Source organism: Chitinophaga sp. (genome assembly GCF_035538455.1).
GTDB lineage: Bacteria > Bacteroidota > Bacteroidia > Chitinophagales > Chitinophagaceae > Chitinophaga.
Window position 1 is genome coordinate 1 of sequence record NZ_DATLKJ010000182.1, and the last position, 55022, is coordinate 55022.

Consider the following 55022-nt stretch of genomic DNA (forward strand, 5'->3'; position numbering starts at 1 on the left):
TCCATTCTTTTTTCTGCTTAGGGTTACTAATGATTTTGTGTTAACAAAACTTGTGATAAATATAGGTATTTATTTAAAAGCGCGCAAATCGATTTCCCCCTGGATAAATAAGGGGAACAGCCCCATATACCGCAGCCAGACAGCGTTTGCAAACGATCTGTTAATGTGTTTTACAAACTAAAATATTTAGCTTTAATTTGCTAATAAATTTAGTATTCACCAAACACAAACCAGTTATGGAAGCATTAAAACTGAGCGGACTAAGCAGTAATCTGCACATAGCCGACTCCAGAACACCCGCAGGCTTTCCCTCACCTGCCGCCGACTACCAGGAGGAAATAGATCTGTCAAAACTCCTGCACCCTGATCCCGGCGCCACCTTTATTGTCCGTGTAAAAGGCGACAGTATGGCTGACGCCAACATCCCTGACGGCAGCCTCGCCATAGTGGACCGCTCTATCCGCCCATCCACCGGCGACATCATTGCCGGCACACTGGACGGCGACTTTACCGTCAAACGGCTCGTGAAAGCCGGACGCAACTGGGTATTGCACCCCGAAAATCCTTTCTACAAACCTATTGTGATCACCGAAGAAACCGATTTCCAGGCATGGGGCGTCATCACCGCCGTAATCATGGACATGCGTAAATAGTCACTGCTGTCACTGTCACAACATCACCGGGAAAAAAGAATACCTTTGCCAGCCATAGAACGCTTTTAAATTATGTGTTACGACATCGCCCTCAATAAGAAACTAAAGAACCTGCTCCGAACGATTCCGCAGCTTAATACCGCCGGGCAACTGGACCTCGATGTGAATACCGATATAGATGAAATGGACCCTACCTGGCATAGAATAGGCATGTCGTTCCCTCAATGGCCCGTAATCGTCAACAATAGTGGATTCAAACTGGAAAAATTCACCTGGGGCCCTATCCCAAAAATGCTGGATACCGCTGAGAAAGTAAAGAAACAACGACAACTGTTCCTCAACGCCCGCAGCGAAAAAGTATCAGAGCAAGGCACCCTGTGGAATGCCATCAGGCACCAGCGTTGTATTATTCCCGTTACCGGCTTCTTCGAATACCGCCAGATACCAGGCTGGAAAAATAAAGTAGCCTACTACATCAAACATAAAGAACAGGACGTGTTCTTCATCGCCGGTCTGTGGGCCCTCTCCAACTCCTGGGATGTGGATAAACCGGAACGTATACCCACCTTCACCCTGCTGACACGCAGCGCCAACCCGCTCATGCGCCAGATACACAACGGTGGCGACAATGCAGGCCGTATGCCAATGATGCTCACCAATGAGCTTGCCCTCCGCTGGCTGCAACCACAGCTAACAGATGCGGCTATACAGGAAGTGCTGCAATATGAACTGCCGGTTGCTGATCTGGACTACTGGCCGGTAAACTCCGTACGCAAAACCAAACCAGACGATGACACCGTTATCACACCCGTAACATATGAAGGTCTGCCAGAAATAGTGCTGGGCTGATACCCTGGATAAGGTATAATCGCAGTGTATTTTACAAATTATCTAAACCCCGTTCGATCACCTTTAACTGCCATCTAATACCTCATACTCCCGACCTGAATATTTTCAATGTTGCCATGCCCTGCCGTTGAATAATCTTCAATACAGCCATGAAATCATTTATGCCAATAATGTTATCTTTAGATAACATCAATATCATTTGTCATGGCAAAACAGATTTCTATCATCACCTTCACCGGCAGGCTTGGCAATCTGATTGGTTACAGGCGCAATGGCCAACACTTCCTGCGTAGCATGCCCACTATCGTCCGGCAGACCATCGCTACCCGCAAAGCCGCCCGGCGGTTTGGTATTGCCAGCAGAAAAGGGGCGCTTATCCGCAGTGCTTTCTCCGGCAGCCTGGACATAAGTTGTGACAGCGGACATATCAACCGGCTGACCAGCCTGCTCATCCCCACAGCCGGCAGTGACCCCAGGAGTATAACCGGCTTCAGGTTCAACCAGTATACGGGAACAGATAAGTTTCTTACACTACCGCCCGAACTTTCCGAAGAAGGTATCCTGCACATTCCGTCACAGGAATTACCTACCTGCAAAGGCATCAGCGAACTGGAAATAAAAGTGATCGCCACCCGTATCCATTTCGCAACCAACCGGATAATAGGCACAGAGAGCGCCATCCTCTCCATAAAAACCGGAGAATCTTTTAAAGGAGCTGCATGCAATGTCAACGTACCAGGAAGAGGAACATTAGTGGTCGTTCTACAGATAAGATGCGTGCTGGATAATGTTCCCTCCTGTAACAGGAAATACTTCGCCGCTGATATTATTGCAGTGCAACCACCACAATCCCTGACGCAGGTGCTGCACAAACCAACCCATCAAAGACGGCCTGTGTTAAAGCAATCGCCATCGGGAACCTTAGTCACTCTATCTACGCAACCGCTTCCTCCTGTTATTCAACTGGAATAAACCATTCTCTGTATGTCTGACAACTGTATACTGATGACCTGAACATTATTGTCCCTAACCCGAATGCCCAACATACTATTGATAATTTTAACTACAGGAAAACCTGTTGCGATTTCTGCATGTGTATCATACCACCTCCCTCACCTTCCTGACCAACGTCATTGCACTTGCCCGGCTAAAGCACATACCCGCATCAAGTCCACCTTTACGCCTGCATTAAGGCGTGCATCTCCCTGCTGACTAACGTGCATCTCCCTGCTGACTAAGCAGTCACACGGCAGTGTGAGCACTGTAACCGGTCAGTCAATAAGTCTGTTAATCCTTTCCAACTACATGCATCTTCACAATGCCGAGCTTCTTCATTCTTGCTTCCAGTGTGGTCGGTTTAATTTTCAATATCTCTGCAGCGCCATTCTTTCCTCTTATCCTCCCTCCGCAATGCTGCAGTGTACGGATGATCAGCCTCCGCTCTGCTTCCTGTAATGACATCAGCGGAAGTGAGGACGCAGTATTTATTGTTGAGGGAGAAGAGGAGGGAGAAGATGGAAGAGGAGGGGTTTCTATTTTTATAACGGGGGAATTACTGACGATCACTGCTCTTTCAACTGTGTGCTGCAGCTCACGTATATTGCCGGGCCACGGGTAATCAATTAGTGCAGCGACAGATCTTTCTGAGACACCCGTCACATGTTTCCCATGTTTTCGTGCAGCCCTTTCCGTGAAATAGTCAATGAGTATCGGAATATCCTCCTTCCGTTCCCGCAGCGGAGGTAACTGTATCGGGAATACATGCAGCCTGTAATACAGATCCTGCCTGAATCTCCCGGCCTTGCACTCTTCTTCCAGCACCCTGTTGGTAGCCGCAATAATTCTTACATTCACCTTCAGCGTTTGCCCGCCAATTCTTTCCACTTCTTTCTGCTGCAACACACGCAACAACTTCGCCTGTTGTTCCTGCGGCAGTTCTCCGATTTCATCTAAGAAAATAGTACCATTGTTAGCCTGCTCAAACTTGCCCACTCTACGTTGCAGCGCACCGGTGAATGCCCCTCTCTCATGTCCGAACAACTCCGATTCTATCAGGTGCGTGGGTAACGCAGCGCAGTTAACTACTACAAAAGGTTTGTTATTACGTGATGATAACCGATGTATGATCTCTGCAAACAATTCCTTTCCTGTTCCTGTTTCTCCGGTTAACAAAATAGTAACATCTGTAGCAGCTACCTGTACAGCCAGATCTATAGCCGGTTTCAACGAGTCTCCACCAATCAGCTCAATACCTTGTGCAGATAATGTCGCAGGTAATAAGTTCATGATGTTATTTTTCATTGTATCTTTCATCTCAATATAAGATCGTGGGCTTATGCTGATAACCCCGGTTAACAATATCCCCAATATTTCGTATTTCTGATTGGAGTTTACCAAAATACAGGAGTCGAAATTTTACTATCCTTAATGCAAATACCTTTATTACCAATATCTTAGGCAGATGGCACAGTCATTGAACCACTAAGAAACGCTAATACTCTGGAAAAACTACGGCAGCAACCGTTATTGCTTTTGTGCTGGCATCAAACAATTCATACTAACGGCATCCAACAAACTAATTGACATATTAATTCCCCAATCAAACAAAAAGAATACCAATCATTAAAAAACTATGTGTAATTCTACTATTACAATTGATGAACAAGTAAAGTGGGACCATGTTATCAAAAGCAGCCATGCGTATGACTTCCACCACACATCTTACTATCACATCATGTCCGCAGATAGTAACGACCCCTTACTATTTCTATTTGAATCAGACGGCGCCTTTATTGCTATCCCACTGCTGAAGAGAAAAATAGAAGGAACAGCGTACTTTGATTGCACCTCCGTTTATGGTTATGCAGGCCCCGTTTCCAATATCGACTTCGCAGACATCACGCCCGGTTTCATGAACAAGTTCCTCGAAAATTTCTACGCTTTCCTGAAAGAAGAAAACATCGTAAGTGTATTCACCAGGCTGAATCCCCTTATCCACCAGCATTTCAACCCCGGATCAGGTGTGGAATTATATGACAATGGTCAAACTGTTGTAATAGATCTCCGGCCTGATATTACACAGCAGCGCATGAATTATCGTAAAGCTTTCCGCTCCAAAATCAACCAGCTGCGAAACAAGGGATATACCGTAAGACAAGCTACCAGCGCTGCTGATGTAGCCATATTCACAGAGATCTACACTGACAATATGATGCGACTGAGTGCAGGCAGTAATTATTTCTATGATGCCGATCACTTTCTGAAACTCTTACACGCAGAAGGTTTCAGCAGTCACTTATTACTCGCGTGCTATGATGGGAAAGTTACCGGCGGCGTACTGACAACCTGCTGCAATCAGTTCATGCAATTGCACCTCGCTGCCACACATCGTGATTTTCTGCACGACTCGCCCATGCGGCTACTGATAGAAGAAGCCAGTATACTTGGAAAAGAAGCAGGCATGCAGTATCTGCAACTCGGTGGCGGTGTTGGCGGTAACCGTGATTCCCTCTTTGAATTCAAAGCCGGCTTCTCCGACTATCACCTGCCATTCAAAACATGGCGGTTGATCGCTGACATCAACGTCTATAAAATGCTGCTACTGAAAAGAACCAGCCACATAAGCGCAGCAGCCAACGTACCCTTCCCGGGATACCGCTTTGACAGCTGATCGGTTTCTCGCAAAGGAGCAAGGAGCAAAGAGCTCTTTGCTCCTTGCTCCTTTGCGAGAAACAAATTCGCACCCTATCGCAGTAACGCAGTAGCGCACCACAACACAGGCGCCTGTCCGTGCATATCGCCGGTAATACGCTTTCTGTCGAGATAATACTGACGACTGTTTTTCTTGTTGGTGCCTTCGCATACCTCGCGGATATCTGCGTTTTCATCCAGGTAAGAAACAAGTGCCAGCCATGCTTTACGCACAGCAGGGCCATAAGTGGCGGCATCCAGCCAGCCGTTCTTTACACCGGTGATCATAGCAAACGTAAACATACCGGTGCCAGAAGTCTCAGACCACGCCTCCTGGTCATCTATCAGCTGCCTCCACATACCATCAGGAGCCTGGTATCTGAGCAGAGAAGCCATCATGGTTTTATAGCCTTTCATGATACGGTCGCGGTAAGGACTGTCTTTAGGAAGTGACCGTAGTAACTCACTCATACCAGCTGCCATCCAACCATCACCGCGGGCCCAGAAGAAAGGTACATCGGGCGCATGATAAAAGAGGCCGTTGGGCTGCTGCAGGGAATCGAGGTATAAGACCATCTCTTTGGCCGCACGGTCAATGTATTCGCGGTTACCGGTTGCGCGGTATGCCTGCGACTGCACAGCCGTGATCATGAACATATCGTCTATCCACATACGCGTCTGCCAGGTGAGACCGCGGTCAGCATAACCCTGTGATTCAGGTTTCACATGCGGGCCTTCGGGTTGTCCCCATTGCTTGTCAGCGATACCTTTGCCCATATCAAGATAGCGCTTGTCTTTCGTCTGTATATAAAGCTCCAGTGGTACAGACCCGAATACGGAGTGATCCACATGGTCTGGCGCAGGAACCAGGTTGGCTTCCGGACCAAAGAAAGGATCAAATCGTTTAGCCAGCTCCGTAGTAAGTGTTTTGTTCTTGCTTTCTTTTGCGAAAGTGAGCGCACCGTACCAGGCGCATACTTCCGGATAGGTGATCCGGTTAGGTAATCCCGGCCTGCCGAAATTAGGATGCGGCGATGCCACGAAACGTGCCGCTACACGCATTCCTACTTCTTCCGGTGTGCTTCCTTTCGGGAAGCTGCGCAGATCGGCAGCGCCTGATTTCTTCTGCGCATGCATGTATCCTGCTGTCAGCAACATCATGGATAGTAAACCCGCAAATATTACTTTCATAAACGTGGTTTTATTTTAGAATGAAACAAAATAAGCATTTAGTTCTTTGTTGTCAATGATCAGCCGGGCCTATTGCACCTGCACCGTTTCGTGCATGGTATAAAACGTATCGATGGCTGCTTTTACCGGTTTATAAGCTGTTCTGTACTGAAACGGAATTCCGGGTTTGTAATCCGGCAACTTCAACGTGGTCCTGAACTCCAGCGGGTCTAGGGGATTAGCGGGAATGCTGTCCGCCACCTGGATCAACTGCTTCGTAGTACCTGCGCTGGTAGTGTAACTGATCTCTACGCTTACCACCTGGTTATTCACCCCATACCACTGCAACGCAGCCTCCTTCTTCGCAGCATCATACCTGGCTGTCTTCAGTGGCCTGTTAGAGAGTGTAGACAGATATACCTCCCCATATACATTTCCTATTACTTCTTCCTTCACAGAACTGTGTCCCATGTTATCATAAGTGTAAACCTGGAAAGTATAGGTATTCTCTTTCAGGTTATCCAGCATCACTTTGATGGTATCTGTAACCGGGCTTCTTCTCACTGTTATTTCAGTAGAATCGGCTTTCCGATTCCAGAACACCCTGCACTTCGTGATCTTGGGATCTGAAACAAGCAGCCAGGTGAGCAGCGTACGGTTCTTTCCCGGAAAGGCTTTCAGCGAATCCACCTTGCCGGTGTAAAGGATCTCTCCGCCCTGCAGGAATCCCTTGTAGGTATCGTTCATCTTGCTGCAGGCATACAACAACACGATGATTATTATCAGCAACAGGATATTGTTTGTTTTCATGTAGATCAGTTTATGATTTGTCCCCAGATAGACATCTCGCTGAGATGGAAATGCCCGATAGTACCGTTGATAGCTGCCCAGCTGTCGATATGTTTCCAGGCGATATACCTCACCGCAGGCGCACTGAGCGGAAACTCATACTCTTCGCCGGCGGCGGCATTGTCAATATCTTCTGTTGTTTTTTGCCCCAATGGCAGGGCAGAAGGTTTTTCCATTACACGGTGATCGAATTTCACCCAGCTGTTCACATCGTTGGGCGTGTTGGTACCCCAGATCTCCCACTCATGCGGATTACCATGATTGAAGATATAATCAGACTGACGCTGCCAGATACGGTACCTGCTTAGTTTGGCTTTCACTTTCAGATCGATGGGTATCCAGATAGGCACATCTTTATTTTCTGTCGTGTGAAAACCTTCATTGCCGATGATACCGTTAAACATATTGGCAAAGGGCCAGGAGCTAAGGTTTGTGGGTTCCGCCACCTTAGCGCCCGACTTAGGCAACGGAGGAAGTTGCGGTATGGGAAACTTCTTTCGGATATCTATGAAGTTGGCTTTGTTCAGTTCTTCTTCATAAATCGGCGTCAGCTCTTTCTTGAATGTGTCTGTTACATTTCCCCATCTGTCTTTAATAAAAATGCCAAACAATTGCTTCACGGATGTCAATCCCCTTATGGTAAAGCTCCCCGAATCAAGCCCGTAATAAAAGTTGTTGATGTTGCGCCACTCGCGTTGTTGTGGGTTCCAGAGCAAGGTGCCTACCACTATCTTTCCCTTGTCTGGGTTGGTAAAATCCACCTGCAGACCACCAAACGCTTCTTCTACCAACAGGGATTTGTATACGCCCCAGATAGCAGGAGGCAGCGGCCTTACTTTTATCTGCACAGGTGTAGAAGGCACCTCACTCCGGCTCACCGCATACAGTGTAATTACATGCTCGGTAGTATCGCCAAAGCCCTCTACTGTAACAGATCTTTTATAGAATGATGATTTCGCTTCCTTCTTTACGCCATTGATCTCAAACTCCGCTCGTACATAAGAGAGGTTCTGGTCATCCGGTAATGTGTAATAGATCTCGGCAGCGCCGGGAAGGCCGCTGAAGGTGGGCTTTATAACAGGCCCTGGTGCTGCTTTATCAGCTGATATAGGCTCCAGTTTATCGGGTTTACACGCGAAACAGCAAATTATACAGAGCGATAATATGGATAACAGTATGCTGGAATTTTTCATGATGATATTTTTTAGAATGACAGAGATGGCTACCAGCCGGGGTTCTGAACGAGATTTTTGTTAATGATCATTTCTCCGTTCTCGATAGGCCAGAGATAATCCCGCATACTGAACCGTTGATTGAACAGTAACACCTCCTTGTAATAAGCAGGAGCTGCCACCTGTGTGATATCCCAACCCTTGATGGGATTATTCAACACCAGGTGCGCTGTTCTCCATCGCTTCAGGTCCCAGTAGCGCTGCCCTTCAAAAGCCAGCTCAATGGCGCGTTCCTGTTGAATGATGTCCCGTAGCCCTTCTTTTGTCGTATACTTTGCAGGATTCCTGGAGAACCTCGTCCAGGCATCTTCCACGGACAGCAATCCCGCTCTTTCTCTCACCTTGTTGATCCATATAGTAGCGGCGGCGCTATAGCCACTCACTTCATTGAGCGCTTCTGCATATAGCAGGTAGAGGTCTGCCAGCCTTATTTCCGGCCAGGGATAGGTAACCATACCGCTTTTGATGTTACCATCTGTAGCCGCGCTACTTTCGATGTTTACCGTTTTCTTTACCCAGTACCCTGTAACGGAGTAGTTGCTGATTCCCCGCCTGGATGCAAGTTCGCCGGCTCTGGCCTTTACAAAGTAGAGCGCGCTGTCGCTATTGTAATTGTTGATCCAGTTGCCAAACCATATAGCTCTGTCAAATGCGATGTCTGCATAGAAACGCGGTTCCCTGTCGAAGTGCAGCTGCACGGTTTCTTCTCCGCTTTTGATGTAGAATTTATCATTATCAGCTGCTGTTCTCAGCACGTAACGGCGGCCATAGTCCCAGGTTTTGTCTTCTGTGATGGGCACGCCATTCTTTGTGTAGAACATTTCCACCATCTTAAGCGTGGGCGCGATAATCCCTTTAGGGCCGGAGGTGCTGGCGCCGTTGGCAATGAGCGGCATAGACCAGCGTTGCATGTCATCGGCTACACTGTTGGTATTGGGCCATATCACTTCCGTGTTGTTCTGCTTATCGGTAACGGCTGCACGAATATCGAGCTGGCGCTGCATGATGTCGTTGAGCTTATAACCGAAGTTGCCGGGGAAATGATACAATGCATAACCATTATTATGACAGAAATCGATAACCTCTTTACAGGACTGCGCTGCCAGCGCCCACTTCTCCACATTAAAGGAAGCGGGGAACAGTACGCGGCCTTTGTTGTCTTTCAGGCCGGCGTAATCTGAGTTACCATTGAACAAGGGACTGGCGGCGGTAACCAGCACTTTGGCTTTCAGGGATAATACAATGGCTTTGGTGACCCGTCCCAACTCTGTATTCTCTGTACCTTCCAGTTTATTAGGCAGGTATTCACTGGCAGCCGCTTCATTGAGCAGCTGCACTATATAGCTGATACAACTATCCACCGGCTCACGGTACACCTGCACAGCATCGGGGTCGCTGGAAATGGCCAGGTTCTTTCTGATCAGTGGTATCGGGCCATATATGCGGAACAGGAAGAAATGATAATACGCTTTCAGGAATTTCACTTCAGCGATCCATCTCTCCCTTTCATATTCGCGCAGCTCTCTCACCTTTCCGATATTATCGAGGAAAGTATTGCAATCGCGGATACCAGTGTATAACGCAGTACCCCTGCTTGCTCCGCTCCAGAAATTTCCCAGCGGGTTAGTCATGCTTTGCAGTCCCCGCGCGATGTTGAAGAAAGTAGGATCCACATCGTGAATAGGATCATCATACCACACTTCATCGGCAGCATTGAAACCGGCATTGTCGTTGAAGCTGCCGTTTTTAGGCATGTAGGAATAACAGGTAAACAAATACTTTTCAGCAGACGTACGCAGGGTGAAAGCATTATCGATAGTAGGGATGTTGTCCGGTACAACGTCCAGGTATTTCTTGCAGGAGCAAAGCCATACCAATATAATGGCTGACAGGATGTTATATCTCATCACAATATTTTTTTTATAAGTTGATAATCAGAATCCCATCTGCAATCCAAAATTCACCACACGCTGTATCGGATAGCCAAGACCGTTACCTCCCATCTCTATATCCCACAGCTTAAAACCAGACAGGGTGGCAAGGTTAGTACCATTGGCATAGATGCGCAGGTTCGTGATATGCGCACGCTGCGTGATCCGTGTGGGAACAGTGTATCCGATCTCTACTTGTTTAAGACGAAGGAAGGCGCCATTACGCATGAACCAGGTATTATTCTGTTCGCTGTTGGTGTTAAGATTAGGGCTCAGCCGCGGCCACAACGCATACAGGTTCCTGTTCTCCTCAGACCAGTGATCGTCTGCGTAGGCTTTCAGCAACTGATTTTCGGAGGTAATGGTTTTATCATCATCCACATCAATAAAGGGAGAAGTGGCTTTCACGTCAATCCAGAAAGAAGATCTGGCAGAGCCCTGGAAAAATGCCGACAGGTCAATGCCTTTGTACTTAAGGGAAAAGCCGAAGCCATAAATAATTTCAGGAACTGTAGGATAGCCTATAGGCACCATATCACTGGGAGTGATCTGTCCGTCGCCATTCACATCACGGAATTTTATATCGTCACCTAAGGTTTTAAAATTGCCAAAAGATTGCGGGGGCGCACTTCTCACCTCTTCGTCATCAATAAACAGTCTTTCAGCAATATATCCCCATTGCTGGGAAATAGGATAACCCACATGATAGCGGTACCATTCTGCGTATAGCGGCTCTTCATACGCCTTGAACTTATTGCTGGCAAAAGTGAAGTTACCGCGTGCAGAGAGGAAAAAACTTTTACCGATATTGCTGTTATAATCCACTGAAATATCTATCGCATTAGAAACAGCTTTACCTACGTTAGCCTTGGGCGTGGCTTGTAGCCCCATCGTACTGGGAATGGACGCCCTGTTCATGAGGATGTTATAACGCTGCTCCGTAAAATATTCCGCGATAATATCCAGTTTATTGAACAACCCGATTTCCAGGCCCAAAGTGGAGTTGCGCGCAGTCTCCCAGGTGATGGCCTGGTTATCGTACCGGCTGATGGAAATACCATTACGTGTGTAGATGCCATTGGTGCCAAAGGTGGCAGACTTCTTCGGATCGCTCATGTTTACATTCGAGAGATAGAAGAAGCGGTCTTCGGCGCTGCCGATCGCATCGTTGCCCACCAGGCCGTAGTTACCGCGCACCTTGAGTTTGGTGACAATGTGCTCAAACGGTTTCCAGAATTTCTCATTGGATACATACCAGGCAATACCCGCAGAAGGAAAGAAACCATAACGCTCCGTTCTGTAAAAACGTTCAGAACCGTTATAACCAAAGTTGAACTCTGCAAAGAATCTGTTATCATAGGAATAGGTTGCACGGCCGGATAGTCCCATATTCCGCGAGGGCAGCGACTTCTGCAGGGCGCTCGCGCCGTTGTCTTCATTTGTTTCCAGCTGGTTGCGTGCAATGAAAATGAGCATACCGGCTACACCGTGTTTATTGAAAGTACGGTTGTAATCCACAGCCGATTCAAAATAGAAGGTGGATGCAACGGTTCTTTTCCCGGGCACATAGCTAAGATAATCTGTACCCTGATCAGGGTTAATGTCGCGCAACACATAGGTGTTGGTCAGCTTATCGTAATTATTGGCGCTGTACCAGAAGGGAGTATATTGTCTTGACACATCAAAGTAAGCCTGCCTGTTGGTATTCATCATGGCTCTTACAGACAGCCCTTTGGCGAGTATAGAAGAAAGGTCCTGTTTCAGTTCAAACTGCGCAAGCATGAGGGAGCGGGAATACTGTTTGTACCCTTTCACCATATCGGCATAGGGGTTGAGATACTCGCCGTTGTTGAAGTTGCCAAACAATGGATGATTCACGAACTGGTGGGCGTCATCAGCAGGATAATATGCCGGGAAGAGCACCTGGTTGGAACGAAGCATTTTTTTGTACAGTCCTTCACCGCCGTCTACCGGGCCGGTGTATTCATCGAATGTGCCATGCAGGCGTACCATTGCACTGGTAGAACGGGTTACACGTATGTTGATATTGGACCTGAGTACATACGTTTTCAGATCGATGTTGTTGTTGAAGTTGTTACGGCGATCTACATTGAGGATACCATTATCTTTTGAATATCCTCCGGAGATGTAGTAGGTGGCTATTTGTCCGCCGCCGCCGAGGTTGAAATTCGCGCGCTGGTTGCTGGTCTGTTTTTTAAACAGCATCTCTTTCCAGTTGGTAGTAGGAAACACCATAGGGTTAGTTCCCGCAATGGTGTTATCTATCTGGCTTTGCGAATAAGTGGTGGGCGCCAGCGGATTGCGGGTGAGCACCGCTTCATTGTTAAGTTTCATGTAGGTGACAGGATCTGCCAGTTGTACATCACGTGTAGGCGCGGAGATGGAGTTTTCTACGCGGAGGGAGATCCTGGCCTTACCCTCCTTCCCTTCCTTTGTAGTAATGAGGATAACCCCGTTGGCGCCGCGTGCACCATACAGGGCGTTGGCTGTAGCATCCTTCATGATGGAGAAGCTGGCAATATCATCCGGTGTGAGGCGCGCCAGTTCTGTGGTGCTGTACTCGATACCATCGATGAGGATGAGCGGGCTTTTCTTATAGCCGAAGGTGGTAGCGCCACGGATGAAGAATTCCGCGTTGTCCATGCCCGGTTCACCGGAACGCTGGTAGGCAATCACGCCGGCGAGGCGGCCGGCTAATGCAGTGGTGAGGTTGCTGGAAGGCACCTTCAGCTCTCCGGGATTGATAGTGGTGATGGAGCCGATCACAGATGCCTTCTTTTGTTTGCCGAAAGCCACTACCACAGTTTCTCCCAGCTGGTTGGATGCTACCTGCAGCTTGATGTTGATAACGTTGCGGCCACTGAGGGGCACTTCTATGGTGTTGTAGCCCACCATACTGTAAATGAGGGTGGTAGTGTTGTCCGGCACTACGAGGATGTAGCGGCCGTTCATGTCAGTGGTGGTACCCACCGAAGAATTGTTCTTCACTACCACCGTAACGCCGGGCATAGGAGCACCGGCGCTGTCGGTCACCTGCCCTCTTACTTCTTTTTTGAGGGTGGTAGGTAGTGCCCGTGCAGATGCGAGCTGTATAGCAACCAGTAGCAACAGCAGCAGTCCGCACAAGTGCAGGTGTAGGGTAAATTTTTTCTTCATGCTGTCAGTTTTTCATTTGCAGGTGTCTGACACAGGGCATGGAAGTAGCTCCAGGTCTGACTGTCAGCCTGCATGTGGAATTTATTTACTGTGGAAACCTATTAGCTGCAATCGTTTGCAGCTAACCTCAAAAAAATTCATGGATGTACAGCGCTGGCTTATGAGAGGTATTCTGCATAAGGGTTACTCAGGCTACAATCGTTTGCATTTTTGAAAAACGTATGTGCATTGCCGTTATCTGCGCTGGTAAGTCATTAGTCTGCCGGATTAGTGGAAAAAAGTGCGATGATATCTAACAGGATCTTCTTATTAATCTTTCATAACAGTATCTGTACAAGGATTTCAACCGGTGCTTCCGGGGGAATAAAATTTCAGTTGATTCTGGCTATAAAATAGTTCGCTTTAAAGAAGATGGCATTCATCTTCCTGTAAACAAATATTTGTAAAAAAAATCACATTACCTCCTTCAATTTTACCAAAAACTCATACTTTTTTCTCTCTGCAAGGGAAATGATTTACATCTGGCTTCCCACATTCTTCCTCCTGTACACTAACAAGCTGTTAACAAACTCCCCAAATGCGCACTGCTCTATGTTTCCGGGCAACCCTTACCCTTCCGGCCATAGGAAAAGCGTTTTTTATCAAGGTAAGATTCTATATCTTTACATTATCAACCAAAGTTTCCTCAGGGAGCATTCATCTTATTTATAACACCGTGCAATCAGAGCGTGAAAAGGAGCTGTTACTGAATGTGTCGCAAGGCGATGAAGTTGCCTTTGCTACTTTGTTCTACACTTATCATAACCGGCTGGGAGCCTTTGTGCTGCAGCTTACGGGTTCGTTGCCGCTGGCCGAGGAGATTGTACAGGAAGTTTTTATCCGCATCTGGGAGAAGCGCGATAAACTCAGCCAGGTAACGTATTTTCATCCCTATCTATACGCTGTCGCTAAAAACTATACGCTTTCCTTCCTTAAAAAAATGGGCCGCGAAATGGCACGCAGGCAGGAATGGGAAATGAGTGTGGCTGCTTCGCAGGAAGATGATCATACCGTTTTTTATCACGCTATTATAGACCAGGCCGTTGCCGAGCTTCCTGCCCAACGACAGAAGGTGTACCTCATGAGCCGCGATGAAGGATTACGTCAGGCAGAAATTGCAGAACGCCTGGCCATCTCGCTGGAAACCGTCAAAAAGCACATGGTGCTGGCCCTGCGCTCCATCCGTAGCTATGCACTGGCCCATCCGGAAATAAACCTGCTGCTCTTGCTGATCACTTCTTTATTCTCTCATTAAAAAAAAATTCTCATCGCATTACCTCTTTTTACTCCTTTCTGGTGTCTTTTGATATAAAGGGCTTTACGCTACTTTCTTTTTCAGACCAGAATCTCACTTATGCTAACGGATAACAGCAGGTTGCATTACCTGATAAACCAATATCTCAACCAAACAATTACGCCTGAAGAACGGGCAGAACTGAGCGGTTTTCTAAATGCACCTGATAATCATGCACAATTGGAATTGCTGATAGAAGAGGCATGGGTAAAAACGGCAGACGAACAGATCGTACCTTTCACACATCAGTCGGATCAGATGCTGGAGCAGATCATGACAAGGATTGATCCGCCATCCAGAAAGGGTTACTGGCAACGATGGGCCGCTGCGATTCTGCTGCTGGCCGCTGGAGGATTGTCCTGGTTGATTTTCCAGGGAGACAAAAAAACACGACGCGCACCGCTGGTTGCAACAAGCAACCGGAAAGATGCGGCTCCCGGTAGTACTAAAGCAACGCTTACACTGGGGGATGGCGATGTAATAGAGCTGGACAGCTCCGGGAAAATCCCGTTGGCGAAGCATCAGCTCAACATGCAGCTTAGCGCGGGACAACTGGCCTACAACAACGAAACAACTGCCACCATTTCGTGGCATACACTAAGTACTCCAAGGGGCGGACAGTTCAGGCTGGTATTGCCGGATGGTTCAAAGGTATGGCTCAATGCCGCTTCATCGCTGAAGTTCCCCACTGCCTTCACCGGAAAGGAACGTAAGGTGGAGCTCAACGGAGAAGCCTACTTTGAAGTGGAAAAAAATCCGGGGCAGCCTTTTCACGTAACTATTAAAGATGCAGATGTGGCCGTGCTGGGAACCAGTTTCAATATCATGGCCTATACCGACGAAAACGCGATCAAAACAACGCTGCTCGAAGGAGCGGTCAAAGTAAGCAAAGAACAGGAAGCAACATTACTTAAACCTGGAGAGCAATCATTGCTCGACGCAGCAGGTAAGATTCATGTAATTGAAAACGCAGATGTGGACCTGGCAGTGGCCTGGAAAAACGGTCTTACATCATTCAGGAGTGCAGATATCAAAACAATTATGCGGCAGGTGGAGCGTTGGTACGATGTGGAGGTTGTATATAACGGAGCTATGCCTGCGCGTACCTTCACCGGTGACATTCCGCGAAACGCCAACTTATCAGAGCTATTACGGTTGCTGGAAGTAAGCAGAATTCATTTTAAGATGGAAGATAACAGACTTATAGTGATGCCATAAAAGACAAGGCATTTATAGTGATACTAAATTAATACAGCCATAAGCATTCAATCAACCAATAACCAATACCATGAATAAAAGTCCGTAACCGGATAATGGCATGGTCCAACAAAAAAGCCAGAGGCGATCTCACCCACCTCCGGCTATAGGCCTGGATCTATTTGTCAATGCCGATACGCATGTTCCGAATCAGATTAACTAAATCCAAACAAAGCAAATGTATGCAATCTAATTGTCATGCTAAGCCCCCGCGCATTCCAGGGCTTTCAACCAAAAACTACGCGCTCCCGTTTCTCCGGCTGTGCGCCCGTATGAAGTTCAAAAAAACGCTCATTATGAGGATCAACCTGACAGCTGTTCTCCTGACCGTTGCCTGCTTGCAGATCAGCGCCAGTACATTGTCACAACAAATAACTTTATCGCATAAACATGCTTCTATCCAGAAGGTGTTTGATGAAATAAAAAAGCAATCAGGCTATAACTTCTGGTATGAAGATGCCATGTTGAAAAAAAGCAAGCCTGTGGACATTTCAGTGGAGCACGCTCCGTTGGACAAAGTGCTCACTCAACTTTTCAAGGATCAGCCTTTCAGCTATGAAGTGATTGGCAAGATCGTTGCCGTAAAAGAAAAAGACGACAGGCTCGAGAATCCCCTGCCCTTCCGCAACGTTACGGAAGTTACTGTAAGGAAAATAACCGGCGTAGTGAAAGACATCTCCGGCAACCCTGTTCCAGGTGTTACCTTCCTGATCAAAGGCACCAGAAAAGGCGGTGTTACGGATGTACAGGGCCGCTTCAGTATAGAAGTACCGGATGGCGATGTGGCATTGGTATTCTCTTCCATCGGCTTCGAATCAAAAACAGTTAATGTAGGCGCATCCGACAAACTGGACGTAACACTGATAGCTGCTTCCAGTGGCCTGAATGAAATGGTGGTAACTGCGCTGGGTATCAAACGCCCGAAAGGTACATTGGGATATGCTATCAGTAGCGTTAAAGGTGAAGAACTCACCAAAGCCGGTAGCACCATGAACCCCTTCCTCGCCCTGTACGGTAAAGCTGCTGGTGTGGGTGTAAACGTAGGTGCATCTGGTCCGCAGGGTGGTGTCAAAATCAATATCCGCGGTGCAGCCAGTATGAACCCTGATCAAAACGTAAGACCGCTGTTCGTAGTGGATGGCGTTATCCTGAGCGACAGGAAAACCTCTATAGGCGGACCTGTTGGACAGGGATTTGACTATGGCGCCGGTATCAACGACATCAACCCGGATGATATTGAATCCATCGACATCCTCAAAGGTGCAAAAGCTACCGTATTATATGGTAGTGATGCAGCCAACGGCGTTATGATCATCACCACTAAAAGCGGTAAGAATGCAAAAGGCTTTGGTATCACAGCCAACCTGCAGTACTCCATTGAACAACCCGTATCATACCTGAAACTGCAGGATAAATATGGCCTCGGTGACAACATTTACGATACTGTATATGCCAATGTTAATGGCCAACGTGTACGCACCATACCTAATAAGCGTTTCAGCTTTGGTCCAAAGTTCGATGGCTCCAATGTGATGTTCTACGACAGTTCTTTTGTATCAAACTCTCCGCATAAGAATAACTTCCTTGATTTGTTCCAGACAGGACATTCCTCCACTGCGAATGTGGCTATTTCCGGCTCCAACGAGAAAGGAAGTATCCGGGCGTCTTACACTAACTATAACTACCAGGATATTGTAGGTGATAACTCCTGGCAGAGAAGGAACACCTTCAGCTTCAACGGTAATATCAGGGCTTCTGACTTTGCCTCCTTCGAAATAACGTCCAATATCTTTAACATCACTACGCAGAACCGCCGTTCTGACAATGGAGGTTCAGTTGCCTGGGGCTTCCCGGTAGATTATGATTACGGTAAAATATATCCTTTCTATACTGATGCCACCGGCTACAAACGCGATCTTTCTAACGCCGGTGTGCCTACTGCATTCTCCAATCTTGGTTCTTACATCTGGAATGCACGAAATAACCGCTATAAAGATGACAAAGTGCACCTGATCAGCTCTGCCAAAGTAACGCTGACCTTCTCTCCAAGCGTTTCATTTGTAGGACAGGCAGGTCTTGATTATGATAATACCAACTACAATACAGAAATCAGCGTAACCCAGATATTACCAACTGTAAAAGGCGGTAGTTTCGGCGTTGCCAAGGAAAACGCCACCACTCAGACCTATCAGGGTATGGTGCACTACAATAAAGCCTTTGCACACGACCTGCACCTCTTTGCATTTGCAGGTGGTATCTACAGACGTCGTAATGTCGACTACCTGAGCAGCAGCACTATTGGCGATCTGAACTTCCCCGGATGGTACTCTTTCTCTAATGAGTCAGGTGAGCCAAGCGCTGACAATAAATATAAACTAAGGAGCTTCTCAAGAGGTAATGATGTGCTTTACAGCGTACTGGCTTCTGCCGCATTATCCTGGAAGAGTGAGCTGACCCTGGAAGCACAGGGCCGTCAGGACTGGAACTCCACATTGCCTCCAGGTTCCAATAAGTATTTTTACCCTGGGGTGGCCGTTACATGGAACTACTCTGAACGCTTTAAAATCCATAACATGAATTCCGGTACCCTGAGGTTGTCATGGGCGGATGTGGGTAATGGAACTAGCCGCTACTTCCTGAATAACCTCTACGGCTATTCAAGACTGCCTAATACTTCTGCCAACTCTGTTTCTCCCAACCAGTACCTGTTTGCCGGTGAGATCAAACCTGAACGTAAGCGCGAATTTGAGGTAGGTTTAAACAATACCTTCCTACGCGATAACAGGCTCACATTTGATCTCGCATTTTATGTAAACCATCGTTACAACCAGATCATCAGTCTGCCTATATCTTCCGCATCAAGTTCCCTGGGTATGAAGATAAATGTGGGTGATGTAAAAGCATGGGGCTTTGAACTGGGCATAACCGGTACGCCACTGATGGGCAAAAACTATCGTTGGGATTTGACCCTGAATGCGGCCAGCCAGGGATCTAAAGTAATTAAATTGTATCCGGGCGTTACCAACTATCCTTTCCTGAACCTGATCAATGGCTCTGCTGCCAGCCTGCATGCAGACCAAGGACGTCCTTATGGAGAAATCATCATGTACGATTACAGACGTGATGACAAAGGTAATAAGGTAGTAGACGATAAAGGATTTTATTCTCTCGATGACCAGAAATATGTATCTGCCGGCAACGTATTGCCTAAAGTTTACGGCGGTTTTATCTCTGATTTCAGATACAAGGATTTTAACCTGCGCATCGGTTTTGATTACAAATTCGGAGGCACTATTTTCTCCTACACCAACAACCGGCTCACAGGTGTAGGTCAGCTGGAAAGCACTTTACAATATCGCGACGAAGAAAGCGGAGGTATGGCTTATTACATCTCCAACGGAAAGAAGATTGCATGGCAGCATAACCAGCCAGCTCCTTCTGCTTCTTCCGATGGTCATGTATACCATGATGGTCTGATCCTTCCTGGTATGATGGTAGACGCCAATGGTAAGTATGTCCCAAACAACCAGATCATCAGCGCATCTGACTACTATGGTACATACGCCAATGACCTGGCTACTTCCTTCCCGCCGGACAGGCTTTACAAGAACAATTTCATCAAACTGAGAGAAGTAGCTATCTCTTACACATTGCCATCAGCTTTAGCCAGAAAGATGAAACTGCAGCGGCTCACACTCACCGCAGCGGCACGTAACCTGTTCTATCTGTATAAATCCATCCCGAACATTGATCCTGAAGGCGCACTGGGTGCAGATGTGTATGTTGAAAATACCATCTACCCATCTCAGAGAACATACTCCTTTGGGTTAAACGTTGCTTTCTGATAATAAAACTGAAGAGAAATGAAAAAAACAAGTTTATATATTGGCCTGCTACTGGCAACCGTGCTGGGCTCCTGCAAAAAGGATGTTGAAAACAGATTCTATAATCCTGATGAATTGAGCGGAGGCGTTACAGATGTAGTGCCTGGCATGTTCACGCAATTGATCACTACCAATAAGATACTGGTACAGGATTACGGCGAATGGTACTACCTGCTCAACGGTGGTACCAGTATTACCGGCTACAGCCAGATAGCCCAACGCTACATCTCCTATCGTTATGACTGGTTTAGCAGTTATAATGACCTCACCAGCGGCAATGGCTTCGATGACTTCCCGATCACCGGTCAGTCTTATTTTCAGAACAGCTACACCAAGCTGAAGAACTACGAAGTAATCCAGGATACATTAAGCAGACGTTCTGGTCAGTACAAACTGGACGGAGAAATCTATGCAAAGCTGGCAGGTTTTATCAAAGCCTATCAGAGCGCTAAACTCGTTGATTTCTTCAACTCTATTCCTTATGCGGATGCTTTCCAGGGCAGCAAAGCAACGCCACAGTACCTGTTCCCAAAGTATGATGATCCGCAGGCTGTTTATGAATCCATTATCAAGGAAATGGGTGATCTGCTGACTACATTGCCGGCTACCTACAACCAAATGACTGATATAGCGAAAGCCACATTCACCAAGCAGGACCTTGCTTTCCAAGGTGATATCAGCAAATGGTTGGCCTTCATCAATTTCACCAGACTGAAGCTACTGGTAAGACTCGCAGGTGTAGACGGTGCTTTTGCAAAACCGCTGATACAGGATGCACTCTCAAAACCATTACCATCTACTGACCTCTATTGGTCATTATGGTTCCTGGTAGATGTAAAAGGCGGTGGTACCTGGCAACGTGGTCTGTATGAAAATACATATGCAGCCTTCATTCCAAATATCATCATGAAGCGTCTTAATTACGGCGATTCTACTTACCAGGAAGGTATCGACGATCCGCGCCTGCCGGTACTGGCAATGCCTACCAAATTCAAAGATTACCGCGGCGTATCCGCCAATATCGAAGCACAGGATGCGTTGTACAACAGCGGACAGAAATACTATGCATTTGCAGACAATATCAAATTAAGTCTTTCTACAAATGCCAAATCCATGTACAACCATGCTACTTTCCATAATAACCAGTACATGCCGGTGTACATGTCCACACTAGCCGAAGCAGATCTGCTGTTAGCGGAAATTGCCCTGAAAGGATTAGCTAATACCGGCAAAGCTGCCGAAGAGCATATCAAGGATGCAGTGATTCATTCCACCAACTATTGGTATACGATCAATAAGCTCAGCAATTATGCAAAAAATGAGCTGGATCCATCACAGCTGGCAATGATCTATCCCAACAAACCAGCTGATGCAGTAATCAGCGCATGGGGCGAGACAGTGAAAGCCAAGTTCATCACAGCTGGTTCTCTTGATGATAAAATGGAGATACTGATGCAGCAGAAATACATCCACCTCAACCTCCTGCAGCCCTATGAACTGTGGGCTGAGCTGAGAAGAACACGTCATCCCAAACTGGAGCCGTTCACCTGGCGCTCCAATGTGTGGAAACCAATGCCGGAAAGAGTTCACTATCCAAGCATTGAGCTGACCAATAACCCGGATAATTTCTCTAAAGTTGCATCACAGAATAATACCACCACACCTATATTCTGGGTGCCTGCTGATGCAAAAACAAAAAATCCATACTGGGATAATTACAACTACCAATAGCTATATAGCTATTTGATTATGTAGTTATTTTATTATTTAAAATGCATCGGAGATTGTGTAACTAATATAGTACGGCACAATCTCCGATGCATTTTAAATAATAAAATAACTACATCTAAAAGAAAAGCTCCGATGAATGTTTGCTTTCCTTCAATACAAAAGTGGTGTTCAGTGTAGAAATGTTAGGAATCTTCGAGAGCTTCTGCCGCAGAAATGTATGATACTCTTCCAGGCTTTCCATGTTGATCTTTAATAAAAAGTCCACATCACCAGCCAGGTGGTAACATTCCTGCACCTCTTCCAATGCTATCACTTCCGCCTCGAAAGTTTCAATACTGGTTTCATTGTGCAACTTGATAGACACCTGGCAGAACGCCGTAATAGAGCGCTTCAGCAGCTTCTTGTCGAGGATGGCCACATACTTTTGAATATACCCCTCCTTCTCCATCTTACGGATCCTTTCATATACGGGCGATACAGAAAGATTAAGCAGTTCTGCTATTTCTTTCGTTGTCTTCTTTGCATCCTTCTGCAGTATCCGCAATATCCTGATGTCTGTTTTATCCAATTGTTCCATGTTGCAGCAAAATTGTCCACAAATTTAGTAGACTAATATAATATAAAGAAAAAATTCCTGCCATTTTTTCATTGAGCAGTAATTATTACTGAATTATCGCTCAAAAATAAATCTCTTTCTTGGTATCGCTAATTTTGTGGGCAATTTTTGAGGTAATACATACCTCTCTTTTATAACAATAAAAAATAACGGGAAATGCAGTATAGCACTGTATTACACTATATCCCGACACCGTATTTTGATGATCGAATTAAAAGGAATTACTAAGATATTCTCTCAGAAACACAAGGAGATCACTGCCCTGTCCGACGTTTCGCTGACTGTCCCCGCAGGCAAGATCTTTGGCATCATTGGCACATCCGGCGCAGGCAAGAGTACCCTTATCCGGTGCGTGAACCTGCTGGAGCGGCCAACATCCGGCGTGGTGATCGTAAATGGCCGCGACCTCACACAACTTACGCCTGCAGAACTTTCCAAAGAGAGACGCCAGATAGGCATGATATTCCAGCATTTCAACCTGCTCTCCTCCCGTACCGTATTTGACAACATCGCGTTTCCGCTGGAGCTGGACCATACGCCGGCAGCCACCATCAGAGAAAAAGTATCGGAGCTGCTGCGACTGGTCGGATTGGAAGATAAGGTACATGATTACCCCGCAAGCCTCTCCGGTGGACAGAAGCAGCGTGTTGCCATTGCGCGCACACTAGCCACACAACCCAAAGTGTTACTATGTGATGAAGTGACGAGCGCCCTGGACCCCGCCACTACCAGGTCAATACTGCACCTGCTGAAAGATATTAACCGCCGTCTCGGCATCACTATCCTGCTGATCACACATGAAATGGATGTCATCAAATCCATTTGTGACACGGTGGCTGTAATCAGTCAGGGCAAACTGATAGAACAGGGTCCCGTAGGAGAAGTATTTACACATCCGGCTACACAGCTGACAAAAGACTTCCTTTCCTCTTCCCTGCATGTAGATATTCCGGAGGCTTATCAGCAACGTCTGCAAGCCACCAACAACGGACATTTACGCCCATTGGTAAAACTGGAGCTCACCGGCAAATCTGTCAATGAACCAGTATTATCTGAAGTATCACGGTTGTTCAATATAAATGTGAAGATCATCAGCGCACAAATGGATTATGCCGGTACGGCCAGCTTCGGCGCCATGCTGGTAGAGCTTTCAGGGAGTGAAGAAAACTACCGCAAGGCTTTTGAATATTTTAATGAGAAACATATAAACGCAGAAATAAAAGGTTATGTCTGATCAGATCTTATCATTGCTGCTGAAAGGCATCTGGGAAACAATAGTGATGACGTTTGTATCCGGCTTCTTCGGCTTTGTGCTGGGGCTTCCCACAGGTGTGCTTCTTTTCATGACGCGCAAAGGACAGGTGCTGGAACATACCGCCTTAAACCGTATCATATCAGTAGTAGTAAATATATTCCGTTCTATCCCTTTCATCATCCTCATTGTATGGATGATACCCTTCACCCGTGCGGTGGTGGGCACTTCCATCGGTGTGAGCGCTGCCCTGGTACCATTGAGCGTAGGTGCCGCGCCCTTCATCGCCAGGATGGTGGAAAACAGCCTGATAGCCGTTCCCGGCGGACTGATAGAAGCTGCCAGGGCAATGGGCGCCACACCTTTCCAGATCGTATACAAGGTATTACTACCAGAGGCACTGCCGTCACTGGTAAACTGTGCTTCCATTACGCTGATCACACTGGTAGGATATTCCGCCATGGGAGGCGCTGTAGGTGCAGGCGGGTTAGGACAGATAGGTTATCAGTATGGTTATATCGGCTATGATTTCATGATTATGAACATCGTGCTGGTGCTGCTGATACTGCTTGTATTCCTGATACAGTTCACCGGCGACTTTATCGCCAGAAGAGTGGATCATCGTTAATCATCTCATCTTACTAAAAATAAAACAACAGCTTTATGCATACCGGAAAAAAAATATTGTTACTCTCAACAGCCCTTATCATCACCACGCTCCTCTGGAGCTGCGGTGGCGGCACAAAAAAAAGTGATCCCAACCACATTAAGGTAGGCGTGTCATCCGGACCGGAATATAATGTAGCACAGGTAGCTCAACAGGTGGCCAAAACAAAATACGGCCTGGATGTGGAACTGGTGGCTTTCAATGATTACGTGATGCCCAACGCGGCACTGAATCAGGGTGACCTGGACATCAACGTATACCAGCATAAACCCTTCCTGGATGAACAGTGCAGGCAACGCGGCTACAAACTGGTACCAGTTGGCAACACGTTCGTGTTCCCGATTGCCGGGTATTCAAAGAAAATTAAGAACATTGCTGATATTCAGCCACAAAGCACCATCGTTATCCCCAACGACCCAACCAATGGCGGCCGCTCGCTGTTACTGTTACAGAAGATCGGACTGCTGCAGCTGAAAGACGGCGTAGGGCTGCTGCCTAAAGTGATAGATATTACCGGCAACCCCAAAGAGTTGAGAATACTGGAACTGGAAGCACCGCAGTTGCCACGCGCACTCGACGATGAACATGTAACCGTGGCCATCATCAACAATACCTTCGCCGGCAAAGCCGGACTGGTACCCAGCCGCGACGGCCTCTTTGTTGAAGACAGCAAGTCGCCCTACGTTAACCTGGTAGTAGCAAGGGAAGACAACAAAACTGAAGAGAAAGTAAAGAAATTTGTACAGGCTTATCAATCGCCGGAAGTAGCGCAGGCTGCAGAGAAAGAATTCAAGGGTGGCGCAATCAAGGGGTGGTAATACATCGCCCTTAAAAATAATCATACACCAAAGGAAATTATATGCGCTTCAAAAAATCTATCAGCCAACTGATCGCCGATCAGAAAAGGGGTAGCGGCAATGAGCTCAAACGCTCGCTGGGCCCGGTAAACCTTGTAGCGTTGGGCATTGGCGCCATTGTAGGCGCCGGCATCTTTTCGCTTACCGGCATCGTAGCTTCTGAAAATGCAGGCCCCGCCGTTATTCTTTCTTTTGTACTGGCAGGCATTGCCTGTGCCTTCTGTGCACTCTCCTATGCAGAATATGCATCAATGATCCCCGTTGCAGGGTCTGCATATACCTACACCTATGCCACGCTTGGGGAATGGATGGCCTGGATCATCGGCTGGGACCTTGTGCTGGAATATGCGCTGGCATCCGCAACAGTAGCAGTAAGCTGGTCAAGTTATGCCGTAAAGATGCTGGAACAGTTCCAGATACATCTGCCGCCGGAACTTACGGCTTCACCGTTTGACCCCATTAAACTGGCCGATGGCGCCGTGATACACGGCGGTATCATCAACCTGCCTGCCGTATTCATTGTGGCAGTGCTCTCCCTGGTACTGGCCAGGGGTACGAAAGAATCCGCTACGATGAACAACCTGCTCGTGATCCTGAAAATAAGTGTGATCTTGTTGTTTATTGCACTTGGATGGTCTTTTGTGAAGACAGCTAACCATCATCCCTTCATTCCGGCTAATACTGGTCAGTTCGGACACTTCGGATGGTCGGGCATCATACGTGGCGCGGCCGTAGTGTTCTTTGGCTTCATCGGATTTGATGCGGTGTCTACTGCTGCACAGGAAGCAAAGAACCCGCAGAAAGATATGCCGATAGGTATCATAGGATCTTTACTGGTAGCTACTTTACTTTATGTAACCTTCTCTTATGTAATGACAGGCCTGGTGCCCTATACCGCTTTTAAAGGAGATGCAAGCCCCGCTGCTACCGCTTTTGCGGTGACCGGTTACCACTTCCTGAGCAGTGCACTGATCATTGCCATACTGGCCGGTTACACCTCAGTGATACTGGTAATGCTCATGGGGCAGTCAAGAGTATTTTACAGCATGGCTAAAGATGGCCTGCTACCGTCATTCTTCAGTGACTTACATTCCCGCTATAAAACACCATGGAAGAGTAACCTCTTCTTCCTCGTATTCGTAGGCGCGCTTGCAGGTTTCGTTCCCATATCAGATCTCGGGCACATGGTAAGCATCGGAACTTTATTTGCCTTCTCACTGGTGTCTGTGGGTGTTATCATACTGCGTCGTACCAATCCTGAAATACACAGACCCTTCAGGGTACCGTGGGTACCGGTAGTACCATTGCTGGGTATTGCCGTGTGCGTAGCGTTGATGGTTGGACTGCCGCTTAACAGCTGGGGACGCCTGTTTATATGGATGTTGATAGGTATTGTAATATACCTGCTGTACGGAAAGAAACACAGCCGGTTAAGAAATGAAAAAGAAAATCTATAAAATGAAACACGCAGTCTGATGGCTGCGTGTTTCATTTTATCTTCTCTATTAGCTTATTTTCTTTCCAGTTATTAACAAGATGTTCCGCCAGTTCTTTATAGGTTCTTTCAGAAGCCATGTTGGTGCTGGTGACGAATGACCCTTTCCAGAAAGGATTTTCAACCTGATTACCTTCCGACAGATAATAATCACACAATCGCTCCGACTGCTCTCTTCCTCTTTTCAATCGCTTCATATACATATCCCTCCTGGCAATTATTTCTACAAGACTGCTGCCCGCTATTTCTGCCACGCCGAAAGATGCGTACCTGGTGTCACGCACAAATGCCGGTTGTATAAATAACACATATGCATCCGGATATTGTGCAGCCGCCTGCTTTAGCACTTCGTTACTATAGGTAGAGTCCGGCCCAAGATAGGTAAAACTAGTAGCCACATTCAGTTTCCCCAGTTTCTTCTCCAACGCTGTCTGCAGATCCTGTCCAAACTTCCGGCTGGACAATCCGCCACAGGTAATCACCAACATTTTACCGGAAGTATATTCCGGATGGCGGAGCTTTACAGTTTCTATTTCCGCAGAGTTATCCATTTGAGCAATACTGCTGAGAGAGATAGATATAAGCAGCAGGAAGAAAAATATGTGTTTCATTGGCATAGAAAATAAGGCTGAAGATAAACCAATGCTGCCGGAAAATGTTATTATCTATAAATTACCAAATAATATAAAAAGATCGCGAGCCGCCGTGCCGGAGCTTTTCCGGGGAATATCCCTGATTTAGGTGCCCCTCTGATTGTTAATTCAATTCTTTTTAAGATCTGATTAACACAAATACCTCGGAAAAACATTACTTTTTCAACAAGAAAAGTTGCATAACCCTGCCTCCTCCCTTTAGTGTAAATGAAGCTGAACAGGCCCAACCTGACACTATCTAATACGACCCTTATGAATCTTTTGCTGCGGCTGCATAGAATCGGAGCTGATACCACATCCGGTGATTTGAGGAAACTGGTGTTGATTGTTAATACCGTTGCACTTACAAATATTTATCTGGCATTGATTGCCGGAAGCCTTTTATATTATCTGACAGGATCTGCCCGTATTGGAATAGTAGGTTATTCAGAAATCCCCTTTTATACTTTTGTATTATGGTGTAATTACCGGAAGAAGTATGTACTGGCAGCCGTGATGACGCACCTCACCATCAATGCAGCCGTATTGTATTTCGGGTTGTTGTTCGGTCACTATATAGATGTTAACCTCATGGCTGTATTCCTTGTGGGATTGCCGCTGCTGGTGCTGCGCAACAAAACAGGACGGCTGGCCTGCATTGTAATCAGTGTCTTTACAATTATCGCGATCGAGATCAACAATGCTTATCAGATCATCACACCACTCGGCATCAACTACGAAGCCGGGCATGTGCGGTGGATCACAGAAGCATCTATCCTGTTGCTGAATGCCGTCATCCTTTATTATTACGACTATATCAATACACAACTGCACAATAATCTCACCTCTACTACCAAAGAGCTGAATATCCGCTCAGAACAGCTGGCCAGGGCCAATGAAACCAAAACGGCCTATGTACGCGAGACCATGCACGAAATCCGTTCTCCGCTGAATACCGTGTACAGTATCAGCCAGCTGCTGATCGACAGCCGGCATCAGTCGCCGGAGCTATATGAAACCTACCATGATCTCCATGCTGCCTGCTACCAGGTGCTGCATGTGATCAATTCTTCACTGGATCTGTCGCGGCTGGAGTCAGGCAAACTGTATGAAGTCAGGAAAGAGCCGCTCGTAATCCGCACCTGGATTAACGGCATTGTGAAAATTGGACAATACATGGCCGCCAGAAAAGAAGTAGTACTGCATCTCGACATCAGTTATACACTGCCCGCATGCATTGAAGGCGATGAAGAAAAACTCACCCGTATTGTAAACAACCTGCTGTATAACGCTATTAAATTCACCAGGCAGCAAACTGTGATAAACGTTACCCTCACTAACGACAGAGATATCTGGTGGTTGTCTGTCTCAGATCAGGGGCCAGGCATGCCCAATGATGCACTGGAAAAAGCATTTGAGCCTTTTGAAACAAAAAGCGACAACGCTGCTGAAGGTACAGGCCTGGGCCTGTACATTGTGGAACGACTGGTAACCCTGCTGGGCGGGTCCATCCGCGTTTATAACAACGATGGGCCTGGCGTTACATTCATCGCTGGTTTCAGACTGGTGGAAAGAGAGCTGCCTTCCGCCATACTAACGGCGCCGGATCAACCGGACTACTCCAGGCTGAAGATCCTGCTGGTAGACGACGACGGCATACAACGCATTTATATTTCACTGCTCCTGGAAAATCTCGGCGCCACACTCCTGCTGGCGGAAAGCGCCCGTTCCGCTATTTCGCTTATTGAAGCAGGATGTAACCCAGATATCATCCTGCTGGACAATATACTCGGAGACATGACCGGGCTTGACCTCACCCGGAAACTACGTCAGATGCCCAATCCAACAACTGCTAAGATCATCATTGTATCCGGCGATACTTACCTCAACAAAACCATCGCCCTGGAAGGCGGCGCCGATGGACATATCCTGAAACCCTTATCTGTAGAAAACCTCAACGCTACGTTGACACAGCTACTGAATCCTGTATACATACTGTAACCTTCTCCAACTGAACGGCAGTTGCAGCCTCTGCCCATAATTTAATCAAACGTTAACAGGCTTTTATCCCGGTTATTCTTTGATTCGGGCATACACCATTCATCAACATTAAAGTACTCGTAAGATATGTATTCCGTTCTATTGCCGGCTTTGCAATGTCCTATTGCACCTGCAATTCATCCATTGGTTGCACTCGCAGAAAACCATACAGATAAGTGGCTCAGGCGATTCAACCTGCTTAGGGAGCACGAATATGAGATATACCGCAGACAAGGCTTTGCATACATGGTTGCCCGGATGTTTCCCACCGCACGTACAGACATACTCTTCGCCATTACAGATATCAATACACTACTTTTCCTCCTCGATGATCAGATCGATCATCAGCAAGACCTGAACACCGGCATTGGAGAGAAGAATAATCTGAAACATTTTGTGGGTAACTTTCTTACGGTTCTCACAGAACACAGATCCTGGGAAAACCAGCATCACCCCGCTTTAGCCGCACTGGCTGAATTCTGGGAGCGCATGTGTAATATAACGTCCATCGACTGGCAGCATCGCTTTGTGGCCAGCATACAGGACACTTTCAATGCTGCCTTGTGGCAGCTGAATAATATCAGCAACCATCGTATACCTCCCATCGAAGAATATGTCCGTTACCGCAATTACCTCGGCGCCGCCAATATTGCCACAGATACGATCTATGCTGTTACAGGGCTACAGGAAGACTGGGGAAAGTTAAATACTGTAATTGACGGCCTCACCCTGCAATGCAGGAACATCGTATGCTGGGCCAACGATCTGTATTCACTTTCCAAAGAAATAGAGCAGAAAGACATATACAACCTCGTATCACTGATACAGTATCACGGTCAGGTTGATCAGGAGGAAGCCATATCCAGGGCAATGAACAAGCACAACAATGACATGGACATATTCATAAAGGAATCCGAACTATTATTAAAAAAAAACCATTCCAACGACCTGTTTACCTACGTCACATCTTTGATGCATATCATTCGTGGAAATGTTGACTGGAGCGAAAAAGAGACGACGAGGTACAAGTTCAGCTACAAGTGAGTAAGGTGGGTCAAAATTAAAATGGCTGAATATATCATCCAGCCATTTTAATAATCTATTGTATTTGATTAAATCATGCTTACAACTTAATTGTGTTCCCCGTCTGGATGATCTTCAATCTGTTTTTATATGGGGTTGCAGCTAACGTCTGTTGTAACTGGGAAATAGGTTCTACATACATAGAGAATGTAGAATGGTGAACAGGTGTAATTAAATCCGGATTTAAAGCCTTAATGATCTTTAAACAGTCTTCTGAGTTTAAGCCACGTCTGCCCATTTTTCCGTCAGAACCAACGGCACCCATGTCTGGAATAAACTGGTTGATTTTTCCGTATTTAGTGTATTGTTCCATATTATCAAACCAAACAGTATCGCCAGTCCAGTATACACGGTATGTTTTGTTTTTATATACATACTCGATAATGTAACCATTCCCTTTTCCTAACTCTGTTCTTAACGGTTCGTCTTTTGCATGCATGGCTTCCACAGCAATGATGCGCAGTGTTTCATCACCTTTTGTCATGATTGTTGTATCGCCCCAGTTTAATCCGGTGGTGTGATCAAATCCCCACCCTTGCAATGTAGCTTTATTTACACCTGGTGCCACAACATTTAACTGTTTATTGAGTGAGGCTCTTGCTTCTCTGTCAAAATGGTCAGCATGCGGGTGACTTACCAACAGGAGATCAATGTTTGCCGTATCAAATGCAGGCGGCGCAATTAATCTTTGAATATATGCATTCATTGCTCCGGTTGAAGGATGTTTCTTGATTACGAAAGCCGTATCGCTTTTGGGGCAAAGCATAGGGTCCGTCAAAATCTTAAAACTTCCAAGTTGCAGCACATAAGTTGGCCCTCCAATCCATTGGAAGGACTTTTTGTGCTGCGCTGATACTGAATCCGAAAGAATAATGCTTGCGATCAGCAGCGCTATTCCAATTAATTTCATTTTCTGGCGTCTTAATACCGTTTGTGGTGTTGTGCTTACCTGTTCTTTAGTGTGAATCATAATTGTGCTCATATTTCTTGTGTTTTAAAAGCCGGTCTGTTTTTGCTTGCAGAGATAAAGTGTGTGTAGCTGGTTTTTCATAATAATGGCACTACGGGGACCTCTATGGTTTTATCATCAGGAATCAGATAACATCATATCAATGTGCTGTGTGCAGTTATTGCTGCAAAATTATAGTAAGTGAAGCATCCAAAAAATGGACAAAACAGGTTATTGCGCTAATCTATCCTAATGAGGATATCATCGCACTGCCATAAGATCTTAAAACAATTCTCTCCATGTGGAATTTAAACACTTATGTCCCAAGTAAAATGGCTGGATCTAGGATCCAGCCATTTTTAGTAGCATGATTAATAAATCTCATTCAACACAAAATCACTCTACGTCACATCGTATTTACTTCGGATACTTCTTCAAAAGGTCATTCAATCGTTCATCAGGTACATATTCAGTCACCAGTTTCAACTTCACCTGTGAAAAATCGGGGTGCATACTATTTAATACAAAATTGAATTCCTGAGGTACAACGACAGATGGTATTTTCAAAATAGCAGTCTTAGCCTCACGGTACCACTGATCGCCTATGGAATGACTAACCGCATACATATCGGAATCGGTCCAATCCGTATTATTCCAGCCTCTCGGCAAATCATCAACCCTGTATGTCGTTGTTCCCAACTCATCCGGGAATTCAACTACCATTGTACAGAAATTACCATTAAAACCGGCACCTTGGCGGTGGCACATATTCTCCAATACAGCCAACGAGATGTTTCCTGCTGTGTATATCACTTTATTACCTTCCGGGTTCCATCTACCTACCCCACCGCCAGCATATAAATTATTAGCATACTCTCTTAGAGTGATTCTGTATACTAGCATTTAATAAACTTTAAAAAGCATACCCATACGCTATCCTATCCAGCTCTTGGGACACCAGATCAATCCCTCCTGGTGTGACCAGTAGCTCTACAGGCGCCTTAACTGAACCCATTCTTGGCTTTGACAGCCAATGTTGGAATTCACTTAGGGTACTAAAAATTCGTTCTCCTTTTTTAAATAAACCTATAAGTTTCAGCAAATGCTCCCCCTTTACTGGTTCGAGGGTTTTGCCTTGCTCCTTATAGTTAGAAAGAGTTCGGGCAGTAGTATTAAGTATTTCGGCCAAATACCTATCGGGAATATCGATCGTATTAGCGAAAGTGTAAAATATCTGTACGTCTACTCCTTTCATAGCTTTATTTACAATGCTGGATAACCCAGTAATATAATCGAATTTACCCTCCAAAGAGCCGGCATTGCCCCCCCAATTTTGTTTGGTTTCTACCAATAGGACCTTTTCTTCTGCCTTTACTTTCTTTGGCGCATTTACTTGCACTGTACCTCCTTTTTTTCCGGTAACAATTGATTTTGTGTTTGCTTTTGCCGTTTTGTGGCTCGATTTTAATTTCCCAACACTCAAACCCCGAGACGGCTTCTTGCTCTTGGGATCGTTCTGTTTCAGGACTGTCATTTTTTCACTACTTTAAATAAATAATCTCGGCAATAGGCAGCCGGCAAGTATACACGCGGGTTACCTAGCAATATGTATTACCCGCATTAATGATTCTTTAGACGAATCCACTTGATCTTAGGTTTAACGTCGATATTTCCATATCCTCTTGTTTATCGCAATACAATAATACGAAATTTTTCTGTTTAAAAAGAGAAAAATTTCACAAACTAGGCATCCAGTCTAAAATAACTCAAAACGAAGCTGGGTATTATTCTAAATATGTATGCAATAATCCGAAGAAAGAGAATGAATAGAATAGAATAGAATAACTATGCTTGAAGATGTACCTGGTAGGTCCCAATCAGCAGAATTTACATTCGATTACCTTGCTGGCATTAACTGCCTTCATTGAGAATGGTTAATACATGAGCGGCTGTTTTTTTCAGGACTATCGCACTGGAGAAGGGAAATAAAAAAAGCCGAAACCCTCTACTAGCGAGAATTTCGGCTTGTTGCCCGACCTGGATTCGAACCAAGACAAACAGAGTCAGAGTCTGTCGTACTACCGTTATACTATCGGGCAATTATCAAATCAGGATCGCGAAATTATAACATTTTACTAAATCGACAAAAAAAACTCAAGAAATCTTTACAAAAAATATCTTTGTAGCAAAGAAAATCCATGCTCATTACAGATAACGATACCCACATAGGACCGCTGGAAATGTCGCTGTTACTGGATGCAGATCCACTCGAAGAAAAGATCCACACCTATCTGCAGGATGCGCTCGTACTGAAATTATATCTCGATGACCAACTCACCGGGATCTCTGTAACAGGCATTCAAAATAACATTGCAGAAATATACAATATATCAATAACAGCAACGCACCAGCGTAAAGGCTGGGGCCAGCAGCTCATCACCGCCACCATAGAAAAGTGCCGGCAGCTCCGGTGCCAAACCGTTATGATAGGTACCGGCAACTCCAGCATCGGTCAGCTGTATCTCTATCAAAAAATGGGCTTCGACATTACCGGCATCATCCCAAATTACTTCACCGACAACTACCCTGAGCCTATCATAGAAAACGGTATTCCATGCCGCCATATGATCAGGTTACAGCTATCATTGTAACCTAAAAATTAAACGCTCTCGGTTGCAGATTCATCCTGATACCAGCAGTATAAAAGAAGGTATTGGTATGTGGCTGGTCCTGCACACTATATCTGCGGTAAGTGGCGTTGAGATCAATGAACATATTCTCAAAAATCTCCCATGATGCCCCCAATGCCGCCATCATACCGGTTGCCGGAATACCGCTGCCAATATAGAACCCATAATCCCGCGGCCGGCTATTATAACTCCTGAACACATTGCTGCCCATATTCACCCCTGCGGAATCAAGCCCCTGCTGATGATACAACAACTTGCCGGTCAGGTGCACCTTCCGCGCCGGCTGATACCGCGCCATACCGATAAACTCCCTGAAGTTGGCTCCCAACGGGTGTGCCAGCGGTTGATTGTAATGTGTAAAATTGGTAGTACTATCATAATTCGTATACGTGAACGGACGTACAAAATTTGCCTCTGCCTGCAGATCAAGATTCTTCACATGGAACGCATCTACATACTTCACACCCACCTGCAAGCCCTGTTTGTTAGCAAAATTGCCACGACGGTAATGCAACACTTCCCTGGTCACAAATTCATTGATAAGCAGCTGTCCGTATAGCTGCACCGACCGGGCGATATTCGCCTTAAAATCCAGCCCGATATTGGCTTTACCGGCCGCACCCAGCTGCTGCTCCACCGATCTGTAAAAGATCACCGGGTTGAGGTAACTCAGCTGCAACCCGTTCTTTCCATCTTCCATGATGTTCTCATAAAACCCAATATTCAACCAGCGGCTCACCTGCAATGACAAATGGTGCATCATCATGTAGTTGCGCGGACGCATATCCCGCTTGCCATCCAGGCCATAAGGCGGAAAAGGCGCAATGGTCTGCGCAAAAATATTCTCGTAGTCAAACTTCCAGATCCTGGTGCTGATACGGAGATACAGGTAGTTACTGCTGAAATCACTCAGCAACAAACTACGGAAACCATTACCAATAAAGAGTTTATCGTAGGCAAACTGTATGTCAAAATATTTCGCAGCATTGAATGAAATGCCGCCCCTTGCATCAAAATAATCATAGCCGTTTTTATTATACAGCTTGTAGAAACCCGCTCCCGGCACTGCATCATACTTGTTCACAAAGTCCCTGACATAAGCAGGGTCACGTTCCTGGTTATCTGTCAGGATGGTATAGAAGCCAAGCCTCCCTGCAATATTTCCACGTATACTGATGCCACGGGTATTCTGAAAAATACTGCCGGTACCATCATTGGCGTATCCATACTGAAGATTAAGTAACGGAGTGATGACCAGCTTGAAATCCTTTGTATTAACGGCATACAGGTTTGCAGGTGTTTGATAGAAAGTGTGAAACAGTGGCTTTATCCTGAAGGAATCCGCATAAGCGCCCGCCCACTCCCAGTTATCCATAAGCAGGCGCTGTATATTGTATCTGTCCGTTGGGGTAAGGTGAAAAGGTAACGCACCTGCTTTGTCAAGCGAATCAATGCGCAATACGCTTTCCGTTATCTTTCTCCGGTCGTAGGGTTTCACAGTAGTAAATCCCAGCAGGGAATCATTCTGCAGTCGTATGTCCAGCCTGTCCAGCAGCTGATACTGTTTATTGCCGATATTGATATAATCCGATTGGGCAATAGCCCGCATCCCGCAGCAGACAATAAAAGCCGCTGCCAGCAAGTATTTGAGGCATTTCATATATGGATATATATATTTTACTTCAGAACAGAAGTGTCAAAGATAAGATGCCCATTGCTGTGCCCACATTATAAGATGATTAGAAAAAGACCTCCCGTTTTTTAAGTAAATTACCTGCTGTAAAATAACAACGGATATGATGCGACTGATGATCACTGTACTACTTTGCAGTTTTACTACATGGACCATTGCCCAGACAACAGCCACCGTAAAGCCAGAGATCCTCGGCAATATCTCTTCGGATAAAATAACCGAAGCCTCCGGCATTGCAGCCAGCAGCACTTTGCCTGGTTGTTACTGGACCCATAACGATAGCGGCAACAAACCGGAAGTATTTCTTATCAATACTAAAGCACAACTTCTCAGCACTTACAAGCTCGAAGATGTATCCAACCGCGACTGGGAAGATATTGCAGAAGGTTCCGGCCCCGTTGCAGGAAAACACTACGTGTATGTAGGCGACATCGGTGACAATAAAGGTATACGCAAACACATCAGGATCTATCGTTTTGAAGAGCCTTCAACAATACCTTCAACACACAAGAAAATCACACCTGATGTATTAACGCTTCAATATCCCAATGGCCCGCGTGATGCAGAGTCACTGATGATAGACCCCATCAGCAAGAGCATTTACATCCTCAGCAAAAGAGAACGGAAAATAAGCCTTTACAAAACAGACCGGTTGCTTTTCAAAGACGGTGAAAAAGCCACCCTGCAAAAGCTCATCACGCTGCCCTACACCTGGGTTGTTTCCGGTGATATTTCCAAAGACGGTTATCACATCGTGATCAAAACATTAACGGATGTCTACTACTGGCGCCGTAACAACAATGAAACTGTAGAACAGGCCATGAGTAAGCCCGCAAAAGAACTGCCCTATGTAATAGAAAAACAAGGCGAAGGTATTGCTATCCTTCCCGGCAATGATGGGTATGTAACTATCAGTGAAGGAGAGAATGCTCCTCTCTATTTTTATAAATGGAAGTTTTAGAGAGATATTTAACATACCCCCGGTAAAAAAACGCCTCCGGTACTGACATATCAATAAACAGTACGATCGGAGAAATTGTGGGTATGCATTGAATACGTGTGTACATACAATACAACGTTGTTAGGTAAGCCCAGTAAAGAATTAAAGTTTAATGATGCCGGCAACTCTGGGCGTGGGGAAAGATCCGGAAGACTGTAAACGCGTATCTGTTACCGTATCAAATGATACAAAACTGAAATTGCGGTTAGCCGCTTTCTTTGTAGCATTAAGAGTTTGATAAATGAAAAATGGACAACCCGGAGATCATCTCGGCTTGTCCATTTCTGTTGCCCAACCTGGATTCGAACCAAGACAAACAGAGTCAGAGTCTGTCGTACTACCGTTATACTATTAGGCAATTCCGGGACGCAAATGTAGTTTTTTCCTCGGGAAAAACAAATCTCATTCTAAAAACATCTTACACCTCAGTATCCTGATGTAATACACTGTTTCATTACCGCCCTGTGCTGAAGAAAGTCATGTAAGACGAGCACCAGTAACGCGGTAATGCCAACTGAACCAGGTCATGAACTGACGCCCATCTGGAAACAGCTCCGTGGCTGGGGCTCAAAGCATAAGGCAATACATCTATAATATATTGATAATAAATCACTTAATTCATTTGTAGTTATTTTGTAGATAGCATCTTTCTTCGCTGTAGATGCACTGTAGTAGCACCGAATGCAGCATCATATCCCCATGCCCCTACCTTTGTTCTGCGTTCCATTTTATCCTTAATCATTCAAAAAAATCAGCACTGCTATGAAGACAAATCAATGGGCAATGATCTCCTACATTACAATTATAGGCTGGATTGTTACCTATGTTAAAAGAGAAGAACCACAACTGAAAAGTACATTGGTAAATTATCATCTGGAGCAATCGCTGGGGCTGATTATTTTCTCCATTGTTTGGTCCATCGCTCTTGGTATTGTTATATCTGTAATGCCATTGATGAAAACCGTATTGTCAGCGGCTGGCTTGCTACCGTTGATCTTCATGGTATTCGGAATCATTAACGCCAATAGTGGTAGTCAGAGACCTATACCTTTGATAGGTAGACTGTTTGAGAACAGGTTTGTTTTCTTGCAGAGAAACTAAACACATACCTGATAGGTATATCATTCATCCATTCTACAAATCAAACAGCCAGCTCCCTTCTGGGAACTGGCCTTGTTTTTTATAGTATCGTGTATCTATTTTCCTACTGACAGCAGAAAAGCATCCAGGCCTTCTTCTTTGCCCAGTCCCAGCTTTTGCTTGATGCGGTAGCGCGACATAAGAATACTTTTCGGCGCCACTCCCATCCTGGAGGATATTTCCTTGGTAGATAATCCCATAAAAATATAGGAACAATGTTTGAGATCCAGACGGGTTAATGTACCTCCCGATTTTTCCTGCAACCTGCTGAAAAATTCAGGATGTATGTGTTCAAGATCTGTTTTTGCGGCCTCAAAGTCTTCATCCATGCGCCGATGCTGATCAATCATGCGCGTGATCTGACCCGCGAGGCTGCGGTCTACTGTCTTTTCAGAAAGTTTATTCTGAAGTGTTTGCAGCAGTTCATTCTTTTGTTCCACCTGTAAGGTACCAGCCAGCAGATCTTTCTGCAGCTGCTCTTTCTGCGCCCGCATCAATTCCTGTTCCGCCTGAAGGCGGGCGGCTTCTTCTGCCTGAAGACGGGCCTGTAACACAGCTTCCTGATGTTCCAGCTGAAGGCGGCGGGCTTCCTCTTCCTTCAATCTTATCTGCAGTGCTGTGTCATCTTTCTCTTTCTCCAGCAGTTGTTGTTGTTGTATGGTGGATTTAAGGCGGAAGTGGTAGGAACGGAAGATGTACAACAAGGCAATCAGACAAGCCACTATGAGCACCACATATACAATATTAAGCTTCCTGTTGTAAGCGGAGGCTGCCTGCAGGGAGGCCAGTTCCCGTTCTTTTTTCTGCGCTTCATACTGAGCTTCCAGCCGTTTGGAGGCTGCCATACGCTCAGCATTGAAAGCAGCGGTGTAATATTTTGTATGTTCCCGTGCATATTTAAGGGCTTCGTGCAGATCGCCTTTTTTCTCTTCCACATCAGACAACGCTTCCATGAAATGGGCCATCAGTTTGTTGTCTGGCTGCGAATAATGTCCCATGGCCACCAGTCCGCTCAGCAGCAGATCTGATGCGAGATTATAGTCGCCGTCTGCAATGGCAAAGTTGCTTCTCATGCCATAAGTGCTGGCAATTACTTCCTGCTGGTCGGTGGCAATCCCGATCTTCAGGGCAATATCCAGGTAATGCAATGCTGAATCGCGGTAGCTGCGTGGAAAATACTGATCGTATATATTGGCTGTGTTGAGGGCCATGATGGCCATCGTGCTGTGAAAGCTTACCCTGCTTTTGTTTACTTCGTAAGTGGCCATTGCCTTGCGGTTGTAGTACAGGGCGGAGTCCAGGGCCGCGCGTTGCGTGGTATCATTGCCGAAACGTCCTTCAAAGCTACTGGCCAGCGCCTGATATGCGTTACAAAGGTCATCAGGATCTGCTCTTCGCCTGGCGGCGGTCAGGGTCTGCCAGGCGTATTTATATTGATTATCACGGTCATTCCAGTCTCCATAGATAGAAGACAGATTGTAGTAGATATTCGCTTCGTAGATATTGTCTTTCAGTTTTTCTCCCAGCTTCAATGCATGCAGATAACTTTTCACTGCCTCATGCGGCTTACCAGAGCGGTTTTCCAGCCATCCTTTACGATACCAGACGTTCGTGAGCGTTAGCTGATCACCAGACTTCTCTGCCAGCACAAAAGCACTGTCGAGATGTCGCCTGACACCGGCAGTATCTTCCTCCGTATAGGTCATGGCGACCATTGTGGAATGAGCCAGCGCCTCATATTTGGGGTCTTTCAATGACCGGCTCATATTCAATGCGATTATTGTGTTGGTAACAGCCTCCTGGCGGCTCCTGTCTACCAACGGCTTACTCATACGCAGGCGCGTCATCACCTGCTCCTCTACCGGTGTAGTAGGTTTTAACAGTATCTGTTTCAAGGAATCCAGTACTGTCTGGGCAACAACCACGGGTGTGATAAGCTGTAAAAGGATAGTCATTATCAAAATCACCCTTGCTTTGTGGATATGGTTCATGCGTCAAAAATACAATTTTGTAGATGTTTTGTAGACATAAATAAATGCCCCCTGTAGTTGTCATGTAGATGTAGAAAATGACGGAAATCCACGACAGGCCTATACTTTTGCATGCAGAGTTCCTTTACAGTGAGGATTAAATGACTTACAAATTGAAAAGCCTCCCTTCCGCCATCAGAACTCCACGAGCGAAAATATCCGGCCTTTTCTATTGTGGGTTGACCCAGGTCTTTTTACAGTACATGAAAAAGATAATGCAGCAGCCGGCACTCCGGTTGCTGCATTTATAAAAAACTTTCCTACTGCGTTACATCAGTCGTCTTCTCTCAAACGTTCATCCGTATATGTAATCGTCGTTCTTCCGTGTGGTACCGGCACCCCGTTCTCATCTACACTCACAAAAACCATCTTATCGATCGTTAGGATACTCTTCTGAGTAATCTTGTTTCTCACCTCGCAGGTAAGCGTCAGCGACGTTCTTCCGAAACGGATGGCTTTAATACCCAATTCCACAATATCTCCCTGCTTTGCAGAGTTGATGAAGTTGATCTCTGAAATATACTTGGTAACACAGCGATTAGTACCCAGCTGGATGATGGAATAAATAGCCGCTTCTTCATCCAGCCACCTGAGCAGGCTTCCCCCGAATAAAGTCCCGTGTGCGTTCAGGTCTTCCGGTTTTACCCATTTACGTGTATAAAAATTCATTGCCTGTTTTTTTGATATTACTGTTCGGGTGCAAGTTACATATTCTGTGAAACCGCTTCTGTAAGGAGAACGCAGCAATACAGTACTTAAATACATTATCTTTAGTAAATGAATGCCTGGATTAGTCTGCTCAGAACATTACCCCTTCCTGATTTTCCGTCAGGGTCCTCCATCAGTTTTCACCAGGGCTGTCTCTACCTGGTAGGCGATGATGCTAATAATATACTCGTATTGGATACGCAGTATCATCCGCTACGCACTATTTCTCTGTTCGATTATCCCGGGAAACGCATTCCTAAAGCACTAAAGCCGGATCTGGAGACTTCCGTAATCATGCAAAAAGATGGCCACTGCTTCTTGCTGGTATTGGGTTCTGCTTCTACCGTCAATCGTACGCGGGTCATCCGGGTAGTACTACCCGGCGAAGGAGAAACACATGACTTTGCCCGGTTCTCGTCCAGTAGTTACAGTGAGGATTTCTTTCGCCGGCTGGAAAACTACGGCATTACCACACCCAATATAGAGGCCGCCGCTGTTATAAATGATCAACTGGTACTGGGCAACCGCGGCCACAACAACAGGCAGGAAAACGAATTGATTGTTACCAGCAGTCTCTTAGCGGAAGATGATAAAGACGACCAACTGCATATTTTCCGCATCATAATTCCCGCATCAGATATCAACTTTCCCGGAATATCAGAGCTGTGCTATGCTCCGGAACAGGATCTGCTGCTGGCCACCTTTTCCAGCGAAAATACATCCAATACGTACGATGACGGTGAAATCGGCGACAGCTATATCGGCTGGATCACCAACGCTGCAGGAAAGCTCACTGCGCCTGAAATACAACTGGACGGCCTGCTGAACCTCAGCACATCAGATAATACCTTCAAAGGACAGAAAATTGAAGGTCTCTGTATAGAAAGCGTTTCCGGTAATGAATACAATATACACCTCGTAGCAGATGACGACCTGGGAAGCACCATGCTGTTTAAGATAAAATTTGTACTGACAGTATAATTATTTTGTAATACAACAAACCAATCGTAATATTGCGATATAATACTTCCCGATGGGCGCTACAAAAACAGATCTATTTACCAGGCAGCAAAATGAAATGGCCAATATGGCTAAGGCATTAGCACATCCCGCGCGTATTGCCATATTGCAATACCTGGTAAAAAAGAACGCCTGCGTGTGCGGCGACCTCGTAGAAGAACTGGGTCTGGCCCAGGCCACAACCTCCCAGCATCTTAAAGAATTGAAACAAGCCGGGCTTATACAGGGTTCTATTGAAGGCGCCAGCGTCTGCTACTGCATCAATCCAAAGGTCTGGAAACAGTACAAAGAGCTGTTCAATAGCTTCTTCAAGGATGTGAATCTGGAAGGGAACTGTTGTTAAAAAAATTTTCTTCTATTGATCGCAATATTGCAATAATACAATCAAAGTATTTTTATGAATCCACATGATGAACAACTAAAGGCAATGGTAAAAATGAAGTATACTGCCATTGCCGGGCAGGACAGGCTGCTGAATCAGACATCCTGCTGTGGTTCCGGCTGCTGTTCTACAGAGGTGTATAACATTATGAGTGATGACTATAGCCAGTTGGAAGGCTATGTCCCTGATGCCGACCTCGGCCTTGGATGTGGCCTGCCAACACAATTTGCACAAATCAACAAAGGAAATATTGTGATAGACCTGGGCTCGGGTGCAGGTAATGACTGCTTTGTAGCGCGGGAAGCAACAGGCCCTGGCGGTAAGGTAATAGGTATAGACTTTACACCGGCCATGATTGAAAAAGCCCGGGCCAATGCTGAAAAGCTGCATTACAACAATGTAGAGTTCAGGCTTGGAGATATAGAGCAAATACCGGTTACAGCTAATCTTGCTGATGTGGTAGTGAGCAATTGCGTACTCAATCTCGTTCCCAACAAAAAGGCGGTAATACAGGAGATATACCGGGTACTCAAACCTGGTGGCCACTTCAGCATCTCAGACATTGTGTTGCAGGGTGAGCTCCCATCCGGTATTCAGGAGGCCGCTGAAATGTACGCAGGATGCGTATCAGGCGCTATACAAGAAGAGGATTATCTTTCAATGATCAGAAGCACTGGCTTTGAGCAGATCACCATGCAGAAGGCAAAAACTATCCATATCCCGGACGATATACTTGCTGCCTATCTTTCCCCTGCAGAGATTTCTGCATTCCGAAGTAGCGGAACAGGTATATTAAGTATCACTGTATACGCAAAGAAACCACTGACCGCTAAAGAATGCTGCGGACCAGATTGCTGTAGTTGATTGTTCATTTCTCAATATGCTCTCTTGAAGAACTTAAATTTCCTTGACCAATACCTGACCATCTGGATCGTGCTTGCGATGATCATCGGCATCAGCCTGGGACATTTTATTCCGGCCGTACCCGTATTCATCCAATCGTTTTCCAGCAATGCTACAAATATCCCGCTGGCAATAGGATTGATTGTGATGATGTATCCACCTTTCACCAGAGTGAAATACAGTCAGTTATCCGACGTTTTCAGAAATAAAAAAGCCCTGGCCCTTTCACTCTTGCTGAACTGGGTTATAGGCCCTCTTCTGATGTTCCTGCTTTCTGTATTGTTCCTCCGTAACCATCCTGACTACATGACAGGGCTTATTTTAATTGGCCTCGCACGATGTATAGCGATGGTAATGGTATGGAACGATCTGGCAGGTGGTTCCAGAGAGTACGCAGCAGGCCTTGTGGCACTCAACAGTATCTTTCAGGTGTTATTCTACAGCGTGTACGCATGGGTATTCCTTCATACATTACCTCCTCTCATAGGTATAAAGGGGGTGGATGTAAATATAACCATGAAAGCGGTTGCTGAAAGTGTTACTATCTATCTGGGAGTTCCTTTCGTGGCAGGCATCATCACACGCTTTACAGGTATCCGGCTTAAAGGAAGCGAATGGTACCACCATTCCTTTATTCCTGCTGTAGCGCCGCTTACACTGATAGCATTACTGTTCACAATAATAGTAATGTTTGCCATGAAAGGGGATATACTCCTGCAGATTCCATCTGATGTACTGATGGTGGCCACTCCACTGGCTATTTACTTTGCTGTGATGTTCTTTATAAGTTTTCTGATGGCAAAACTACTCAGTATTCCGTACGATCAGAATATTGCTATCTCATTTACTGCCGCAGGCAACAACTTTGAGCTTGCTATTGCGGTAGCGGTTGGCATGTTTGGCCTTAATTCAGGACAAGCTTTTGCTGGTATTATAGGCCCTCTCATAGAAGTGCCTGCATTAATTCTCCTGGTAAGGGTTGCCCGCTGGCTAAAGAAAAAATATATTTCCCAATCAATTGTTACAACATGAAAAAAGTATTAGTACTCTGTACAGGCAACAGCTGCCGGAGTCAAATAGCCCACGGCTACCTCCGCCATTTCGCCGGCGACAGAGCTACGGTTTATAGTGCCGGCATAGAAACACATGGTGTGAATCCCAGAGCTGTTGCAATAATGGCTGAAGACGGCATTGACATCTCCCACCATACTTCCAATAACGTAAATGAGTATACGAACATCAGTTTCGATTATATCATCACCGTATGTGACCACGCCAAAGAAAGCTGTCCCAACTTTCCGTCGGCGGCCGCTAAATTTCATCACAACTTTACAGATCCAGCCAAGGCTACCGGTACAGAAGAAGAGATCATAAACGCTTTCCGCGCCACCCGGAATGAAATTAAAGCATACTGTAAACGCTTTACAGCAGACTATTTATAGTGCTAAATGGATAAAGCGGGAAGCTCCGCCTTTAAGGATTGATTAATCGGAACCTGCTGCCTGCAAGGCTCACAGATTAATTTTTGTTTATAATGCAGGTATCATAATGATAAAATAAGTTCCTTTGTCCCCCTGGAAAGGACCTTATTGAACGCTATGATATACAAAATTTTATATGCCGATGATGACCGGGTATTTTCTGGTGTCATTGGCAGGATCCTGGAAGAAACCAAACATTTCAAAGTGCATTATGCTGCTGATGGAAGTCAGGCCTGGAAGCTGTTCAACGATGTGAGCTTTGATGCATGTCTGCTCGATATAGTGATGCCTAAGCTGGATGGTAAGATGCTGGCCGAAAAGATAAGGGGTGTCAATAGAGACATACCTATCTTCTTTCTTACCACCAATGCTGCTGAGACGGATATTAAGGAAGCATATGACGATGCAGAAGTGGATGACTATTACATCAAAAAAGATCTGAATCCTCCTATCCTTTTCAGGAAACTGAAAGCCCAGTGCCGCCGCTACAACAAGATGAAAAAACGGCATGAGCTGGGGGAATATATTTTTGATGTTGAAGAAAACACATTGACCAGGCGAGGTGACAGCGTGCTTCTCTCTCCCATTCTCTTTAAACTGCTGCGGCTCTTCGTGAAGAACAAGAATACCAATCTCGCGCGTGAAACGATTGTCCGCAGCATATGGGGTGATGAGGTAAATCACGGCCTGAACGTTTATATACGCCGCCTGCGCGAACATCTTGAAGACGATAAAAATGTGAGTATTGAAACCGTGAAGAAATTTGGTTATGGCCTTTGGATCTACGACCGCAAAAAGAATGATCAGTAACTACGCTTCATCCATCGTTACATATCCCACACTTCAATCCTGTTTTCACCTCTCTGTAATGCCTCTATTTTTCTGCAGATTGTTATGTGTGTACTATCAGTTCACCATGCTATCTCCTTGCGCAACTTCAATACATTCACCCGGATCATAATGGATCAGGTTGAAAAGTTGGAGAGCTGAGAGATCACGCTGATTCCCCGTCGGATCATGGAGAGGGAAGCCGTGGTATCCAATTAACAAATTTTGTTATTCAATTGAAATTTGAAACACAATATATTATATATCAACCATTAACACATTAAATACATAAATCAGCACCATTTAGTATATTTCAACTGTAATCATTCAATAACCTCATGAATTAAAATACCCCACAACTTGGACAGTTTAAGTTGCGGAGTATTATACTCTTAATGAATTTTTACATAAATGTTTTTAACTGCATTATTTATTTAAATATAATCGCTTATATTCGTTTCTTGCCATATCATTTATGCTGATCTAATATTTAATCTGACCCCGTTCCATGTAGTCTTCATTTTTAACTATAAATCAAACTCTATGAAAAAACAGCAATTCCCCAAAATTTCAGATGCAAAGTTTACTACCCTCACCCTCACTAAATCTCAGAAAAACAACGTTAGGGGTCGTGGTTGGTGTATAGGTGACGCAACCTACAGCGGCCCAACTGGTATGGACGTGGTTGTAATGATTGATAAGGATGGATACGCAATTACTAAAGATATTCCAGGGAACTGGGCATGATCTTTTTTGCGGAGCAGATGATAAAAGGTCTGCTCCGATCTCAATATTTAATCTCTATCCTTCATGATCCTAATCATTAGTGAAATTGGGGACAACGTAACAGATAGCGTGATGGAATATCTCCCTGAGTTCAACGTTTTGCGGATAAACCAAGATGATGAGATCAGACGTGTAACATACAACAAGAGTGGGTACGAAATTGAGTTTGCGACAAAGGGCATTCTGGTATTATCTGCGGTTAAAAAAGTATGGTATCGGCGTGGATATATAAATCGACCAGCAATAGCTCCGTTCTATGCTAACTGGAAGCGGTCTATTTCCGCAAACTGGTTGTCTGTACTTACGCACCTAATGGAAAGCCAGGCGTCCAAGACATTGGGGAGTTTCCGATTAGAGCATACCCAAAACAAGTTACTGGACCTGGATCTTGCAAAGTCAGTGGGGTTCAATGTGCCAGAGACTCTTGTCACAACATCAAAGGCGGATGTGTTGGCATTTATTAAAACGCATGGGAGGATAATTTCCAAGCCTTTGGACAGCGCTTTGAGTGAGGTCCATAACAATATCTTTGGTATGGGCACGGTCATGATTGATTCAGAAGTGCTGCAACCGCTGCCAGAACTGTTGCCTATCGCTTTATTCCAAGCATATATTTTCAAGGAAGTTGAACTAAGAATATTTTACCTGGAAGGAGAGTTATTTACAGTAGCAATATTTTCTCAACAAAGCCAGAAAACGGTTATAGATTTTCGTCACTATTGTGAACTCCGGCCTAGCCGTATGGTTCCTTTTTTGCTGCCTGTAGAAATAGCTCAAATGGTTAACCAATTTATGAAATTAAAAATGTTGAATACCGGATCACTCGACTTTATCCTTACTCCGGCTGGAGAGTATGTCTTTTTGGAAGTAAACCCTTCCGGACAGTTTGAATGGATTTCTATCGCGTGTAACCTCAATTTAGAAAAACGTATTGCCGATACACTTGCAAAACTATGATTATGAAACTTTGGTGTATACAATTTTTACTCGCTTGCCTGCTGCTGATAAGCAACACAGGTATCGCCGTTGCACAACTGGTAAACGGTAAGGCGATGCTGCCTACAGGTCCGCCTATTCTCGATAGAACAGGTCGAGTTTTAAAGACCAATTCCTTTTTCAAAATAGTTGATGGGGTTATCCATACTGAAATATATGTACCAGGCAGCGAAGTTTTAAGGGAATGGACCATTTCTGATAAAGACGAAATTGAGGCCATTCTACCTGGTAGCCCGGCAGAATCAGTGCTTGTGACCAATACAACCGACACAAAGTTGGAGAAATATATATTTGAAAAATTAAAGCAGCAGATTGATACAATACCATACAAACTTCCAATCATTATGAATGAACGATTTATAGTTTCCTATAGAGGGAGACGCGAAGCAATGAAATTTATAAAACCTTCTGAGATTAAAACAATGAGATTTCTACCAAAGCCGGAGGCACAACAAAAATATGGAAAGACTATTCTGTTCGGCGCTATTGAACTTACCAAATAATCAATATGGAGAATATTAAAAGGAAAGAAAACGTCCAACCACCATTAACTCAAGCGACGATAAATCTTGGTAAGAAGGTGATTATCCGCTCTTTCTTTTTCCAAGACAGAACGACGATAAAAATACATCATAAGCCGGTAAGTAAAATCATACAGCTTTCATAATGCTCGATGTTCACATACCTTTTAAGTTGTTTTCTACGTGCTTTTTGGTAAAGGGTGCAGCAAGGTCGGCTATTTGCGACACGCAGCGAGAAACATTGCATCTCATTCCAAATGAGCTTTATACGATCTTGTTTGAATTTGACGGACGACCAATCTGCGACATCTTGCAATGGTGTGAAAATGACAACGAAGAAGTTGTAGCCGAATATTTTGAATTTTTATACAATAATGAACTGATTTTTTTTACACGCATACCGGAATTGTTTTCGGCCATTCCGCTGGATTATGAAGAGGCCAGGGCTATAACCAATGCCATTGTCGATCCGTTAAGGGATATACTTCCCTGGGATCGAATTGCATGTGAATTATCTGCACTTGGTTGCGGCCATTTACAGATAAGGTGTTTTTCTGAATGGGGAATTTCTGATCTTATTTATGCTCTATCTCGTTTTGATGAGACAAGAATAAGATCTGTGGACCTCATTTTGATGTATACGGCATATGGAGAGGAGGCCATATCCATTTTGCTGAGACAGTTTCCGAGAGTTACCAGTGTGTATTTTCACAGTGCTCCTACTGCGACCTGCACCCATGAAGGTATTGTTGTGTATCTAACGGAGGTGATTTCAAGCGCTGATCATTGTGGAATCGTATCACCCGATTATTTTGCCGTAAACATCAAAATGTTTTCTGAAAGCCAGAGGCACAATACATGCTTAAACCGAAAAATCAGCATTGACGTGAAAGGAGAGATCAGAAATTGCCCTTCTTTATCTGAAAGTTTTGGGAATATCAGGACCACATCCTTATCAGAAGCCGTTAAGCACCCTGGATTTAAGAAATACTGGGATATAACCAAAGATCAGATTGTTGTTTGTAAAGATTGCGAGTTTCGGCATGTATGTACAGATTGCAGGGCATTTACCCAAGATCAGGATGCACTTAACAAGCCCTTGAAATGTGGCTATGATCCTTACAGCTGTGAGTGGAGCAACTGGAAAACAAAAGACTTGATCCAATATGAAATAAAATTCTTGTAATGAAAAAAATATTTGCCGTACTCTGGTTGCTTGCGAGCAACATGACGTTGTTAAATGCACAAAGCATGGAGGTTTATAAAGACCGTGTGAAAAAAGCACAGTCACTGTATGAACAGAAACAATATCGAGCTGCAGCAGTTGCCTATAATACAGCATTTACGGAGATGGGCAGGGGGATGATACCTGATCGTTATAATGCTGCCTGTAGCTGGGCGCTGGCAGGTGAAAAGGACAGCGCTTTTTCGCAGTTAAGCCGGATTGTATTGGCAACTCACTACAGCGACTATCTGCAAATGAATGTTGACCCGGACCTTGCAGCTTTACGCAATGACGCCCGTTGGGAAGCGTTGCTGGACATGATACGTTCCAACAGACAGGCGAAAGAGCCGGTGCATAACCAGGAGCTGCTTTATACACTTGACAGCGTTTATATACTTGATCAGCGCGACAGGCGTATGTTGGAACAGCAAAATGGCGCTGCTTCACCAGGCGTCATTACTTTGAAGAAAAATATAGTGGTAAATGATTCGCTTAACCTTATCACCGTCAAGGCTATCCTGGATAAGCACGGATGGCCTCCTAGAAGCGAGATAGGTGATGATGGCGCAAGGACTATCTTCTTGGTTATCCAACATGCAGACTATCTAACACAAAAGCAATACTTGGGCCGGGTAAAAGAAGCAGTAGACAGAAAAGATATTCCTAGCCAATTTGCATGTCTTCTTACAGATCGGATATTAATGCAGGAAGGCAAGCCGCAGATTTATGGAAGCCAGGTTGTCCGCGATTCCAATACGGGAAAGTACATTGTGTATAGATTAGCAGATCCGGAAAATGTGGACAAGAGAAGAGCGGCTGCTGGCATGATCCCGATTGCTGATTATGTCCGAGCTTGGGGGATTACCTGGAAAAGCGCCGAAAAATGAGATTTAGAGGGTACATAAGGCAATTGTGTATTTTACCAATATGGCTCTGAAAGAGGTCCTGAGTTCAGAAAAAACTTTTTTGATACGTACTTATATATTTTGTGTCAAAACAAGCATTCATAGAGCTATTAACGAACGCTTATTTTGACACAAATGTTTTAAATCTAGGCGAATGTATTCTTTGCTTTTCTTACGATGGCATCTTTGCGGTCCTGAGCTTTAACATCATAAACATTATCAAGCATAGCTGTAGAAGTATGGCTTGAAAGTGCAATCACAGTTTCCTTTGCTTTTTTCAGATTCATGACCTCTGTAAGTTCATCAATCATTTCCGTAAGATTCATATGCTTCAGACAGTACATATCGGCTTTGACACCGAGCTTTATTTTAACCTTACGTCTCCAACGCTTTGTAAGGTTTTCGGGACGGATTGACTTATTACCAGGTTTCAAGCCACGAGAAAACAGATACTGCTCTAATTTAGCTTCGCTTAATACCTCTTGCCAAAGTTCTTTTGCTATCTCCTTGATAGGCTTAAAAACCTCCTGGTAAAGCCCTCCTTTCTTAATAATAGTTTTATACCCTAGTTTTTCAAGGTCCACATCTTCTGCTTTTACCAGTAAAAGCTCCTTTCTGCGAGCACCAGAATGGAAAAAAATCATAAGTGTACGCCAGAAATAATAATCTTCAACATATAGAGTCTCATTAATTATTTTTCGCTCCTGATTAGAGAGGGTTAGGCGAATCTTTTTAACGGATTTTTTCTTTTTTATTCCATGACAAGGGTTATGATCAGTTACCTCATATTCATCTAATATCCCGAACAGCATTCCCATATTTCCTACAAAGTGATTAAATAAGCTGGAAGACCATATTCCTCGCTTCTTATTCCCTTTTTTATCGGTATGTACGGTCCTCAGCTTATCCTTCCCTATTTGTTCTAAAATAAGCCTTACATGCTTTCTTCTAACCTGCATGATAGGGAGTTCGTCAAACTTTAATTTTGTGGCAGCTGCTTTAAAGTATTTCAACTTGGATTTAACATCCACCTTTGTATCTTCAGCTATTTCTCCATTATCAAAGGCCCACTGGAGAGCATAATTTAACGGGCTGTCTTCTGAAGCCTCACCAACCTCGTCCGTTTGAGTTTCCGGAGTAACGAGAAGCATATAATCCTTTATTATCGGATTATAATTTTTTACATCTATTAAATCTTTTTCGTTATCAATTAAAATTTGCGTCTCAGCTTGTCGCTGTTCCAGGGAGCTAAATTTATTCATTCCCCTGACCTTTATTGGCAAAACGAACAGTTCATTACTAGGATCATAAAATCGATACCAGATTAACCAGTTTTTTTTAGTTGAGGCAGCAGCTGTTTTCCAGTTACTTGGGCTAACCTTAATTTCTGTGCGATAACACCCATTAAGCAATTGGGTGTACTTCTTCTTTTCCTTCTTTGAGGCTTTTTTAATTAGCATTTTTGTTCCGGATTTTGTTCCTGAATCGATAAAAATGCTATTGACATTACAAGTAAAAAAAGCCCGTAACCCTTTTTGCTATTGGATTACGGACTTTTTGTTGCCCAACCTGGATTCGAACCAAGACACTCAGAACCAAAATCTGATGTACTACCCTTATACTATTGGGCAATCCCGTTATTTGTTTGGGATGGCAAAAGTATAACTTTTTTTATTCCTGCAAAAAAAACTTGCAACTTTTTTAAAATATCCTTGCAAATCCTTTACTGTCACACCTTTTCATTCAGCACATGCATTACCTTTTCTGCTATCTGTGTTGGTTTTATCCATTCCATACATGCATAATCCTCTCTGAAACAGGGTTTATTGCCAAATACGGAACAGGGCCGGCAGTCTAAATCATCAATCTGCACAGCATTCTCCATAGTCTGTGCGTATCCCATAAATCCTGCGAAAGGATGAGTAGCTCCCCACACGGATATCACAGGCACTCCGAACAGAGAAGCCAGGTGCATATTGGCGGAATCCATGCTGATCATGGTATCCAGCCTGCTGATAATTGCCAGTTCCTCCTGTAGTGAATAGCGGCCAGCAATCATAACCACCTGCGGATACTTTGCCGCCAATGGTTCCAGTAAATTCACTTCCTGCTTGCCGCCCCCAAAAAGCAATATCCTGTGTCCCTGTGTGGCACTTAACACTCCCATCACTTCCTCCATTTTACTGAGCGGATACATTTTCTCGCGATAAGTGGCAAACGGCGCTATTCCTATCCATTTCTCCCCTTCAGCAGGCGCGAGTCCCAAAGGTAACTGCCGGGCGCTGAAAACAGGCTTATTTTCCATTTCACAGCGAAGCCCCAGTTGTCTGAATACAATTGCGTACCGCTCAATAGTAGTGGTAAGCTGCTCCAGTACTTTATTGTCTTTTCTCGTCAGTGCTTTCTTGCCAGCGCGACCCTTGTCGATAGCGGCTACCGGCGTACCGCTGAGCCGGAAGAAAGTGCGTACGATCTTTGAACGCAGCACATTGTGCAGATCCGCTACCGCAGCTATGCGGTGCGCTTTCCTTATGCTTCTGAACAGCTGGTACAGGCCACCTACACCTTTATGCGCTTCCTTCACATCCGCCGGGAAAAAAGTCAGGCGTGGGATACCGGCACACAACGCTCCCCAGTTTTTGTTGGACACAAAAACAATTGAGACATCAGGATTTTCATCCAGTACCTGCTTCATCACAGGAATAGTCATCGCCACGTCTCCCAGCGCGGAGAAACGGGTGATCAGTATGGTTCTTGCAGTGCCCAAAATGATGAATTTATTTTTCGCTCTTGTATAACACAGGATTCAGGGAAGGATCGTTATACATCTTCATTTGCCTGTACACCTTCATATACTTTCTGCCGGCTGCAATGTCTTCCAGGAGGGTTTCTATAGCGCCGCTTAGGTCAGTACGCTGCTCCAGCAGGATGTCCAGCTTGCGCTGGCAGGCAGCACGATGCTCTGCTGATGCATCTGCACGGGTAGCCTCTTCCCTCATATGATAGATTTTCAATGCCAGGATAGACAGGCGATCGATAGCCCAGGCAGGGCTTTCAGTGTTCACCCCTGCATCCGGCAATGTCTTCACATCACGGTATTTATCCAGGAAATAACTGTCAATATACTCTACCACATCCGTACGCTCCTGATTCGAACGATCTATCCAGCGTTTGATTCCCAGGGCTTCCACCGGATCAATATTCGGATCGCGGATAATGTCCTCCAGGTGCCATTGTACGGTATCTATCCAGTTTTTCAGATACAGCAGGTGCTCAATGCCGGTTTTCTCATAGGGATTGCTGATGGCTTTATGCACATCATTATACTGGTGATAATCCAGTATGCTTTGGTCGAATATTCTGTTAGACAGTTCTGTAAACATCCCACAAAAATAAAAGATTTAAACATTATGCTTAAAAAAAGAAGCGCATGGTAGAAACCATACGCTTGTTGTAAAAGATTGTCATGTGAATGTTCGAGAATGCAAATCGTGTAGGCTTTTAATGGTTATCTTGGGGTTTAAATGCCGTCAAGGTTACCACCTGATATTTTTATAGTTACACCGCATAATGATGTCATTACAACAACATTGGCTGGCGACAATATTTTTAAAGGTATTTTGTCGTAGAATAATCACTCTAATGGCTATTCGTTTTTTGAGGGTCTATCAATTGGCACATTTCTAATCTATTATCCCGGTAATTCCAAATCCATGTCCCTGGCCGCATCAGGCGGCACTCCCATCGCTTGCAATTCCACTTCAGATTAAGAGTATCAGTCGGGTTTCTGCAGTAAAAAAGTTAATAATAGGGTTCTGTCAAATTCTCACTTGTCGTTTGTCTTGATGCAAATTAATAGGGGCCACTGCTGTAAGACGTGCAGTGGCCCCCTTTTTTCATACAACGTTCGTGTTAAATTTATCTTTTCATTGTCCGCTTTAGCTTCTACTGCTGTCCCTTGCGGCTCATCGCAATAAAATAAAGAGGAATACCCAGCAAAATAATCCCTAATCCTGGCAGCGTGTAGCTGGTTTCAAACACCAACAACAACACTGCGAGTGAAAGCGCCACTATCATGTAGATTACCGGTAATACCGGATAACCGAAAGCCTTATAAGGCCTTTCAACATCCGGGCGTTTTTTCCTCAGGATAAAAATGCCCAGGATCGTCAGTACATAAAATATCAGTACCCCGAATATCACCAGCGCCAGCAGATCATTGTAACGGCCTGTCAGACACAGCAGGGAAGCCCATATACACTGTATCCAGAGCCCATGCCCGGGTACGCTGTTCTTGTTCAGCGTCCCTGCCTTCCGGAAGAACAGCCCATCCTGCGCCATAGTGTAGTAAATCCTTGCTCCTGATAATATCAGACCATTATTACAACCGAAAGTGGAGATCATGATCATTACGGCAATGATCAAAGAGCCGGTACCGCCAAAGATCTTCTCCGCTGCCGCCACCCCTACACGGTCATTGGCTGCAAATGCAATGTCATGCAGTGGCAGCACAGCCATATACATGAGATTACAGCTTACATATATAATGGTTACGATCAATGTACCCAGGAACAGGGAGCGGCCTATATTTTTAGCAGGATTCTTGATCTCCGCAGCAATGAAGGTTACATTGTTCCAGGCATCACTGGAAAACAGAGAACCCTTCATGGACACCGCTATAGCGCCAAAGAAAGAAAGCCCTGTCAATGTTTTCACCACGGCGCCGTCATCCATCAGGGAAAAATGCTCCCATGGCTGTTGCCAGTTGGCAGTCCAGATTTCGTGCCTGGCGCCCAGCAATAGCCCGAAGATGATAAGCCCGAACAGTGATAACAGCTTCGCCAATGTGAATACTGTTTGTATAACCTTCCCGTGCTTTACGCCGCGGGTATTGATAAACGTTAAGAGAATAATCGAGATGATAGCTACTACCTGTGCCGCGGAGATCTGCACCACGCCTAAATCCAACAGGATATTCTTTTCACTGAATCCTGGTATGAGATAGGCGGTGAACTTGGCGAAAGCTACTGCCACAGCTGCAATGGTCCCCGTCTGGATCACACCGAACTGTGTCCATCCAAACAGAAAGGCGATAAAAGGATTGTAGGCTTCCCGCAGGTATACATACTGTCCGCCCGCTTTGGGATACATACCAGACAGCTCTCCGTAGCTCAATGCAGCGATCAGTGTTACTATGCCGGCCAGTACCCACATAGCGGTGATCCAGCCCGCACCGCCCACACTGCGGGCTATTTCAGCGGTAACAATAAAAATACCGGAACCAATCATGGATCCGGCAACGATCATGGTGGCATCCAATAACCCCAATGTTGGCTTGAACGAATTAGTTTGGTTGATACTCATATC

Annotated in this window: 46 protein-coding genes and 3 tRNA genes; 28 read left to right on the forward strand and 21 right to left on the reverse strand. The window is 45.2% G+C overall.

Features of this window, described 5'->3' with window-relative positions:
* Positions 1–236 precede the first annotated feature (236 nt).
* The 3 genes from VM802_RS21690 (at position 237) to VM802_RS21700 (ending at position 2474) form a co-directional block, all read left to right on the forward strand.
* Positions 237–653, forward strand: coding sequence for a LexA family protein (locus tag VM802_RS21690; protein ID WP_325534492.1), 417 nt, complete (start codon positions 237–239; stop codon positions 651–653).
* Positions 654–725: 72 nt separating this feature from the next.
* A complete protein-coding gene (locus tag VM802_RS21695; RefSeq protein ID WP_325534494.1) occupies positions 726–1502 on the forward strand; it encodes an SOS response-associated peptidase in 777 nt (258 codons plus the stop codon).
* Positions 1503–1706: 204 nt separating this feature from the next.
* Complete coding sequence (locus VM802_RS21700; RefSeq protein ID WP_325534497.1) at positions 1707–2474, forward strand: hypothetical protein; 768 nt, start codon at positions 1707–1709, stop codon at positions 2472–2474.
* Positions 2475–2789: 315 nt separating this feature from the next.
* Here the strand turns inward: VM802_RS21700 and VM802_RS21705 are convergent, their stop codons facing one another.
* Entirely contained in the window at positions 2790–3788 is a 999-nt protein-coding gene (locus VM802_RS21705; RefSeq protein ID WP_325534499.1) for a sigma-54 interaction domain-containing protein, read from the reverse strand.
* A gap of 346 nt (positions 3789–4134) precedes the next feature.
* Between VM802_RS21705 and VM802_RS21710 the strand changes: the two genes are divergently transcribed.
* Positions 4135–5172 carry a GNAT family N-acetyltransferase gene (locus VM802_RS21710; RefSeq protein WP_325534501.1) on the forward strand — a complete coding sequence of 346 codons (1038 nt, stop codon included), beginning with the start codon at positions 4135–4137 and terminating at the stop codon, positions 5170–5172.
* A 74-nt stretch (positions 5173–5246) separates the two neighbouring features.
* Here VM802_RS21710 and VM802_RS21715 read toward each other — a convergent pair whose 3' ends face one another.
* From VM802_RS21715 to VM802_RS21735, 5 genes are all read right to left on the reverse strand, one after another.
* On the reverse strand, positions 5247–6383 hold the full coding sequence (locus tag VM802_RS21715; RefSeq protein WP_325534503.1) for a glycoside hydrolase family 88/105 protein: 1137 nt from the start codon (positions 6381–6383) through the stop codon (positions 5247–5249).
* Between the two features lie 69 nt (positions 6384–6452).
* Complete coding sequence (locus VM802_RS21720; RefSeq protein ID WP_325534505.1) at positions 6453–7172, reverse strand: DUF4998 domain-containing protein; 720 nt, start codon at positions 7170–7172, stop codon at positions 6453–6455.
* Positions 7173–7177: 5 nt separating this feature from the next.
* Positions 7178–8404 carry a DUF5000 domain-containing lipoprotein gene (locus VM802_RS21725; RefSeq protein WP_325534507.1) on the reverse strand — a complete coding sequence of 409 codons (1227 nt, stop codon included), beginning with the start codon at positions 8402–8404 and terminating at the stop codon, positions 7178–7180.
* A 29-nt stretch (positions 8405–8433) separates the two neighbouring features.
* Positions 8434–10350, reverse strand: coding sequence for a RagB/SusD family nutrient uptake outer membrane protein (locus VM802_RS21730; protein WP_325534509.1), 1917 nt, complete (start codon positions 10348–10350; stop codon positions 8434–8436).
* 27 nt (positions 10351–10377) lie between these two features.
* Positions 10378–13551: a SusC/RagA family TonB-linked outer membrane protein gene (locus VM802_RS21735; protein WP_325534511.1), complete on the reverse strand. Its 3174-nt coding sequence runs from the start codon at positions 13549–13551 to the stop codon at positions 10378–10380.
* A 577-nt stretch (positions 13552–14128) separates the two neighbouring features.
* Between VM802_RS21735 and VM802_RS21740 the strand changes: the two genes are divergently transcribed.
* The 4 genes from VM802_RS21740 to VM802_RS21755 all read left to right on the forward strand — a co-directional run bounded on the left by VM802_RS21740 (position 14129) and on the right by VM802_RS21755 (position 21756).
* Entirely contained in the window at positions 14129–14845 is a 717-nt protein-coding gene (locus VM802_RS21740) for an RNA polymerase sigma-70 factor (RefSeq protein ID WP_325534513.1), read from the forward strand.
* Positions 14846–14944: 99 nt separating this feature from the next.
* A complete protein-coding gene (locus VM802_RS21745; protein WP_325534515.1) occupies positions 14945–16102 on the forward strand; it encodes a FecR family protein in 1158 nt (385 codons plus the stop codon).
* Between the two features lie 335 nt (positions 16103–16437).
* The gene (locus VM802_RS21750; RefSeq protein ID WP_325534517.1) at positions 16438–19986 is read left to right on the forward strand and encodes a SusC/RagA family TonB-linked outer membrane protein; all 3549 of its coding nucleotides are present in this window, start codon (positions 16438–16440) and stop codon (positions 19984–19986) included.
* Positions 19987–20004: 18 nt separating this feature from the next.
* Entirely contained in the window at positions 20005–21756 is a 1752-nt protein-coding gene (locus tag VM802_RS21755; protein WP_325534519.1) for a SusD/RagB family nutrient-binding outer membrane lipoprotein, read from the forward strand.
* A gap of 115 nt (positions 21757–21871) precedes the next feature.
* Here VM802_RS21755 and VM802_RS21760 read toward each other — a convergent pair whose 3' ends face one another.
* Positions 21872–22333 (reverse strand): Lrp/AsnC family transcriptional regulator, encoded by a 462-nt coding sequence (locus VM802_RS21760; RefSeq protein ID WP_325534521.1) that lies wholly within the window; start codon positions 22331–22333, stop codon positions 21872–21874.
* Positions 22334–22574: 241 nt separating this feature from the next.
* Here VM802_RS21760 and metN point away from each other — a divergent pair, with 241 nt between their 5' ends.
* Genes metN through VM802_RS21780 form a run of 4 tightly spaced genes read left to right on the forward strand, consistent with a single transcriptional unit; the run spans position 22575 to position 26605 of the window.
* Positions 22575–23606, forward strand: coding sequence for a methionine ABC transporter ATP-binding protein MetN (gene metN / locus VM802_RS21765; RefSeq protein ID WP_325534523.1), 1032 nt, complete (start codon positions 22575–22577; stop codon positions 23604–23606).
* Positions 23599–24252 (forward strand): methionine ABC transporter permease MetI, encoded by a 654-nt coding sequence (locus VM802_RS21770; RefSeq protein WP_325534525.1) that lies wholly within the window; start codon positions 23599–23601, stop codon positions 24250–24252. Before metN ends, VM802_RS21770 begins: the two co-directional genes overlap by 8 nt.
* 35 nt (positions 24253–24287) lie before the next feature.
* Positions 24288–25109: a methionine ABC transporter substrate-binding lipoprotein MetQ gene (gene metQ / locus VM802_RS21775; RefSeq protein ID WP_325534527.1), complete on the forward strand. Its 822-nt coding sequence runs from the start codon at positions 24288–24290 to the stop codon at positions 25107–25109.
* 41 nt (positions 25110–25150) lie between these two features.
* The gene (locus VM802_RS21780) at positions 25151–26605 is read left to right on the forward strand and encodes an amino acid permease (protein WP_325534529.1); all 1455 of its coding nucleotides are present in this window, start codon (positions 25151–25153) and stop codon (positions 26603–26605) included.
* A 31-nt stretch (positions 26606–26636) separates the two neighbouring features.
* Here VM802_RS21780 and VM802_RS21785 read toward each other — a convergent pair whose 3' ends face one another.
* Positions 26637–27254, reverse strand: coding sequence for a hypothetical protein (locus tag VM802_RS21785; RefSeq protein WP_325534531.1), 618 nt, complete (start codon positions 27252–27254; stop codon positions 26637–26639).
* A 294-nt stretch (positions 27255–27548) separates the two neighbouring features.
* On the opposite strand from VM802_RS21785, the gene VM802_RS21790 reads away from it, so the two are divergent.
* On the forward strand, positions 27549–29276 hold the full coding sequence (locus tag VM802_RS21790) for an ATP-binding response regulator (RefSeq protein ID WP_325534533.1): 1728 nt from the start codon (positions 27549–27551) through the stop codon (positions 29274–29276).
* A gap of 126 nt (positions 29277–29402) precedes the next feature.
* Positions 29403–30359 (forward strand): terpene synthase family protein, encoded by a 957-nt coding sequence (locus tag VM802_RS21795; RefSeq protein WP_325534535.1) that lies wholly within the window; start codon positions 29403–29405, stop codon positions 30357–30359.
* A 79-nt stretch (positions 30360–30438) separates the two neighbouring features.
* Here the strand turns inward: VM802_RS21795 and VM802_RS21800 are convergent, their stop codons facing one another.
* From VM802_RS21800 to VM802_RS21815, 4 genes are all read right to left on the reverse strand, one after another.
* Positions 30439–31380 carry an MBL fold metallo-hydrolase gene (locus tag VM802_RS21800; protein ID WP_325534537.1) on the reverse strand — a complete coding sequence of 314 codons (942 nt, stop codon included), beginning with the start codon at positions 31378–31380 and terminating at the stop codon, positions 30439–30441.
* Between the two features lie 384 nt (positions 31381–31764).
* Positions 31765–32250: an RES family NAD+ phosphorylase gene (locus VM802_RS21805; RefSeq protein WP_325534539.1), complete on the reverse strand. Its 486-nt coding sequence runs from the start codon at positions 32248–32250 to the stop codon at positions 31765–31767.
* A gap of 10 nt (positions 32251–32260) precedes the next feature.
* A complete protein-coding gene (locus VM802_RS21810; protein WP_325534541.1) occupies positions 32261–32881 on the reverse strand; it encodes an Xre family toxin-antitoxin system antitoxin in 621 nt (206 codons plus the stop codon).
* 494 nt (positions 32882–33375) lie between these two features.
* Positions 33376–33446, reverse strand: a tRNA-Gln gene (locus tag VM802_RS21815).
* Positions 33447–33545: 99 nt separating this feature from the next.
* Here VM802_RS21815 and VM802_RS21820 point away from each other — a divergent pair.
* Positions 33546–33998, forward strand: a complete 453-nt coding sequence (locus VM802_RS21820) for a GNAT family N-acetyltransferase (protein WP_325534543.1) — start codon at positions 33546–33548, stop codon at positions 33996–33998.
* Position 33999: 1 nt separating this feature from the next.
* On the opposite strand, the gene VM802_RS21825 is transcribed toward VM802_RS21820, so the two are convergent.
* Complete coding sequence (locus VM802_RS21825) at positions 34000–35697, reverse strand: hypothetical protein (RefSeq protein WP_325534545.1); 1698 nt, start codon at positions 35695–35697, stop codon at positions 34000–34002.
* Positions 35698–35833: 136 nt separating this feature from the next.
* Here VM802_RS21825 and VM802_RS21830 point away from each other — a divergent pair, with 136 nt between their 5' ends.
* On the forward strand, positions 35834–36691 hold the full coding sequence (locus VM802_RS21830) for a hypothetical protein (protein ID WP_325534547.1): 858 nt from the start codon (positions 35834–35836) through the stop codon (positions 36689–36691).
* A 326-nt stretch (positions 36692–37017) separates the two neighbouring features.
* Here the strand turns inward: VM802_RS21830 and VM802_RS21835 are convergent.
* A tRNA-Gln gene (locus VM802_RS21835) sits at positions 37018–37088 on the reverse strand.
* 404 nt (positions 37089–37492) lie between these two features.
* Here VM802_RS21835 and VM802_RS21840 point away from each other — a divergent pair.
* Positions 37493–37831, forward strand: coding sequence for a magnetosome magnetite crystal formation protein family (locus VM802_RS21840; protein WP_325534549.1), 339 nt, complete (start codon positions 37493–37495; stop codon positions 37829–37831).
* Between the two features lie 95 nt (positions 37832–37926).
* Here VM802_RS21840 and VM802_RS21845 read toward each other — a convergent pair whose 3' ends face one another.
* Both VM802_RS21845 and VM802_RS21850 read right to left on the reverse strand, forming a co-directional pair.
* Positions 37927–39861 (reverse strand): hypothetical protein, encoded by a 1935-nt coding sequence (locus VM802_RS21845; protein ID WP_325534552.1) that lies wholly within the window; start codon positions 39859–39861, stop codon positions 37927–37929.
* Positions 39862–40173: 312 nt separating this feature from the next.
* Positions 40174–40569, reverse strand: a complete 396-nt coding sequence (locus tag VM802_RS21850) for an acyl-CoA thioesterase (protein ID WP_325534554.1) — start codon at positions 40567–40569, stop codon at positions 40174–40176.
* A 108-nt stretch (positions 40570–40677) separates the two neighbouring features.
* Between VM802_RS21850 and VM802_RS21855 the strand changes: the two genes are divergently transcribed.
* The 11 genes from VM802_RS21855 (at position 40678) to VM802_RS21905 (ending at position 49637) form a co-directional block, all read left to right on the forward strand.
* Positions 40678–41589, forward strand: coding sequence for a DUF6929 family protein (locus VM802_RS21855; RefSeq protein ID WP_325534556.1), 912 nt, complete (start codon positions 40678–40680; stop codon positions 41587–41589).
* Between the two features lie 106 nt (positions 41590–41695).
* Positions 41696–41971 carry an ArsR/SmtB family transcription factor gene (locus VM802_RS21860; RefSeq protein WP_524537098.1) on the forward strand — a complete coding sequence of 92 codons (276 nt, stop codon included), beginning with the start codon at positions 41696–41698 and terminating at the stop codon, positions 41969–41971.
* A 54-nt stretch (positions 41972–42025) separates the two neighbouring features.
* Positions 42026–42874 (forward strand): arsenite methyltransferase, encoded by an 849-nt coding sequence (locus tag VM802_RS21865; RefSeq protein ID WP_325534560.1) that lies wholly within the window; start codon positions 42026–42028, stop codon positions 42872–42874.
* Between the two features lie 24 nt (positions 42875–42898).
* Positions 42899–43945, forward strand: a complete 1047-nt coding sequence (gene arsB / locus VM802_RS21870; protein WP_325534562.1) for an ACR3 family arsenite efflux transporter — start codon at positions 42899–42901, stop codon at positions 43943–43945.
* Positions 43942–44355, forward strand: coding sequence for an arsenate reductase ArsC (locus tag VM802_RS21875; RefSeq protein WP_325534564.1), 414 nt, complete (start codon positions 43942–43944; stop codon positions 44353–44355). The genes arsB and VM802_RS21875 overlap by 4 nt, the downstream gene beginning before the upstream one ends.
* Before the next feature lie 156 nt (positions 44356–44511).
* The gene (locus tag VM802_RS21880) at positions 44512–45204 is read left to right on the forward strand and encodes a response regulator transcription factor (protein ID WP_325534566.1); all 693 of its coding nucleotides are present in this window, start codon (positions 44512–44514) and stop codon (positions 45202–45204) included.
* A gap of 561 nt (positions 45205–45765) precedes the next feature.
* Positions 45766–45969, forward strand: coding sequence for a hypothetical protein (locus VM802_RS21885; protein WP_325534568.1), 204 nt, complete (start codon positions 45766–45768; stop codon positions 45967–45969).
* A 63-nt stretch (positions 45970–46032) separates the two neighbouring features.
* Positions 46033–46965: an ATP-grasp domain-containing protein gene (locus VM802_RS21890; RefSeq protein WP_325534570.1), complete on the forward strand. Its 933-nt coding sequence runs from the start codon at positions 46033–46035 to the stop codon at positions 46963–46965.
* Positions 46966–46967: 2 nt separating this feature from the next.
* Positions 46968–47507, forward strand: coding sequence for a hypothetical protein (locus VM802_RS21895; protein ID WP_325534572.1), 540 nt, complete (start codon positions 46968–46970; stop codon positions 47505–47507).
* A 163-nt stretch (positions 47508–47670) separates the two neighbouring features.
* Positions 47671–48711, forward strand: a complete 1041-nt coding sequence (gwsS, locus tag VM802_RS21900; protein WP_325534574.1) for a grasp-with-spasm system SPASM domain peptide maturase — start codon at positions 47671–47673, stop codon at positions 48709–48711.
* A complete protein-coding gene (locus VM802_RS21905; protein WP_325534576.1) occupies positions 48711–49637 on the forward strand; it encodes a DUF6624 domain-containing protein in 927 nt (308 codons plus the stop codon). Before gwsS ends, VM802_RS21905 begins: the two co-directional genes overlap by 1 nt.
* Positions 49638–49801: 164 nt before the next feature.
* Here VM802_RS21905 and VM802_RS21910 read toward each other — a convergent pair whose 3' ends face one another.
* The 5 genes from VM802_RS21910 to VM802_RS21930 all read right to left on the reverse strand — a co-directional run.
* Entirely contained in the window at positions 49802–51115 is a 1314-nt protein-coding gene (locus VM802_RS21910) for a site-specific integrase (RefSeq protein ID WP_325534578.1), read from the reverse strand.
* Positions 51116–51215: 100 nt separating this feature from the next.
* Positions 51216–51286 (reverse strand) — tRNA-Gln (locus tag VM802_RS21915).
* A 98-nt stretch (positions 51287–51384) separates the two neighbouring features.
* Positions 51385–52422 carry a glycosyltransferase family 9 protein gene (locus tag VM802_RS21920; RefSeq protein WP_325534580.1) on the reverse strand — a complete coding sequence of 346 codons (1038 nt, stop codon included), beginning with the start codon at positions 52420–52422 and terminating at the stop codon, positions 51385–51387.
* A gap of 10 nt (positions 52423–52432) precedes the next feature.
* Positions 52433–53038 carry a DUF4254 domain-containing protein gene (locus VM802_RS21925; RefSeq protein WP_325534582.1) on the reverse strand — a complete coding sequence of 202 codons (606 nt, stop codon included), beginning with the start codon at positions 53036–53038 and terminating at the stop codon, positions 52433–52435.
* A gap of 562 nt (positions 53039–53600) precedes the next feature.
* Positions 53601–55022: APC family permease (locus tag VM802_RS21930; RefSeq protein WP_414647115.1), on the reverse strand; the 1422-nt coding region annotated here is incomplete at its 5' end.

Bases quoted from the DNA above. Each gene is read 5' to 3' on its own strand.
- VM802_RS21690 (WP_325534492.1), top strand. From the start codon at position 237: ATGGAAGCATTAAAACTGAGCGGACTAAGCAGTAATCTGCACATAGCC.
- VM802_RS21695 (WP_325534494.1), top strand. From the start codon at position 726: ATGTGTTACGACATCGCCCTCAATAAGAAACTAAAGAACCTGCTCCGA.
- VM802_RS21700 (WP_325534497.1), top strand. From the start codon at position 1,707: ATGGCAAAACAGATTTCTATCATCACCTTCACCGGCAGGCTTGGCAAT.
- VM802_RS21705 (WP_325534499.1), bottom strand. From the start codon at position 3,788: ATGAACTTATTACCTGCGACATTATCTGCACAAGGTATTGAGCTGATT.
- VM802_RS21710 (WP_325534501.1), top strand. From the start codon at position 4,135: ATGTGTAATTCTACTATTACAATTGATGAACAAGTAAAGTGGGACCAT.
- VM802_RS21715 (WP_325534503.1), bottom strand. From the start codon at position 6,383: ATGAAAGTAATATTTGCGGGTTTACTATCCATGATGTTGCTGACAGCA.
- VM802_RS21720 (WP_325534505.1), bottom strand. From the start codon at position 7,172: ATGAAAACAAACAATATCCTGTTGCTGATAATAATCATCGTGTTGTTG.
- VM802_RS21725 (WP_325534507.1), bottom strand. From the start codon at position 8,404: ATGAAAAATTCCAGCATACTGTTATCCATATTATCGCTCTGTATAATT.
- VM802_RS21730 (WP_325534509.1), bottom strand. From the start codon at position 10,350: ATGAGATATAACATCCTGTCAGCCATTATATTGGTATGGCTTTGCTCC.
- VM802_RS21735 (WP_325534511.1), bottom strand. From the start codon at position 13,551: ATGAAGAAAAAATTTACCCTACACCTGCACTTGTGCGGACTGCTGCTG.
- VM802_RS21740 (WP_325534513.1), top strand. From the start codon at position 14,129: ATGCGCACTGCTCTATGTTTCCGGGCAACCCTTACCCTTCCGGCCATA.
- VM802_RS21745 (WP_325534515.1), top strand. From the start codon at position 14,945: ATGCTAACGGATAACAGCAGGTTGCATTACCTGATAAACCAATATCTC.
- VM802_RS21750 (WP_325534517.1), top strand. From the start codon at position 16,438: ATGAGGATCAACCTGACAGCTGTTCTCCTGACCGTTGCCTGCTTGCAG.
- VM802_RS21755 (WP_325534519.1), top strand. From the start codon at position 20,005: ATGAAAAAAACAAGTTTATATATTGGCCTGCTACTGGCAACCGTGCTG.
- VM802_RS21760 (WP_325534521.1), bottom strand. From the start codon at position 22,333: ATGGAACAATTGGATAAAACAGACATCAGGATATTGCGGATACTGCAG.
- metN (WP_325534523.1), top strand. From the start codon at position 22,575: ATGATCGAATTAAAAGGAATTACTAAGATATTCTCTCAGAAACACAAG.
- VM802_RS21770 (WP_325534525.1), top strand. From the start codon at position 23,599: ATGTCTGATCAGATCTTATCATTGCTGCTGAAAGGCATCTGGGAAACA.
- metQ (WP_325534527.1), top strand. From the start codon at position 24,288: ATGCATACCGGAAAAAAAATATTGTTACTCTCAACAGCCCTTATCATC.
- VM802_RS21780 (WP_325534529.1), top strand. From the start codon at position 25,151: ATGCGCTTCAAAAAATCTATCAGCCAACTGATCGCCGATCAGAAAAGG.
- VM802_RS21785 (WP_325534531.1), bottom strand. From the start codon at position 27,254: ATGAAACACATATTTTTCTTCCTGCTGCTTATATCTATCTCTCTCAGC.
- VM802_RS21790 (WP_325534533.1), top strand. From the start codon at position 27,549: ATGAATCTTTTGCTGCGGCTGCATAGAATCGGAGCTGATACCACATCC.
- VM802_RS21795 (WP_325534535.1), top strand. From the start codon at position 29,403: ATGTATTCCGTTCTATTGCCGGCTTTGCAATGTCCTATTGCACCTGCA.
- VM802_RS21800 (WP_325534537.1), bottom strand. From the start codon at position 31,380: ATGAGCACAATTATGATTCACACTAAAGAACAGGTAAGCACAACACCA.
- VM802_RS21805 (WP_325534539.1), bottom strand. From the start codon at position 32,250: ATGCTAGTATACAGAATCACTCTAAGAGAGTATGCTAATAATTTATAT.
- VM802_RS21810 (WP_325534541.1), bottom strand. From the start codon at position 32,881: ATGACAGTCCTGAAACAGAACGATCCCAAGAGCAAGAAGCCGTCTCGG.
- VM802_RS21820 (WP_325534543.1), top strand. From the start codon at position 33,546: ATGCTCATTACAGATAACGATACCCACATAGGACCGCTGGAAATGTCG.
- VM802_RS21825 (WP_325534545.1), bottom strand. From the start codon at position 35,697: ATGAAATGCCTCAAATACTTGCTGGCAGCGGCTTTTATTGTCTGCTGC.
- VM802_RS21830 (WP_325534547.1), top strand. From the start codon at position 35,834: ATGATGCGACTGATGATCACTGTACTACTTTGCAGTTTTACTACATGG.
- VM802_RS21840 (WP_325534549.1), top strand. From the start codon at position 37,493: ATGAAGACAAATCAATGGGCAATGATCTCCTACATTACAATTATAGGC.
- VM802_RS21845 (WP_325534552.1), bottom strand. From the start codon at position 39,861: ATGAACCATATCCACAAAGCAAGGGTGATTTTGATAATGACTATCCTT.
- VM802_RS21850 (WP_325534554.1), bottom strand. From the start codon at position 40,569: ATGAATTTTTATACACGTAAATGGGTAAAACCGGAAGACCTGAACGCA.
- VM802_RS21855 (WP_325534556.1), top strand. From the start codon at position 40,678: ATGAATGCCTGGATTAGTCTGCTCAGAACATTACCCCTTCCTGATTTT.
- VM802_RS21860 (WP_524537098.1), top strand. From the start codon at position 41,696: ATGGCTAAGGCATTAGCACATCCCGCGCGTATTGCCATATTGCAATAC.
- VM802_RS21865 (WP_325534560.1), top strand. From the start codon at position 42,026: ATGAATCCACATGATGAACAACTAAAGGCAATGGTAAAAATGAAGTAT.
- VM802_RS21875 (WP_325534564.1), top strand. From the start codon at position 43,942: ATGAAAAAAGTATTAGTACTCTGTACAGGCAACAGCTGCCGGAGTCAA.
- VM802_RS21880 (WP_325534566.1), top strand. From the start codon at position 44,512: ATGATATACAAAATTTTATATGCCGATGATGACCGGGTATTTTCTGGT.
- VM802_RS21885 (WP_325534568.1), top strand. From the start codon at position 45,766: ATGAAAAAACAGCAATTCCCCAAAATTTCAGATGCAAAGTTTACTACC.
- VM802_RS21890 (WP_325534570.1), top strand. From the start codon at position 46,033: ATGATCCTAATCATTAGTGAAATTGGGGACAACGTAACAGATAGCGTG.
- VM802_RS21895 (WP_325534572.1), top strand. From the start codon at position 46,968: ATGAAACTTTGGTGTATACAATTTTTACTCGCTTGCCTGCTGCTGATA.
- gwsS (WP_325534574.1), top strand. From the start codon at position 47,671: ATGCTCGATGTTCACATACCTTTTAAGTTGTTTTCTACGTGCTTTTTG.
- VM802_RS21905 (WP_325534576.1), top strand. From the start codon at position 48,711: ATGAAAAAAATATTTGCCGTACTCTGGTTGCTTGCGAGCAACATGACG.
- VM802_RS21910 (WP_325534578.1), bottom strand. From the start codon at position 51,115: ATGCTAATTAAAAAAGCCTCAAAGAAGGAAAAGAAGAAGTACACCCAA.
- VM802_RS21925 (WP_325534582.1), bottom strand. From the start codon at position 53,038: ATGTTTACAGAACTGTCTAACAGAATATTCGACCAAAGCATACTGGAT.